Raw genomic sequence first — 57,671 nt, forward strand, 5'->3', positions numbered from 1 at the left:
CACGTCGTAAGCCAACACTTGGCGAGAAGTTAGGTTTGCAGGCTGCACAAATGGCAGATGCCTTAATTCCATCTGTCGTGAATAAATTGATGAGTGAGATCACCAAGCTAAATTCTTCTTTACCGATGTTTAAAGACGATAAATTCTAAGTTTTAATTGTTTATTGACAACCTAAAGAGTAATTGGTGAAAGCTGATTACTCTTTTTTTATAGAAAAGTCTTTTCTTTATTCGCAAAAATGCTCAGAAAAAATGACCTCATGTGGTCATGACAAGTCCGTAAAAAATGATTAGCATGCTAGGGATCATAAAATCAAAAACTCAGATTGAAAGGAATACAAGACATGTTGGCATATGATGCAGATTTAGAACTTTTTCGTGATAACTTTAAACGTTTTATGAGTGAACACGTTGCTCCATTTTATGAGCAATGGGAAAAAGAAGGTTTAATGCCACGTTCAGTATGGTCATTATTGGGTGAAAATGGCTATCTTTGTGTGGATGTGCCTGAAGCGTATGGTGGTTACGGCGTTCCAACTGAATATTCATTGATGTTAGTTGAAGAGTCTGCACGTGCAGGCTATGGTGCCTTGTCTACCGCAATTTCATGTCATTCAGAAATAGCAGCTCCTTATATTTTGCATATTGCCAACGAAGAACAAAAACAATACTGGTTACCGAAAATGGTGTCAGGTGAAGTGGTGGGCGCAATAGGGATGACGGAACCGGGCGCGGGTTCAGACTTACAAGGGATGCGTAGTAGTGCAATTTTAAATGGTGACCATTATATTTTGAATGGTTCTAAAACGTTTATTTCAAATGGTCAGCATGCAGATTTAGTGGTATTGGCAGCAAAAACTGATCCACAAGCGCGTGCAAAAGGTGTGTCACTTTTATTGGTTGATACACATCTAGATGGATTTAAAAAGGGCACCAACCTCGATAAAATTGGTTTGCATTCGCAAGATACCTCAGAACTGTTCTTTGATAATGTTAAAGTTCCAGCAAATCAATTGTTAGGTACCGCAGGTCAAGGTTTTGCCTATTTGATGCAAGAGTTACCTCGTGAACGTACTGCAATTGCAGCAACGGCACTTGGTGCAATTCGTGGTGCAATCGATATTACCACTCAGTATGTACAGGAACGTCAAGCATTTGGTCAGAAAATTGGCAGCTTCCAAAATACGCGTTTTGTTTTGGCTCAAGCAAAAATTGATGAGTTGGCAACAGCAGCATTCTATAACCAAAATTTAGCTTTATATAAACAAAGTAAATTGGATGTTGAAACAGCAGCGGCTTTAAAAAGTTTTAGTACTGATATGCAGATGAAAATCATCGATAGCTTGTTACAACTGTTTGGTGGTTATGGCTATATGACGGAATATCCAATTTCTCGTTTCTTTGTAGATGCACGTATTCAGCGTATTTATGGTGGAACAAATGAAATCATGAAAGAAATCGTGGCGCGTGGCATCATTGGTCGATAATGCATAAATAAATAGCAACGATAAAGTATTCAAATAAAAAACCTTCTTTATTTAAAGAAGGTTTTTTATTATCAAGGTTTAAGGATTAAGCACTTAATACATTTAAACATTCATTGATAAAGATAGGTAACTCAAAAGTTGAACGTGAAGAAATATATAAATTGTTGTCGTTTACCACTTCGCGATCAAAAACCACAGCGCCAGCTTCTTTAAGTTCTTTGAGGATATCTTCAATTGAGGTTAAGCGCCGTCCAATGGCAATTTGTGCATCGATAAGCAAATGGCTACTGTAACAACATAAAAAAATAGGTTTTTGCGCATTGGCAAAATTACGTAAAAAATCAATAAAGCGTTCATCTTCTTTAAGATGATAAGGGGAATAGCCACCCGGAATCATCAGCGCATCAAAATCCCGAACAGAGATTTCATCAATGCCTAAATCTATACTGACCGAAGATTTTCTTTGTTTGCTATACACAATATTCCCCGCAGACTTTTCAATATTGCGCACAGAATGGCTTGCAGCTCGAAAAGCTTCAACGGGATGATGATATTCCGCATCTTCGAAATCATGGGTAATGAGAACAGCGATTTTTTTATTCATATTCTATGACTCGAAATGCGCTTATGCTTTTTATCATAGAGCGCAATGTTTAAAATTCTATAGCTGCTTTGTAATTCATTTTGTGGTCAGAAAATTTATAAAGTGATGACATTTTATTCAATATATAAGTTGGAAGTGAAACATTGAAAAATGCACTATTGCCCAACAAATTAAACTGAACTATTGTTATACTGTCAGTGGTCTAAAACATAGACTTCTCGTAATTCTCGACTTTAAAGGGCGACATAACAATGATCAACGATGATCAAAAAACGACTTCTCTAGATCTTGCTCAAATCCGTGAAGATATTGACTCTGTAGATCAGCAAATCCAACAACTTATCAATCGCCGTGCAAAACTGGCCGAATCAGTTGCTAAAGCAAAATTTGCAGCAGAAGAGAATCCGTTATTTTATCGTCCTGAACGTGAAGCACAGGTTTTACGTCAAGTTATGGAGCGCAATGAAGGGCCATTGTCAGATCAAACCATGGCACGTTTATTCCGTGAAATTATGTCTGCATGTTTGGCACTTGAAGCACCACAAAGTATTGCATTTTTAGGTCCAGTCGGCACTTATACACATTCTGCTGTATTAAAACATTTTGGTCAGGATGCTGTGGTTCGTCCACTACCAACGATCGATGAAGTGTTCCGTGAAGTTGAAGCGAGCAGTGCACATTATGGTTTAGTTCCAGTTGAAAACTCATCTGAAGGTGTAGTCAACCATACTTTAGACTGTTTTAAAGCATCACATTTAAATGTGATTGGTGAAGTTGAATTGCGTATTCATCACCAATTCCTGATTTCTTCAAATACCCGTAAAGACAGTATTAAACAAATTTATGCACATCAACAAACCCTTGCGCAATGTCGTAAGTGGTTGGATGCACATTATCCGGGTGTAGAACGTGTAGCTTTAAGCTCAAATGCAGAGGCTGCTCGCCGTATACGCAATGAATGGCATTCAGCAGCAATTGCATCTGATGTGGCTGCAAGTATTTACGACTTAGAGGTTCTCCACGGCAATATTGAAGATAATCCTGAAAATACCACACGATTCTTGGTCATTGGTCGTGAAAAAGTACCACAAAGTGGCAATGATAAAACCTCATTACTGATTTCAGCACATGACCGTGCAGGGGCTTTATTGGAAATTCTTGCACCATTTGCAAAACACAACATTAGTTTGACCAGTATTGAAACCCGTCCAGCATTACCTGAAAAATGGGCTTATGTATTCTTCATTGATCTTGAAGGTCATGTGGAACAGGACAATGTTAAAGCGGCGATTGAAGATATTCGCCCACTGGTTAAAGAAGTACGTGTACTGGGTTCATATCCGATTGCTGTGCTTTGATGTCGTTGTGAAATAGGTAGTTCAAAATCGTTATGTCACAACCTTTATTTAAAAAAGTTGCTTTTATTGGACTTGGATTGATTGGTTCAAGTCTAGCCCGTGTGATTGCAGCGGAACATCTTGCTGAAAATGTTGTTGCATCAACACGCTCAAAAAAAACATTGGAAGATGCAAAAGCTTTAGGAATTATTTCTGCGGGTTTTAGTGATCCTGTAGACGCTGTAAAAGATGCAGATTTAATCGTTCTGGCTTTACCCGTTCGCGCGACACAGAAAGTACTTGAAACGATTCAAGCTTATGTTTCTGAAAATGCCATCATTACCGATGTCGGAAGTACCAAAGGGAATGTGGTGGCTGCGGCACATGCTGTTTATGGTGAAAATCTTCCTGTAGGTTTTGTACCTGGTCATCCAATTGCTGGCGCAGAACATACAGGTGTCCATGCCGGTAAAGTTGACTTGTTTGTAAATCATAAAGTGATCCTAACGCCGTTGCCGACTAGTGCTGATTGGGCAGTTGAAAAACTGATTCAGCTTTGGCAGGCTGCAAAAGCTGAAGTCATTTGTATGGATGTGGACAAACATGATGAAGTGTTGGCACATACCAGTCATTTACCGCATCTGATGGCATTTAATCTGGTCGAACAGCTTGCAAATCGTGAAGATAACCTAGATATTTTCCGTTATGCCGCTGGAGGTTTTCGTGACTTCTCACGTATTGCTGCCAGTGATCCGCAGATGTGGCATGATATATTTTTTGCCAATAAAACAGCCATATTGAAAGCAGTTGATGGTTTTGAAACGCAACTTGCGACATTACGTCAACTGATTGAAGATGAGAATTCACAAGCCCTGATGGGATTGCTAGGACATGCACAAGCGGCACGACAGCATTTCAATCATATGCTCGCCAATAAACCTTTGATGGAGAAAAATAAGGTGACACAACAATTTACCATTTTGCCGGGTGAGAAGACATTTAAAGGTAAATTTACCGTGCCGGGTGACAAGTCAGTGTCACATCGTTCCATCATGTTTGGTGCAATCGCTGAAGGTACAACCCATGTTACAGGTTTCCTAGAAGGTGAAGATGCTTTAGCAACACTTCAAGCATTTCGTGATATGGGTGTCAGTATTGAAGGCCCTAAAAATGGTGAAGTGATCATACATGGTGTGGGTATTCATGGTTTAAAAGCACCCAAAACGGCACTGTACATGGGTAATTCTGGTACATCGATGCGTTTGCTTTCAGGCATGCTTTCAGCACAACAGTTTGACTCTGTGATGACGGGTGATGCGTCTTTGTCTAAGCGTCCAATGGAGCGTATTGCAAAACCTTTACGTGAAATGGGTGCGCAAATTCAAACCACGGGTGAACGTGGTACTCCGCCTGTTTCTATCACTGGCGCTCAAGCACTGAAAGGGATTCATTACGATTTGCCAATGGCATCTGCGCAAGTCAAATCTGGAATTTTATTGGCAGGTCTATGGGCAGAGGGAGAAACCTCTGTGACTGAACCTGAACCAACCCGTGACCATACTGAGCGTATGTTACGTGCTTTTGGTTATGCTGTGAAAACGGAAGGTAACCATATTTCACTACAAGGTGGTGGCAAGTTGGTTGGGACAGAGATTCAAGTGCCTTCTGATATTTCTTCTGCTGCATTTTTTATGGTGGGTGCTGCCATTACTGAAGGTTCAGATATTACCCTTGAAGCTGTTGGGATTAATCCAACTCGTACAGGTGTAATCGAAATCCTTAAGCAAATGGGTGCAGACTTAACTGTTGAAAATGAACGAATTGCAGGCGGTGAGCCGATTGCTGATATACGTATCCGTGGTACCCGTACACTGAAAGGCATTCATATGCCTGAAGATCAAGTACCGTTGGCAATTGATGAGTTTCCATCTTTGTTTATTGCTGCTGCATGTGCTGAAGGGAAAACGGTGTTAACAGGTGCTGCCGAATTACGGGTTAAAGAGTCTGATCGTATCCAAGTGATGGCAGATGGTTTAAAAACCATGGGGATTGATTGTACGCCAACTGATGATGGCATCATCATTGAAGGAAAAGGTAAATCGGGCGACTGGTCTGCTATTTTCTCTGGCGGTGAAATTGAATCGCACCATGACCATCGTATTGCAATGAGTTTTTCGATGGCGGGTTTACGTAACTCTGGCGAGATTAAGATTATTGGCACTGAAACAGTAGCAACAAGTTTCCCCACATTTACTGAACTCACCAATCAGGCGGGGCTTCAGATTGAAGTCACGGAATAAATCAGTCCTTGTCTAATATTTGTATAATTAATTAAAAACAGCCAAGCAAATGCTTGGCTGTTTTGTTTATATTGCTTATTCTAAAACCATACAACTATAAAGCCTTTTGGATGAAGCAATGAGAACATTACAATTTACAGCAAACTGTGAGAATCATATTAACAGTCACAACCATGGTGAAAATGTATGTTATGTCACTCAGGAATATGTGACGACTTTGTTGTTAAAACAACTGTCTCAATATGGCTTTAAAGCGGAAACAACATACTCCGATGAAGACCTTGCTGTCAGCGTAGAAAATCATCCAATTGGTTTGGGGGTTAATTGTCATTTAAATGATCAAGGATTATTAACTTGTGAAATTTCAGCCCATGCTGATGAAGAACAAGCATGGTTTAAGAAGATTGCAACCCAGAGCATGATTAAGCAATTGGCAAATGCTGTAGAAAATACATTAAAAGAAGATGATGCGTTTAGTGGATTTGAATGGAAAGTATAAGCAGGGCTAAAGAAGATACTTATGCAATTACAAACATTTATCAATAAATTTTCAGTAGATCAGGCGGGAAACACAGTAAGCCCTGAAACTGTAAAAAAATATCAAGCATATTTACCTGAAGCGCTCTTAGAGCTTTGGCAAAATCATGGTTTTGGCTTCTATGGTAATGGTTTGCTACAGATCATTAACCCTGAGCTTTATCAAGATGTACTTTGGTCATGGTTAATGAAAGATCAACCTGATATGACCCGATTACCCATTGCTATTTCGGCATTTGGTTTGGTGTTTTATTATCGTTTATTAAGCGAAGATGGCGATGAGGATGTATCCTTTATCGACCCGCACAACTCGGATATTGGGGTAACAGCTTGGTCATTAACAGATTTTTTTAATGACTGGATTTGTGATGATGAGATCATTGAGCAATTTTTAGAAAAATCAGCCTTAGTAAAGGCGCAAACTCAATATGGTAAATTAACTGATAATCAAATGTATTGTTATCTTCCTGCACTGAGATTGGGTGGGCGTGCCAGTGATCTCAATTTAGATAAGGGTGATGCTGCCACACATTTAGATTTTTTATATCAACTTGCTGTGAATAACTGATTTAAAAATCATTCAAAATAGATGCTTAGAAATGACAGTTTGATTGAGATAAAACTGTCATTTCTATTATGAATTAAATTATGCTATTACTCGACACGTAACCATGTTTGGCTACGACCTACTGCTGAAATACCTAAATATCCACGAAGAAATAGTTTCTTGCCATTTGGGCTGACTTTACCTTTTAAGCGATAGATTTTACCTGAAACTGGGTCAATAATTTTCCCATCAGTATAACTCACATGATCATCTGTCTTTAGCCCAGAGATTACCTGTAAGCCAATAATTGGCTTGTTGGTATAAGGTGCAGGGCAATTGGTGCAAAATTCTTTTGGAGTGTAGCCTGGGCGTGGTGTTGCTTTTAATGCTGTACCCGCATAAGTACCGTTACTTTGTTTTTCAATTTTAACCAGTCCCTTTGCTTCACCAGTTTTGTCATCGATATAACGCCAAGTTCCCACGATATCTTCTGCAAAAGTTGTCGATGTTAAAAATGCGATACATGCTGTCCCCAATAAAACTCTCATCATTTCCCTTATTCCTTAAGTGGGTATTTTTTACTTTAAAATCATACTTATTTAAGGCGTTGATTATATAATGAATAGTTGGGTCATTTATTTACATAATGTGCCAATAAGTATGAAATTTAAAATGAATTGGCACATAAAGATAAGCAATTGATGAGCTTGTAAACTGGATTTAGCATAGCTGAAGCTTATGTGCTGACACTCACCTTAAAAATATCATTGATTGCTTCAAAGTGAATTTCACAATCTAAGAATTTTTGAATCATTTCAGCTTGTGTCGAGGTGTGTTCACTGACAACTTGAGCAGTAAACTCACCACCTTTACCTAAAGCTAAAGGTAATAAAAGTTGGTCTGCTAGATATTCGTCAGCCACAGCATCGCAAGCTAAAAAGGATTTAACTTCTTTGGCTAAATCATGCGCTACTTTTTCTGCACTTTTCTTCATTTCACCTAACGCAGAAAATACTTGTTGATGGTGTTGGTAATCTAACACCACAAAAGCTGTATTCCCTTGACTAATCCCTTGAAAATTTAGTCTATTACGTTGGCTTAAGCTCAATTTGTTATGTAAGACTTCCAGTTCACGATCCGCAATATTCTGTTGAATATTTAAGGCAGCGGCATAGCCACGTATTTCCAGTAATTTGCCTTTATCTAATACTGAATATTCAAGCTTATCTATCCAAGGATAAGTAGTAATATTGATTTGACCCGCACCAATTGGAAAGAAACCAGCACGTTCACATTCAAAATCAACCTTTATTCCAAGTTTATGAAGAGCAGGTAGAAAACAAGACTCTATGAAATCTGCAGTCGGTGCCATTGGATTATGTGTTCCGCCGTGGATACTGATGTGACTGATTTCATTTTGCATCATCAGTGCAGGCAGTAGTGTTTGTAAAACCAATACTGTGCTACCGGCTGAACCAATATGAAAATCATATTTACCCGCCTGAACTTGTTGGGGCTGAAAATATAATTTTTGTGAATGTAGTTCAGCACCTTCCACAATGGCATTACTGATGCGTTGTGATGCTTGTATACAGACTAAATGCTGTCGCATTAAGCCCGGCTTTTTGCGCCCTGCACGAATATTCACAAGCTCAAATGGAATACCCGTTAACATAGACAATGAAAGGGCAGTTCTTAAAATTTGCCCTCCACCTTCGCCTTGTGAGCCATCAATTTGGATGGTTTTATTTTTTACTAATGTGTTCATTTTGTTCTTCATCATTTCTTTCTAAATCATTCGGTTTTCGAACATGTTTTAAAAACCGTAATTCACTTACACCATATTGTTGATAATTATCTTGTGCTTCTGCTAATGAGATTGCATTTGCACCACTTTTTGAATTTGGATGAATATTTTGTACAGGATCATCTTCCCAAAAACAAACTGGACAAATCTCAAAGTCAAAATTACCCGAAGGTTGATCTCTCGTGTAATGATGACAACAAGAACAAGGGTAATTCATTAAAAATTCCAAAAAGGGGTGAACATACTGTCAGTGCATGGTGATGCTCAGTGCATTGTAACTTTGCTTTCACAAAGGTTGGCCTTGTACGTAGTGATGGGTTGATTTGTGCTTAAAGTTTTAAGCTAACCCGCTCGCTCATCAAGCCACTACACCTTATTTTCAATCCTGTGTTGTGGAGGTAGGGGATCTTGCACTCGCCCAGTATGTTCGGGTTTTCTCAAATGACGAATCACTTGAGAAAAGGTGAAATATATTGTCAGTACGTGGTAATGCTGTGTGAATAGTCACTCTGATTCACAAAGGTTTAAGTGATGATAGGTGATGGATTTGATTGGTGTGTTTCCGCTCTAAATCCGCTTCGCTGTCATTACCCAAAAATGATGCTGACTTTTATTTCAATCTATACAGCCTTAGATCTTGTACTCGCCCAATATATTTCGAGATCTGATAGGGTAAAGCCCTATCAAAGCTTTTAAATGATGGCTTTAAACGTCAAGTAAATCAACTTGCCAATTGGTGGCTTGTATCAATACATTCAAGTCGCGTAATTTGGCACTGATATCATCGGATTGTTTTTGCAAGGATGATACTGGAATGACCTTATGCCATTTGATTTCACGTGTGCTATAGCGGTCAGGCTCACGTTGTGTGTTGCTGATGGCAGACGTTAAAATTTTATGGCGCTCCACAAGCTCATCACGTTGAGTAAGTAAAGCCAATAATGAACGACCATCTGTTAATTTTGCCAAAGCATTGGTTTGATGAATGGCATAAACAAGTTTTTGGGATTCTTGAGTTAATGCAAATACTTGCTTTAATAACTCATTTGGATCCTCGGATGGCTCATCACCGTCTTGTACCAATACGTTCGCATTGATACGTTGTTTCAATGAAGCGAGTTTCTTTTGTTGATCGCTTCGTAATAAGAGTGCTTCTGCAAGTTTCATTTTATTTTCCTTATCGCTTTTAATAGTCAATAAATATTTAACACAACGATTTCATATAAAGTTTGCTGGGGTAGTGTATCAACTGGGATTGATCCGGCAAATTCGATAACATCTTCTAAAGTTTGATTTTCATGCCAAGTGGTCATGAAATTATAATCATCGTCTTTAGGTAGATCATAATTACAAAATTCTAAATAAGAATAATCCAATGCATCATCCCAAATTGAACATTCATGGCTCCAAGCTAAAGCCCAATAGCATTGTTTAGATTTTACAATCCAATCACTGCATTGATTGCGCCAATCATTAGTTACATTGTTGTTATGTATTGCTAGCACAACAATGTATGGCTCTTGTGGTAATTCAAGATGGATTGCTTGATTAGCCAAAAGATCGTAATGACTGATCTTGATTTGTTTAGAGCGATCCATTGGCATTACTCACATTCAATTAGGAGGAATTTGTGAAAGACAAAAGCTTTATGATATATAAGTCCTTTTTCAATCCATACATCATATGAAAAAGAGTGAATATTTCGTTGTAAGGCTATAATCTCATTTCTCCAGATACAAATATCTCCATGCTTTATCTGTTTGGACTCACTCAAATACCGTTGTAAAACCAAAGTTTTTTTAAAGGGATCACTTAATCTTTTAAATTGATAAGCAACCATATAGTAAAGCAGATACTTAAAATAATTCTGCTTATTGCATTTGTGGTCTACTGCTAGTTCCAGAAAAAGTAATAATTCATCTTTCCAGACCAAGTATAAATCCCATTCAGTCGTAGGCAGATATGTATCCGAAAATGCCCATGCTCGAATTTCAGTTATGCTCGGATTGGAGATGTTGGTTATCACTATATTATCCCTTTACACAAACAACCTGACTTAAGGTATAAACCACTTCCACCAAATCACTTTGTGCTTTCATCACATCTTCAATTGGCTTATACGCAGATGGAATCTCATCAATCACGGCTGCATCTTTACGGCATTCCACACCTTTGGTTTGTTCAATCTGATCTTCCACAGTAAACAACTTTTTTGCCGCAGTACGGCTATGTACACGACCAGCCCCATGCGAACATGAACAGAAAGACTCCTGATTTCCCTTACCTTTGACAATAAAAGACTTGGCACCCATTGAACCCGGAATAATTCCATACTCACCCAAACGGGCACGTACAGCACCTTTACGTGTTACCAGTACTTCCTGACCAAAGTGTTCTTCTTTATCCACATAATTATGGTGGCAATTAACGGCTTCAACTTTGGCATTAAATGGTTTGTTGATGATGATTCGTAAAGCTTGAACCGCTGCTTCCATCATTAACTCACGGTTTTTCATGGCAAATCGTTGTGCCCAACCCACTGCAAACCAATAATCATCAAAGTGTTCAGTCCCTTCCACTAAATAAGCTAAATCTTTATCAGGCAGATTAATAAAGTGCTTTTGCATATCTTTACGTGCAAGCTCAATAAAGTGGTTACCAATCGCATTTCCAACACCACGAGAACCTGAGTGCAACATAATCCATACTTGTTGATGCTCATCTAAACAGACTTCAACAAAATGGTTTCCTGTTCCCAAAGTACCCAACTGTTTATGGTTGTTGGTATTTTTCAAACGGGGATGCTTGGCACAGATATATTCAAAATCAGTCACCAACTCAGCCCAAGCCTGATCAACACGTGCAGTAGGTGTATCCCATGAACCTTGGTCACGACGACCACGACCTTTGGTCATACCATGCGGAATTAAACGTTCAAGTTCGGTACGCAGTGCGTATAAGTTATCTGGTAAATCTGATGCGCTTAGCGAAGTACGTGCAGCCATCATTCCACAGCCAATATCTACACCGACCGCAGCAGGGATGATTGCGCCTTTGGTTGGAATTACACTTCCAATCGTTGCTCCGATTCCTACATGTACATCTGGCATTACTGCCATCCATTTATAAATAAAAGGCATTTGTGCTGTTTTTAATAATTGGTCTTTCGATTTCTCATCGACAGGGACACCTTTGGTCCACATTTTTATAGGAACACCTTTAGCATCCTGAATTACGTTATAAGTACGTTCCTGCGCTAAGGAAGTTTGTTTTTCGATTTGTTCTGTGACTAACATCGTCATTGCTTTGATCCTTTTCAAAACCTGCCTGCCAAGCGGTTGCAGGCAGGTGATATTTATATACATCTCATGATGTATGCTCTATATATTGCAGAGAGTGTGCCAACTTTGTTTTTTAATTGATTTTGGTTTATAAGATATTGATTTTTAATAAATAGATAAATTTAAATTTTATTTAAAATGTATATTTTAAAAAAACTATGCTAATTTAAATATTATTTTAGATAGTAATTTATCTATTTTTATATTTTAAATGAAATATAAAACAACCAATTCCTAGACATAATAAGAAAAGTAGGCTAAAACCAATTGAAAAGATGAGGCTTATTTTAGAGCCTTGTAAATAGGCAAATAAAGTGATTGAAAATATTAGGCTATAAATACTACTAAGGAAATATCTTCCGCAATGTGGTGCAAATTTAGTTGTAAAATAGCCGAGCCAAATAGCTATTGGGAATGTTGATATAATTGAAAAATAATAAATTTTTGAGCAGGTTGGGATATCTTCTTGCTGGAAACCGCAACCCAAAGTGAGTGAAAGCAAAAAAATGACGTAGAAGAAAAATAAGAATATAAAAATTACTAAAGGAAATAAGAGGAAAGCAAACCAAGTACGCATTGTTATTATTCAGGATATTTATCATGTTACAGATTATAGTATGAAATCTAGTTTGGGAGAATTTCTTCTCCCAAACTAGATTTGATGAAATTTGTGAATCTTAATTTTTGTTCATATCCCATATTGTATTATCATCAGTTGGTTGATAATGTTCTTCGATATGGATTTTTAACCTCAGTGCGAGAGGATCATCTTCTAGGATTTGACTATGCCCATGTAAAAGTTTCAGTTCGCTTTTTTTACGACTTTTACTTGGCGGTTTTTCATGATAGTTCTGGCATTTCTTATACCAGTGGTTAGTTTCTAAATAGTACTTTTTGACTCTTAGTTTCTCTAAAGCAAGATCAAGATTGTTATCGTCAACAATAACTTGTATAGACATGATTTGCGTTTTACAGACTGACACCTGTCTTTGGTTTTAAGTTGAGACTCCAAGCTAGCAAATTTTTTGTTGATTCACAAGCATCGCTTTTAAACATGATAAGTTTAAAAAGAAAAGCAGCCACAAACGTTAAGATTGGATATTGTGAGTGAACACGATAGGAGGGTTTAAACCCTGCACTAAGGCGTTACCATGTAATCCAATTTATATTCGTGACTGCTTATCGTGTAAATCTATTTATTATAATGAGAGTACATCAACAAAAGGCTGAAGACAGTCGTGGCTCTACCAACTGAGCTACTGTATCTTGTTATACAGGGTGGTATCGAAGCACCGACAAACGCGTAATGTAGTCCTCAAAGCATTTGATCTACTTTCATTATTGCTTATACAAGATCAAAAAAGTTGGTGTTGGATATGTGCAGTACCCGAAATACTGTGCGTGAGATCGTGATGTAATCCAACAGGCATTTGATCGTTTAAACATAGGTCAAAGCCCATCAACAAATTTGATTATAAGACAAACAATTCACCGCTTTTGCTTTAAGCGACTGTATGTATATACAGCAGAGGAATCTAACCTCTGATCTGTGAATTCTAATGTAGTCCTATGCGTATTTGATGGACTGATGACCCCAGTATATTTTCATATACTGCCCTACAAGTGAATCAACAAGTTTTTCAAAGACGTTCGTGCCTTACCGCTTGGCGACCATCATCGAAATGATGGGGTGGATTCGAACCACCGATGACGTCAATTTTAAGATGTAGTCCTTGAAGCATTTGATTCTTTTACTGCTTTGCATAAACAAAATGTTAAAGACGTTTCGTTGCTCTATCCAACTGAGCTACTTTTCAAACTTGCAAAAGCGTGAAAAGGGTGGATTTGAACCACCGACCTACGCATTAAAGATGTAGTCCTTAACGCATTTTATGCGATGTATTTTGCCAACAAAGGTGTCGATAAAACATCAATTATTCAAAGTAATGTAGTTCTATCTGCATTTGGCAATTTCTTACTTAGCACAACAATTAAATATAGAAACAGCATAATCTTGAAATGTAGTTCCTATGGCATTTGTGCTTTTTATCTAACCCAGTCTTATCAAGTGTGGACATTGTTAAATGTAAACACTTGAAGAGACTCGATCAAATTTGTTTATACATTCAACTTGCATAAAGCTGAGTTTGTGTAATATCTATTTTTTCAATTTCGTTTACCCAATGATCTGCATGCATTTCATTTTTGGCAAAACTTTCAATCAGTTGAAATACCGTATCGGAAAACCCACCGACATTCATCACATCGCTATGTTCAGGCATTTGCGTAGTGGTATAGGGTTGCAGATCAACACACACCAGTTTTGCATCTGGGTTATGCTGTTTTAGCTGTTTCCAATAATGCATCATCCCAGTTTTTCGGTGTGATCTTGGAACTTGATCTGCCCATGATTCATTATCAGAGAAGAAAATTACCATATCAACTTTGGCATTTTCTTTCACTAACAGTTCCAAAGGCTTAGAGCAATCAGTTCCTCCACCACACATGCTGGCAAACTTTTTAGCCAAAGCAAAAATATCAATTTCTGAATTTTGCTGTTTTCCAAAATGTTTTCGTTTTAAATATTCCTGTACTTTGCTGAAATTGGATAATTGACGAACTTCAGTATCAAACGGCATCAAACGAATATTTGAATTTACATATTTAAATGCACTAGCAAATAATGCAGCAGCATCTACGCAACGTAACTGAGAGGTTGCACCCTGACGATAACCTGTCACAGAACTTGACATCGAACCGGAAACATCAATCGCAATCACCACATTTCCTTCAAGTTTCGGTACATTGGCGATGGCACGCTGCATAGCAAACTTTAGCGCATTGGCAATTTCATGTGGCATATCCTCTGCAAGTGCTGACCAAGCCATCATCAATTGATATGGAAATACTCGACTTTTGGCTATGGCTTGCTCATCCATCAATTTATCGGCAATGATTTTTGTCATTCCTTTGATTTTAAAAACATCATGGCGTAAGAAGGTATTTAAGTTCATACGTAGCATTTGCCAAGAACCATTTTTTGCAATTTCGGCCCATTGTTTCGCATTCAAATTTAAATTGGTTAGAAGCTGCATCGGTACTTTAGGTACTTGTGTTGCTGTTCCCAATCGAAACTCTTCCAATGCCTGCACTTGAGTCGGTAATTGGACAAGTTGGTATTCTTTTCCTAAGACATAGGCAAAAAAAGCATCGTGTTGAACTGTCTTTGGTTTTGGATGAGTCATTTTTAATACATCGGCAAGTGAAGGGCTGTTTCCAATATTGGCCGCAATCAATTGTTGATCCGATGCTGAAAGAATCCATTTATTGACCATACGTTTCGGTAATGAACCTAATGACTTACGACCAATCATTCCAGAGCGCATGATTTGAACAAAATTTCTCAACTGTTTTCCATTATCAATAATCAAAGGAAAAACTTGCTTAAATAATTCTGCATCAAGTTCAGAAAGTAAAGCCAATAACACTACAGGTGTATCTTTCATATGTGCCTTTTGGCGTGCATAAATTGCAGTTTTAGCCACAAATTCAGGCTCTACTTCAAGCGCTAGGTTTAGAATATTATCAAGTTGCACTTGTGCATTTTGATAAAAGGTCTGATTCAGTGTACCTGTTGCAGCAAGCTGCGCTAATGCGGCACGAGATTTTAATTTATATGCGCGACCACCAGCTTCGTTGTATTCAATGGTTTTTGGTTTTGCCTGTTGTTTAGAGGCAAAAATTGTCTTGTTCGCCATGACAGCATCCTCAATTGATTTTTTAATTTCTTGAGATGGATATTGCAGAGAGTGTGCCAATTTTTGTTTTTGGAATGAAATTTTATTCTTAAGTGACTGATTTTATAAGTTTAAAAATTTAAAAGTTCAGTGGTTATTTGTTTTTAAATTTAAAAGGTATAAAATAAAATATCTTTATTTATAGATTTTTATCTTTATTTCTATTTTTAAAATAAAAATCAATGAGCCTAATGTTGTGCAAATAAAAAAGGACACTAACTCCAGCTAAAAGCAAAGTTAGTTGGGATATAGTCAACCTATTAAAAACTCAGGCACAAAAAGATGTTTTTTTTAATTCATATTTTTAATTAAATTAATTGCATGGCGGAATAAACTATTTGAATATAAAAAGCTTACACTGCCACACCTTTTGAAGATGAGGCCAAACCTTGCGCTGCAAACAAAGCTGAGCTTTGTTTTGCTCATGTTGGGCGAGGGATAGATCCTGTACCCAGCGTTCCTACACAATGGGCGATATCCATATCTCCACACGATAGAACGACCATCTATGATTCAATAATATTGCATAGCGTTAAATTGAAGTTGGGAAAATTACTTTTCCCTGGGTTTCCCAGTGCGAAACTGTGTTAATTCGCCATGCATATTTAGTTCATACTGATCAAAATCATCAGCAATGTAAAAATTGCCATGATAGTACTGGGCAATTTCATTACCAATGCTTTGCACACCTTGTGCATCGTGGTAACGGGCACTGAGATGCGTTGCAATTAAATTGGATAGTTGAATCGATTCTGCAAACTCAGCGACCATTTTCGCAGAACTGTGCATTGGGCCTGCGCCTACTTTGTCTAATATCGATTGAGTATAGGTGGTTTCATGAATCAGCAGTGCTGCATCCTGACAAGCGTTCGATAGTAATTCTGGCTGATCGTTATCTCCACCGACAATGGCATAAACACTTTGAGTGTTTTGAATGAGAACATCTTGACTTAAGACGGACTGCCCATTCCACTCAATATTTTGACCTTGTTGTAGATCACCCCATAGTTTACCTTTTGGAATTTTGAGTTGATTTAAAACCTCAACATTGAGTTTGCGCTGAGTTTGTGTCGCTTTAAAGCCATAAGCATAACTTGTCACACGGTGGTGTAAGTGATGAACGTTAATGGAAATATGCTCATCCAATTGAAAGGGATTCGTCAAAGTATTTACATCGATAAAATGTATTGGATAAGGCAGAAAAAGTTCAGTGAATTGACAGGTAACTTCTAACCATTGCTGAATTTCTTTGGGTGCAATCAGCGTGATTGGATCTTTACGTGCATTCATACCAGCACTTGCCAGTAAACCCATCAAGCCATAACAATGATCGCCGTGTACATGCGTAATGCAAATGGCTTTTAAATGTTGTAAAGAGAGTTTTGCTTGTTGAATACGATGCTGTGTACCTTCGCCTGCATCAATCAATATCCAGTCTTTGCTTTTGCAATAATGAATCGCTAAACCTGACACATTGCGTGTTAATGTGGGCGCACCAGAGGATGTCCCTAAGAATGTAAACTGTAACATGAGGAATTAAAACCTATTGAATATTTAAAATGTTTTCTATGATTGTTTTTACAACAAAGCAGGGTGGATTCCATCAAAAAAGTGTCGAATCAGACGGTGATGGGAGAAGTGAGTAAAAGCTTTGTACATCAATAGTATAGTCGCATTATATTCAAAAGAGAAACTGAGATTTTTAAAATATTAAAAAATGACGGTATAAACAGTATTTGATTTTTGACAAAATAAAACTATGCTTTAAGCAAGATATATAAAATTTTATAGATTTATAGAAATATGCAAAAATTTAAAAAAACAGTCGTGATTGGTTTTGTGGGTTCAACTTTAGATCAAGGGAAAAAACTTGATCGCTGGCAACGCTGGCGTCCTACCATGAGTTTGTTGATGCATGAAGATTTAGTGATTGATGAGCTGGTTTTGTTACATGATCGCCGTAATGTCAGCTTAATTGATCATTTGCGGCAAGATGCGTTAGAAATCTCACCGCAAACCCAGATTACTGGCCATAAGGTGAGTATCCGTGATCCTTGGGATTTTTCAGATATGTATGGTGCATTATATGACTTTGTAAAATCATATTCTTTTGATACTGAGAACAATCATTATTTATTACATATCACCACAGGTACTCATGTTGCGCAAATATGTTGGTATTTATTGGTTGATGCGCATTATTTACCAGCCAAACTCATTCAAAGTGCACCTACAGGTAAACAACAACCCGAGGGTGAATATCGGATTATAGATTTAGATTTATCTCGATATGCGGCATTAACCCAGCGGTTTGAACATGAACAATCTGAAAATTGGCAGCAGTTAAAAGCCAATATTGCCACGAAGAACCAAAACTTTAATCAAATGATTCAAGAAGTGGAATTGGTTGCAACACGCTCAAGTGCGCCAATTTTGATTATGGGTGCAACAGGGGTTGGTAAGTCGCATTTAGCCAAGCAAATTTATCAATTGAAAAAGGAAAAATTTCATTTTTCAGGACGCTTTATTGATGTGAACTGCGCAACACTGGTTGGTGATAGTGCGATGTCGACATTATTTGGTCATAGTAAAGGTGCATTTACAGGCGCTATTGCAGCACGTACGGGTTATTTGAAAAGTGCGGATAATGGCATTTTATTCCTCGATGAAATCGGCGAGCTAGGGTTGGATGAGCAAGCCATGTTGCTCAAGGCCTTGGAGGATAAGTCATTCTTTCCTGTAGGAAGTGATAAAGAGGTTCAGGCTGACTTTCAGTTGATTGCAGGAACCAATCGAGATTTACGTGAGGAAGTCCGTGCAGGGCGGTTCCGTGAAGATCTATGGGCTCGCTTAAATACATGGACCTTCTTTTTACCGAGCTTAAAAGATCGCGTAGAAGATATTGAACCGAATATCACCTTTGAATTACAACGTTTTGCTGTTGCGCATCAACGGCAGTTGCGTTTTCATACCGACGCCTTAGAAAAATATTTAAAATTTGCGCAATCTTTAGACGCCAGTTGGCAAGGGAATTTTCGTGATTTAACTGCAAGCGTGACACGTATGGCGACTTTAGCCAATGGTGAGCGTATTGGTTTACATGAAGTAAATGCTGAGATTGGCCGACTACAACAAATTTGGAATATTGCTGAAAATAAAGATACTTTAACGCAATCGTCACTGATGAAAATTTTAAGTGCTGAACAAGTGGCGCAGATTGATGAGTTTGATCGTATTCAATTGCAGGGGGTGATTGAGGTTTGCCAAAAATCGAAATCCATGGCCGATGCTGGACGGCGTTTATTTTCTGTATCTCGCGAGCAAAGACAAACCACCAACGACAGTGATCGCGTGAAAAAGTATTTGGCGAAATTTGGTTTGAGTTGGGATGATGTGAACGGATAAATAAAGTGACTCATTCACCTTATTTATCCTAGAATTCTTTTTAAATTCAGATTTATGGCACAAGAAGAAAACGCGAAATTGCGATTCTTAACTGCTTTAAATAACCTGTAAAGAAATGGTTTGCGCCTGGCAATACTGTAATTAAATGGCGCTGAGGTTTTGCCCATTCAAGCAAATCAGAGAGTTTAGTCGTCGGATCTGCTTCACCATGTACAAACAGGATATCGCCTTTAATGGCTGGGGTAACATAATGACGCAGACCATCTACAGTGGATGTTGGTAAACCACATAAGATCACTTGTTGCGGTTTAATTTCATCAGGTAGCGCATGATAGGCTTTTGCCATTACATGTGCACCAAAACTAAAACCGCCAACGTAGAAAGGTAGACTTTTGTGTAATTGTCTAACGTATCTAATGACCTCTAGAATATCTTCAGTTTCAGCAAAGCCTTCGTCATGGATTCCATCGCTTTGTCCAGAACCACGAAAACTTGGGCGATAGACCACACAACCCTGTTCAGAGAGGATTTGTGCAAGTAAAGCAGGAACTTTATGTTGAGGTGTACCACCTTGCAGTGGGTGAGGATGACAAACGACAGCAAAACCTTTTACTTCGCCCACAGGATAGTCAACAAAAACTTCAATTTTGCCAACCGAACCTTGAATGAACAGTTGTTCGGACATAATTTAAACGATCATAAGCAGGGAAGTGCGATAGTTTACCGATTCTGTTCACAGAAAACATGAATTGGAATTAAAATATCCCGACTGTTATAGTTTGATTAGTTATTTTTTGATCAGGAAGACCATGCTCGCCTTAATTTCCCCTGCTAAGACACTCGATTACCAGTCAGCACTACCGACCGATACGCACACTCTACCAAGACTGCTGGATCAATCTCAACAGCTTATAGACCTAAGTCGTAAACTCTCCGCTTCAGATATTGCCAGTTTGATGAGTGTCAGTGAAAAAATTGCCAATCTCAATGCGGAGCGTTTTCGTGACTGGAATGCTGACTTTAGTTTTGCCAACGCGCGACAAGCAATTTTTGCATTTAAAGGCGATGTTTATACAGGTCTGGATGCATATAGTTTGTCGCAAGACGATCTCAATTTTGCGCAAGATCATTTACGCAGCTTATCTGGCCTATATGGCTTATTACGTCCTCTTGATTTAATGATGCCGTATCGTTTGGAAATGGGAATAAAACTTGCCAATACCCGTGGTCATAATCTTTATGAATTTTGGGGGGATCGAATTACCGATTTGATCAATCAGGATTTGCAACAAAGCGGCTCAACGTTATTGGTCAATATTGCTTCTGATGAATACTATAAATCGGTCAAGGAAGCAAAAATTCAGGCTGATATAATTAAACCAGTATTCTTAGACCAGAAGAATGGTAAATATAAGGTGATCAGCTTCTATGCTAAAAAAGCGCGTGGCTTAATGGCTCGATACATCATTCAAAATCAATTGAAAAAAATGGAAGATCTTAAATCCTTTAATACCGATGGTTATTATTTTGACGCCGAGAGTTCATTGAAAGGTGAACTGGTATTTAAGCGTGATGAGCAAGTTGCTTGAGTTTTTAAAGCGTTTAATGTATTGAAAGAGAGTTGGCTTGCTTTAAGCCAGCTCTTTTTCAAAAATAGTATATTTATGACCAAGCTAATTTACCGCTTTGATTTAAACAAAATTAAACACATCTTTAATTAAATCAATTATTTGATGATAAAAATATAGCACTGCCACACCTTACATTTAATGTTTAAATAGCTTTGCGTAGGCGATGCCTCACTTTTCGCAGGGATTGCCAAACCTTGCGCTGCAAACAAAGCAGTGCTTTGTTTTTGCTCATGTTGTGCGAGGGGTACGTCCTTTTACCCCCGCCCCACGGTAGGATCACCATCTATGCTTCAAAAGCACAAAAAAAGCTTCATTTTTGATCAATGACTTGATAGAAATCACTTATATGAATAATTAGCTGGTTTGACTATGTAATGATCTGCTGGTCTTTCGGTGATTTGTTCATGTGTAAACTCATCACCAAACATGGGATAACAGCCAAAAATGTTGTATTAATATATAAAGTCTTAGATGTTCTATAAATATGATCATAGCTAAAACAGAAATTTACCTCAAACCATTCAATCAGTATTGGGCTGAATTTGCGAATCAGATAGCAATCGAAAAAGAGCAGTGTATTTTTTTACAGCAGTTGCTTGTTGCTGCTTATACTGAGCCACAACGTCATTATCATACGGTTCAACATATTGTTGAATGCCTTGAGTTATTTCATCAAGTAAAAGCGCAATTGAATGATCCTATTGCTGTTGAGCTGGCAATTTGGTTTCATGATGCCGTTTATAATCCACAAGCAAAAGATAATGAACAACAAAGTGCTTACTTAATGCAAAAGCATTGTACGGGTATTTTAACGCAATCGGTCTTAAAAAAAGTTTCTCAATGGATCATTGCAACACAAGAACATCAGCCGTCTAATCAACATGATTTAAATTATTTACTTGATATCGATTTGGCAATTTTGGCTAGCCCCCCTGAACGTTTTGCAGAATATGAACAGCAAATTCAACAAGAATATGCATGGGTTGATACTGAAATCTATAAAGTCAAAAGAGCAGAAGTTTTACAGCATTTTTATCAAATGCAACCTTTATATCAGACTGAATATTTTAGAAATCATTTTGAGCAAAATGCGAAAGTAAATTTGTCAAAATTTTAAAGGTGAATCTAGATCAGCATAGAAATCGTTATTATTCGGTTTTTTATAGATTTGTTGATTTCATTTTTATAGTTAAATCTCATATCATTAAGTACTTACTCCATTATTAAACCTTACATAAAATTTTACATCAAACCCTATTTATATTTAGGAAAATATTTTGAACATCATTAATATTTTGAGTTTATCAGGACTTGTTTTCTTAAGTGCTTGCTCTCAGCAAAATTCTCAGAATGCAGCTCAAGTAGAGTCTACGAAAAAAGTTGCGATTGCAGCAGATAATGACAAAGTTGAGAGTGCAAAAGTTGATACAGGAAAGGCAAGCAGTGAGATTGAAGTCGAAATTCCTACAACTATTACTGAAGCAAAAATAGAGCGAAAATCTAAAACGTTAAGTTATCCTGATGAGCTTATACAGCAGGTAAAAGATGCACAGAAACATTGTAAGCAAGCTGTAGCGGTTGATATGAAAGATGTTGTTACGGTTGTGGATTTAATTGGGGATGATCAGCCAGAATATATTTATGAACCTGACTCAATTCGGTGTGTTGAAGATGGTGTATTTAGAGGGCATGGGGGAGATCAGCTGGTGATCTACCAATCTAAAGATCATAAAACCATACAAGAAATTTTTAACAGTGCGGTATTTTCTTATCAGATTATCAATAATCAAGCCAAAGCTATCGTTCAAGTCGAAGTTGGTGGGGGATACTGTGGGCAAAACATGGCAGAAATTAGCCGTGCAGAAGCAATCAATTGTAAGCGTAATTTGGAATGGGATGAGAGCCTAAAACAGTTGAAGATGGGTAAGATGTATGTTGATGAACCGAAGGCTAATGCTGAATAAGTGCTATTCAATATAAATAGCACTCTAAGCAGTCAATTATGTACGAATAATCATACAGGTCGCTGTTGCATGTGCATATAATTTGCCATCTTCATCGACCAATTTCCCTTCAGAAATGGCAAGACTTTTACTTAAATTAATCAACTGTCCAATAGCAAATAATTGCTTATTTTGAGGTACAGGGCGGCACATTTTTACATTTAAATCGATGGTGCCATAACCTACGCCTGCTTCTAGGGTGGTATGTACTGCACAACCTGTTGCTGAGTCTAAAACTGTTGCTGCAAAACCGCCATGTACGCCGCCTAAAGGATTTAAATGACGTTGGTCCGCTTTGACTTTAAAACTTGCATGACCATGCGAAATTTCATGTAAATCCATCGGGATGGTTTCACTAATCGATGCTCTAGGAATTTGTCCAGCAACCATTGCTTGTAGAAATTCAAGCCCTGTCATTTCTTTTGGGTGTTTCATATATTTATCCTTTATATAGGGTTCTAAAAGAGAACTTAAAGTAAAATATGATGTTGGGGGATTTACTGTCAAACTTTTTATTGAATTTGAACGATTGAGTTGATCTTTTTAATGTTCAAAATCGTAGAATTTTTCAATATGGTTGGATTGATGAATGATTTTTAAATCAATTCTTTCACCCGTTGCCCACGTGGCAATCGATGCTTGTAAGTCGACATCAATAATATCGAGCTCTTTACATAAGGTCTGATCAGTTTCAATCACAATGAATTGAGGTGATTGTGTCTTTAGGCACTTTGCAATATACCGTTGAATATTTTGGAGCTGATAAACATCTATAATTTTATAACGCATACTTTTCCAAATATTATATTTAAATTGTTGTATTGACTAATTTAGAGTGAATCATTTAGGTTTTCAATTAAAAAGCATGAGTATGATAAAAAATATCTGTTTCACTATAATTTCTCTACATCATTGTAGTATCTTTATTGAAAATTTATAAAACATAAGGAAATTATTATGAAAGGGCAATGTGTTTGTGGGGCAACAACTTTTACGGTTGAATTAAAAAATCATGATGTTCATGCGTGTCATTGTTCAATTTGTCGTAGACAAACGAGCGGTGTAATTATGACGATTGATGTAGAACAGGGTAGTTTAAAGTTTACTCAAGATGATCACTTAAGTATTTATAATTCTTCTGAATGGGGCGAACGTGGGTTCTGCAATTGTTGTGGAACGAATTTGTTTTGGCGGACCAAAGACCGAAGCTATTGCAATATCAATGCATTTGCTTTGGATCAACAGCTTCAAGAACTAAAATTTAATATGGAAATTTTTATAGACAATAAGCCCGAATTTTATGCATTTAACAATGAGACAAAAAAATTAACCGAAGCAGATGTGATTGCACTATTTGCCGGAACCACTGATTCATAAGTGCGTTATTCACTGATTCGGATAAATTTTTATAAAACCAATAACTCCATGCCAGCCAATTTAAGATTGACTGGCATTTTTATTGCTTTAGAAGCTGAGTTTATGGTTTATAAAGTCCAAGTTCAGTCAAATGTAATCTTAAAATCCGTCTAAGTTCCAATACCGCTTCAGGTGTCTCTTGGATCGAATGACCACCTTTGATAATTTTCTCAGATACTGCACCGTCTAAATGTGAACTAGTATATGGAACGATTCCATCGGTCATTACGTTAGGATCTGTACTATTGGTGATATTGCCCATAATTGAGTGATAGATCATGTCTTTCTTCGGCATAACGTTTTCAGTCAATTTGGTGAAGTTTGAGCTATGGCTTAAGTCACTTGGACCATTTTGAATCAGTCCATGCCCAACATCTTTTAAAAAGTTTTTTGCATTTAAATCACGATCATCAATAGAGTCAGCTAAAGCCCCCAAGAATGCACCTGGCAACTTAATAATTCGACGAGCAGCTAAAGTGAACCAGCGATCAGCAAATGCAGTGCCACGATGTGGTGCTGAAATAAAAATAGCACGATCAAAATTAGGTATAGATTGAATAGTCAAACGAGATTTGAACATTGGATCATCTTTAAATTTATCAAATTTACGATTGTTCAACATCTTTAAGGCTGGTTGTGTCAGATTGGCATCACTGACGAGTAAGCGCGCAATAATCCCGCCCATACTATGCCCAATCAACACAGCATCTTTAGCAGAAGCAGAATTTTGATTAATTGAAGCAAAACCTTGATTAATGATGGCATTGATCTGAAAACGGCTTTCTAAGATCGGCATATTGGTGGAATAAAAGACCTGCCAAACTTGATAGTGCTCACGTAATACATTGTCGCCCATAATATCATTAGTTAAGCGAATCCAAGCTTCCGGGCTACTGGCGAGACCATGTACCAAAACAATCACTTTCTTATTTGGGTTGTATGGTTCAAGCATATACAAATGAGGCATAGTCAGGCTTTGATCGCGATCAATTAAGCTCAGATAAGCCGCAATACCTAAATTATTTTGAGCCAGCCATAGACCATAGGGCGCTGAAAAGTTTGCCGCAAGCGGGTATTGTTTGCCACCAATTTTTAAATTTTCAATGCTATAAGGATCATAAACATTCAGTTGAAAATTTGGGTTATGTAAGATGTTTTGTAGTGATTCCTTCGAATTTTCAGGTTGTGCTACAATACTGACCGATAAATAACGTGGTTGATGAATGTTGGGATTCATGCCATTTTTGTATTTATAATCAAATGGATTTACAATATATTTGTTTTCTTCAGGTGCTGTGGTGTTGGGTAAAATTGCAACAAATTCTGCACCGAAACCGTCTCTACGGTTGATTGAGCGTAACCCTGAGAAGTTTAAGTTATAGCTCGAAACAAGATCCTCAAGTTCAATCTGAGCCAGTGCAGGATAGCCATTAAAATTAATACGATAAGTGCTTTTGCCAACTTTAATTTGTTTTGCTACTTTTTGGTTTTTATTTCTTAGGGCATATGTCGAAATCAGTTTAGCTAATGCTTGATTATAAAAGTCACGTATCTGAACTTGTCGGTTATTAAAAATACGGTCTTGGGGTTGGCGTTCAGTTTTAAATAAATAGGCATAACTATAGCGGATGCTATTATCTAACATCACCATCTGCTGATCTAAACATTGCTCATAGTTTTTTTGGGAGGATTGTTGCTTGTCAGTGGATTGATGTTTAGAAAAAAGACTGACTTTACAATCTGATGAGTCGCCCAGATTGATTGCTTTGGTTAAGTAAATTTCACTTGCGGTCGAAAGTAGTTGTTCATCTTGAATCTGTGGGATTTCAGCTAAATCTGCCACACATTTTTCGGGTTCATCTGTACATGATTTGGCTTCTCGTCCAGTCATTGACAAAACATTTAAGCTGGCTTCACTCATTTTTGAACGTGTCAAAATGCTGTCACGTTCATTGGCAATAGTTACATTAACCTTTTGATTTTTTACACTGACAACTTGGCATCCGGATAAAATCAATGGACAAATTGCCAGAGCACAAAGCAAAATATTGTTTTTTGAGTATTGCATAATCATTAACTAGATCAATCTTTGTCTGAATCATACGTGAGTTTTATTCAATTGATAAACAAAAAAAATAGACTGAATGTTCAGTCTATTTTTTATATTTTATAAATTTATTTTGCCTGTGCTGGATTTTTTAATACCTGCCAAACGTTGTAACGACCTTGTTTTTCAATTTCTTCAATTAAACGATCTGCAACTTCAGCTTCTTCTGGGTATTTCACTTTATAATTTTTCAAGGTTTGGATTGCATTTTTCTTTTGCTCCATACCAATAAAGTTATTTGCAGAAGATAAATAGGCTTCTTGAACACCTTGTTTGATAGCTTTATCTAAATATGGGATGGCTTCTTTTTGACCGCCACCCTCTGATAAAGAGAAACCAAACCACAAGTTTGCTTCAGCATCATCTTTGTTGATTTTAAGGATACGTTGAGCATATTCTAGTGATTTAGTTGTATAAGATGAACCAAGGTCAAGGTTACGGCCCAAAATACTTGCTTTAAATGCACGAATCAAAATATCAAAAGAAGCATTTGGTGCAGCGGCTAATTGGTCAAGCTGAGTAGAGACTTCTTTTAACTTACCCTCAAAGCCTTTACGCTCTTTACGGTCACTAAATTGTGGTGGGTAATGGCGTGCTTTACCTTCAACCATTTGCAAGAAATCATCAATAGCAGTGATGTCAATTTCATTGTTTTCCGCAAGTACTGCATACTTCATAGCACGTTGTGAGCTATTCACTGTAGGTACAATTAGTTTATTGGTATCTAAAATGATTTTTTGGTTTGGATTTGCTGGATCAGTAACTTCAAGTTTGTTTACAGGTTGAGCCGATGCTTTTTTTAACTCCAACTCAAAAACAGGTGGTTGAGAGTAATCGAAAGGGTTTAGTGCATAGAACGGAGGAGACAATTCAGGCTCAGTGTAAATAAAAGGCTCGTTTACATCTACTTTGTTTTGTTGCTTGATGGGTGTTGTTGAACACGCCGTAAGTACTGAAGCTGCGAGTAATGCATATGCCAAAGGCTTAATCGTCATGTGTTTCTTCCATTAATTTATATTAAAAAACGTGCATGGGCATCAGTCTATGAAAAGACGTCTGAACATGCAACTTGATTTGGTTCGTATTATTAAAAATTATACATTACAGTCTATTGACACTTCATTTTGTAAAGTATTAAGCAGCCTTATGCTTTCGATGAATGGTTTTGCGCCTCACATTCACGTCTAACTTCTTCAATGATTTTGATTTCATCTTCACTCAAAGGCTGCTCAATATTGTGTTGTAAATTGAACGTTGGGTCTAAAATTGATAAACGCTGGCACAAAATATTGAGGCGCTTTTCATTTTGTTCTAAGCGATCTAATAGAACACGCATACCATCAAGCATAGGATCGGATTGTTCTGGTACAGCTGCATAGGCTTGAAATTCTGTATTTTCAATAACACTGCTCATTTCTTCTGGACAACTTGGTTCAGGTGTTGAGATGATTTCTTTATCTTTGCTAATAAAGCGAGCAGGATTACCTACAGCCGTGACGCCATCCGGTACAGCTTTTGTCACCACAGCATTTGAACCTACTTTAGCATTTTTACCCACCACAAAAGGGCCTAGGATTTTTGCACCTGCGCCCACCACAACACCGTCAGCTAAAGTAGGATGACGTTTACCTTTATTCCATGTTGTGCCACCTAAAGTCACTCCATGATACAGGGTGACATCATCACCAATTTCTGCTGTCTCACCAATTACCACACCCATGCCATGATCGATAAAAAAGCGTTTACCTATTTTAGCGCCAGGATGAATCTCAATACCTGTTGCAAAACGACTAAAAGAAGACAAAATACGCGCTGAAGTTTTACAATCTTTTTCCCATAATTCATGGGCAACACGATGCATGATTAATGCATGTATCCCAGGATATGTGGTTAAAACTTCAAATGTATTACGCGCAGCAGGATCTCGCGCAAATACAGCTTGGATATCTTCTTTAAGCTGTTTTAGCATTAGTTTTGATCCTCATCTTTTGACTTTTTCCATGTACCATTATTTAAGGCTTGAACTCGACTAAAAATGCCTCTTAATAAATGATATTCCATCTTATCTAATTGTATACGCCCAAATAATCGACGCAAGCGTAAAGGCAGTAAACGTGGGTTTTTAGGGTCTAAAAACTCGATTTCAGCCAACATTTTTTCAATATGCGGATAAAACTGTTCCATTTGTTCGTGTGTGACCAAAGGTTCATCCCAGTGCATATCTTCTGAATCTGTTACACGCATCATCGCTTCAGTATCCAGTTTCTTATCAGCCAGTTCTAACGTTGCCATACGCATTTCATAGCACAGCACTTGAATTGCTTGAGCGACATTTAACACGCCATAATCACTATTTACTGGGACTGTAACGTGAAAGTTTGCCAGTGCAAGCTCTTCATTGGTTAAACCACGATCTTCACGACCGAAGACAATAGCGATTTCTTGCTGGTGTTGAATAACCGCTTGCATTGATTTTTGAGCCGCAGGGCGTGCATCAAGCAAAGGCCACGGAATGGTGCGACTACGCGCACTGGTTCCAAATACAATATGGCAATCTTTAATGGCATTTTCTAAGCTGTCGACAATTTCTATTTGCTCGATCAGATCTGCTGCACCAGCTGCCAACGCATCTATATCTGGGTGAGGGTAGGTTTTAGGCGCAACAAGCACAAGTTTAGTTAAGCCCATTGTTTTCATCGCACGTAAAGCACTTCCAATATTGGCAGGAAGTGTGGTATTGACCATGACAATACGTACATGACTTAAATGCTGTGAAATCACAGCATTGTCGAAAATATCCATGAATATTCCAAAATATTAAGCTTTAAATTCAAATAGGGAGGTTAAGAGAATTGGCCTGCATCTGCCATATAGTCATCCATTGCATCATCCATACTCATATTTTCTGGTGGCGGTGCAACTTGAGTCGGTTGGGCAAGTCCACGATGATCAACGGCTTTTGCCGCTTTAGATTTGACTTGGTATTCAATATGAATAGATTCTTTACCGAAGTAATCACGTAATTTCGAAAGTAACTCATCCAATGGGGCAACTTTCCATTGTTGACCTAAATGTAACTCAGCTGTGGCATAGTCGTAATCTAACTGGATCTGCATTGGGATATGTTGGCACATATCGACATTACAGAAGGGCAGTAAGATCTTTTGAATATCCGAGGCTAAAGTTTTAGTCATCACTTCAGTATTCAGTGTTATGGCAATGCTATTGGCACGCTTTTGTCGAATTTCATTGAGAGTGAATGCTTTGGTCAAACGTCCCATAGGACGGTCAAAACCTTCACGTTCATAAATTTCACCTTCAATCACAACCACTTTTTCATTTTGAATAATGTCTTTAAAGCGTTGGAAGCGTTCATGATTTGCAGAGACTTCGATACGTGCTGTGCCGTCATCAAGGGTAATCATCATCCGATTTGGGAAATTGGCAATATCGACCACTAAACCTGCGAAAACAGTAGTTACACCACGGCGAGTTGGGGTTAATTCATTAATTTTATTTGGAATAAAGGATTTTAATTCTGCACGATAGACATCAATTGGATGACCTGTCAGATATAAACCTAGTGTATCTTTTTCGCCTTTTAGACGCACTTCATCTGACCAAGGCTTTACAGGTTTAGCAGGCTTACGTTGAACCTCTTCAACTTCACCAAATAAGTCCATGATACCCGTTTCACGATTTGAACGTGCTTGTTCAGCTGCTTGGACAGCTTCAGGAAGTTGAGCCATTAAACTTGAGCGTTCAATTCCCAAACAGTCCAGTGCACCAGCGCGAATCAATGCTTCCAATGTTCTTTTATTGATTTTTTTCAAATCTACACGGTGGCAGAAATCAAATAAATCTTTAAAAGGACCATCTTGCTCACGTGAATCAATCACGGATTGCATGGCCTGTTCGCCGACACCTTTAATTGCACCTAAACCATAAATAATGGTGTTTACATCACTGGCATAGAATTGGTAGAACGACATATTTACCGATGGCGGCAATACCACTAAATTGTTGATTCGGCAGTCATCAATTAAAAATACAATGTTATCTGTATTTTGCATTTCCGAAGACATGACCGCAGCCATAAATTCAGAAGGGTAATGTGCTTTTAACCAAGCCGTTTGATAGGCAACTAAAGCATAAGCGGCGGCATGTGATTTGTTAAAACCATAGCCTGCGAATTTTTCCATATAGTCAAATATATGGTTGGCTGTACCTTCATCAATATCTTTTTTCGCAGCACCTTCAATAAAGGTGGCACGTTGTTTGACCATTTCCTCGACTTTCTTTTTACCCATCGCACGACGAAGTAAATCTGCACCACCCAGTGTATAGCCTGCACAGAACTGTGCGGCTTGCATCACCTGTTCCTGATATACCATGATCCCATAAGTGGGTTCGAGTACACTTTCTAACAGCGGATGTAAGTATTCAAACTCACCACCATGCATACGATGGATAAAGTCGGGGATAAGGTCCATTGGACCCGGTCGATATAAGGATACGAAGGCAATAATTTCTTCAAATTTACTTGGGCGTGCTTCTTTAAGCATTTTTTTCATGCCCACGGATTCAAACTGGAATACCGCGGTGGTATTTGCGTCAGCAAATACTGCATAGGATTTAGGATCGTCTAAGGGAATGTTTGAAATATTTAACGGCTTATCAGATTGAATACGCTTATTGATATTTTGAATCGCATCTTCAATTACAGTAAGGTTACGTAAGCCCAAGAAGTCGAATTTTACTAAGCCCGCAGCTTCTACATCATCTTTATCGAATTGGGCAACCCGTCCTGTGCCATCAGCTTCACACAAAATTGCCGAATAATCGGTGATTTTGGTTGGTGCGATGACCACACCACCTGCGTGTTTACCTGTATTACGGGTAATGCCTTCAAGCTTGAGCGCCATTTCCCAGATTTCAGCAGCATCGTCATAATCTGGGTTGGATGGATTGGTAACGATATCTTTAAGTTGTGGTTCAGCCTCAATAGATTCTTCTAAGGTGAGACCTAAAGGTTTAGTCGGAATCATTTTAGAAATACGATCTGCCAAACCGTAAGATTTACCTAAAACCCTTGCTACATCTCGAATCGCACCTTTAGCAGCCATGGTACCGAAGGTTGCAATCTGAGAAACCGCATCACGACCATAATGGCGTGCCACATAATCGATGACCTTATCACGCCCAGCGATACAGAAATCGATATCAAAGTCGGGCATGGATACACGTTCTGGGTTTAAGAAACGCTCGAAGAGTAGGTCATAACGCAGCGGGTCTAAGTCGGTAATTTTTAAACTATAAGCGACCAGTGAGCCTGCACCTGAACCACGACCAGGGCCTACAGGAACACCATTATTTTTAGACCATTGAATGAAGTCCATAACGATGAGGAAGTAACCGGGGAAATCCATTTTATTGATAATGCCAAGCTCATAGGCCAGACGTTCATCATAAGGCTTACGAATTTCAGCCCAATCTTCATCACGTGTTTCAACAGGATAAAGGAAGTCTAAGCGTTCTTCTAAACCAATTTCAGAAAGATGCTCAAAGTAAGAATGGATGGTATGCCCTTCCGGAATCGGATAGTCTGGTAGATCATGGAATCCTAAACGGAGTGAAACTGTACAACGCTTTGCAATTTGTAAGGTGTTTTCTATCGCACTTGGAATATCTGCGAATAACTTAATCATTTCAGCAGAGGTTTTAAAATATTGCTCAGGGCTGTAGTGCTTAGGGCGTTTATTATCACCTAGAACATATCCATCTGCGATACAAACGCGTGCTTCATGTGCTTCATAATCTTCTGGTCTAACAAAATGCACATCATTATGTGCCACAACACCAATATTGTATTTTGCAGCAAGTTTAACTGCTTCTTCATTGAAGCTTTCTTCTAATGGGCGACCTGTTCGCGTCAATGCTAAATAAACACGATTGCCAAATTTTTCGATCCATTGTTCTAACAGCGGTTCGGCTTTTTCAGGATAAGCTGCACAAAGCATTTCTCCGACATCACTATGTAGACCCAAAAGTACAATGATGTCTTGAGACTGTTCAAGCACCCACTCTTTTTGTACACATGGAATCGACAGTTGTTGTCCTTCAATAAAGCCACGAGAGACAATTTCAGTCAGCCCACGCCATCCCTTATTGGTCATCGCCAGTAAAGTTGCTTTATGGTTGGCATCGTTTAATCGAATTACACTGCCGAAAATAGGTTTAATCCCTTTCCCCAGCGATTTGTTGTAAAACTTAACTGCTGCATGCAGATTGGATAGGTCTGTAATGGCTAAAGCAGGCATTTCATCAGATGCGGCAGCTTTAATCAGATCAGGTATACGTACGATCGATTCTGTAATAGAGAATTCGGTATGAATACCAAGATGAACAAACTGCATAGACCTATCCTATATGAAACTGCCAGCTATTTTATCACGCTTAAACTGTGATGTGCTGAAATAAAATGTTCTGGATGAATTATTGATTTGCATTTAAGTTATTGAAATATATTTAAATATACTGAATTTTTTAATTTTGGCTTTTAGTTGCATGATTAACCAGCAGTCAGTTTGAGTTATATGTTGGCAGGCGGTTTTGCATGGGAATAAAGAAATTAAGCTTTATTTGAATCATATGGGTTAAATAAAGTAGCAGTGTTCGTCCGTGCGATTGTGTTCAGATGAGACCAACACGCAGGGACACTTTAATGTGCGATAAATAAGTTTAGGATGACTACGCCAATAAAAATATGATCTTTTATTGGAGAGTCTGCTATTCGCTTAGCTTGGTCATGTATATTGAACCGATTTATTTGATGAATAATTTAAAGCCCTGACTATTATTCAGTTAGAGCTTTGTATATCTAAAAAAGTTGGGCTTATAATGCCTTTAAACGTTCTGAACCAATCCAATGTTTAGAGAATTGATATGCTGCACGACCTGAACGTTGACCACGTGCCTGACACCATCTTAAAGCCTCCGCACGAACATCCTCAGTAAAGGGCATTGCTGCTTTTGCCAAATAATGTTCCACAATTTCTAAATAAAGATTTTGATCCATTGGATAAAAAGACAACCACATACCGAAACGATCTGATAATGAAATCTTTTCTTCGATGGCTTCTTGCGGATGCAACTCTTTATATTGCGGCACATCGACTTTGGTTACAGGCGTGTTTTCATGCATAAATTCGGGCAATAAATGACGACGGTTACTGGTTGCGTAAATCACAAAATTACTTGAGCCAGATTGTAGCGAGCCATCTAACACGCTTTTTAAACTACGGTAATTTTCATCTTCAGCATTAAATGCCAAGTCATCACAATAAACGATGAACTTTTCTGGCCGATCTTTAATAATTTTTTGAATTTCTGGCAAGTCAGACAAATCATCTCGTTCAATTTCAATTAAACGTAAGCCTTGTTCTGCATACTGAGTAAGTAAAGAGCGAACAATGGATGATTTTCCTGTGCCGCGTGAGCCAGTCAGTAAAATGTCGTTGGCAGGTAAGCCGTGTAGAAATTGTTCAGTATTTTGTAAAATTTTAGCTTTCTGCCGTTCAATCCCTTTAAGATCATCCAAATGCATTGCTTTCGGGTTATAAATCGCTTTGAGTTGTTTATCGTGCCACCTAAAAGCCACTGCTTTAAAGTCAGTATCTTGTTTCTTTTCAGGAAGGACTTGATGTAACTGATCCAGAACAGTGGATAATTTTTGGATGATATTGTCAGGTAAGTCGAAAGTTGCCATATCCGTTCGCTATTTTCAGAAATTACAATGTGTGGTTGATATTAGCACAGTAATTTTATTGAGCTAATCTCAATAGGCGATAATTGGAATCTAAAGCAAGAATTAAATGACTTATGGTAATTGATTATCTGGTTATTTTTCAGCATAGTTTATCGACAGGTATTTAAAAGTGTCGGATTAAAAATCAAAGGAATATTAGAAATGTTATTAGAACTTACTCAAGATTTAAATCCGCATCAGGCTTATTGTATTAAAAAACTAAAAAGAAAACTGAAACATGCAGAAAACTATGAAGAGTGGAAATCTATAGCGTTAAAACTGGATGAAGAAACGGGGGCACAGGAGTGGAAGCTAGATAATACCTCACCATATTTTGATGCTGAAATTATTTCCCATCGATTAAATTTATTACGCCGTTACCGAATGCAAAATCGAACCCAAGACTTGATGTATATCCTTAGAGAGGGATTTAGTCATGATGTTGCCAATATTGGGCACCCGATGTTATTTGCGCATACCTATGTTGGGACAAAAAAAATAATTGAAGATTATATTGAGGAAGTGAGTAATAGTTTGGCATTCATCGCTTCAGATGGTTGCCAAACTTTATGTCATGAAAGTAAAAGGAAGTTTTTTGAAAACTGTGAAAAGGCCTATGGTCAACCTGCATTGATGTTTTCAGGTGGGGCTACATTGGGTTTATTTCATAGTGGCGTTTGTAAAGCATTGATGGAACAAGACTTGATGCCCAAAGTACTTTCAGGTTCGAGTGCTGGCGCAATTATGACTGCGATGTTGGGGGTAAATGAACCAGGTGAAATTCCAAACTTACTCAGTGGTGACCAATTTTATAGCGAAGCTTTTCACTTTCGTAGTGTAAAAGAATTAATCAAAGGCAATGGTGGTTTTGCAGATGTCCGATATCTTAAAAAATTCTTGGTTGAAAATTTAGGCGATGTGACTTTTCATGAGGCTTTTGAAAAATCAGGATTAGATATTAATGTCACCGTTGCACCTTATGATGTTTCTCAAGAAGATGTACGCATCATGAATAAATATACCTCACCAGATTTGTTGGTCTGGAGTGCAGTATTGGCATCCTGTGCTGTACCTGTTTTATTTCCACCTGTGCGTTTAATTAGTAAACGTTACGATGGTGTACATACTCCTTATTTGGCCAATACCCGTTGGGTGGATGGCAGCGTACGAAATGATTTCCCTCAAGAGCGCATGTCACGTCTTTATAATTTGAATTACACCATTGCCAGTCAGGTTAATCCACATATTGTACCGTTTATGCAAAATGATGAAGAACGTTACCGTAGAGATTTACTGAGTTGGCCTGAACGTATCGTACGTAGTCAAGGACGCATGGCTGCAATGGGGATCATGGATTTTGCTCGAGGTCGTATGGGAAGAGTGCCATCTATGCGTCGTTTACTCGATCACGGTTACGGTATTATTGACCAGCGCTACTATGGTGATGTCAATATTATTGGGGAGTATAGTCTACGCCATTATAGCTATATGTTACAGAACCCACGCCCATATCTATTTAAGCTGTTGCAACGAGAAGGTGAGCGTGCAACTTGGCCAAAAATTTCAAGTATAGAAACACATGCACGTATTGGTAAAACAATCCAACATTGTCTAGAAGTTTTGAATCATCCTATGACGAAAGATATACCAGCAGAACAATTGATCGAAGTATGAGCCAAAGCAGAATTCTTCCAGTTGCATATAATTCAATCCAAAGTCAAAAATTTGGTCGCCGTGTTTATCAAATTCAACAGGGACAGCAATGGTTTTGGTTGAAATTGCAGCTCAAAAATTCGAATCGCTGTTATCAACAGCACTTTTTCAATGAGCTAAACTGCTATAGCAAATTGAATGCATTGGAGACAGAATCTCAGCCTGTAATATTAAACTTTTCAATATTTGATCCATTTCAGCAATTTAAAATTGAAGAAGAGGTCATTGATCAAGCTTTATGGGTGGAAGATGTCCCAAAGCTTTTTCAGGATGCACCTGATTTACTTAGCTTGGCTGAAATTGGTATACGATTGATACTCAGCTTAGATGTGCTTGAACATCTGCATGACTATGGTTATCTGCATGGCGATATCAAAGTTGAGCACTTTCGGGTTAAGGGTGGAAAAAGTTATTTGATTGACTTTGAACAGGCTGTAAAAATAGCTCAAGACGCAAATCTAACAAGTATTGAGACACATACAGCAACACCAAGGTATATGGCACCAGAATTGTTTCATGCGCAAGCAAAATCATTTCAATCCGATATTTATGCGTTGGGAATCGTTTGGTTGGAGTGGTTGACACAACAGCGGCTATCTGCAAAAAGCTATCAAGATTGGGCATTTTTGCATTGTCAGGAGTTAAATGTGGTGTTACCAGAGCGATTTAAAATTTTTGAAATGGTTTTAACAGCAATGTTAATGAAAAAAACAGGGCAACGTTGTTCAAATATTTATCAAATAAAACAAGTATTAAGCCAAATTGTTTAAACAAAAAGCAGTATTTGCAACATTTGTTTTTTATTTAAACAAACGAGTGTCTTTTTCGAAAAAAGGGCTTGTCATAATAAAACGATCTCTATAATATACACAGCCATTGGGGACGTGGCGAAATTGGTAGACGCACTGGATTTAGGTTCCAGCGCCGCAAGGTGTGAGAGTTCGAGTCTCTCCGTCCCCACCAAGCAATTCATTTTGCGGTACTGAAGCAAAATGAAGTGTTATAGAGGATTGGTGTAATGGTAGCATGACGGTCTCCAAAACCGTTCGTCAAGGTTCGAGTCCTTGATCCTCTGCCAAGTTATTTAAAAAGACTAAAACGTTAGTTTTTATTCGGGGACGTGGCGAAATTGGTAGACGCACTGGATTTAGGTTCCAGCGCCGCAAGGTGTGAGAGTTCGAGTCTCTCCGTCCCCACCAAATTTAAAAAAGCATGATGAAAATCATGCTTTTTTTATGCCTAAATTTTTATTCTGATGATGCTGTATCTTATCTTAGTCATAGGTTTGGGAATTTAATTTTATCCAGATCAAAAAAAGACCTAAACGAAATCGTTTAGGTCTTTTTAAAGAGAAACTTCATTTACACACTTACTAAGCCTTTAAGTGATCCTCAAACTCTTCACCGAGCTGTATCGCTAAGTTATTACCTGATAAATCACAAGTGACTAAACCATATTCTTTTTTAAAGCTGAAAGTAAATCCTTTTCCATCAGCTAAATTTTTTACTGAATAGCCTAATTTTTCTAACCAAATACGAAAAGCGATTAAATTCTTTGCCTTTACAACCTTTTTCACAGAAGATCTCCTTAATTCCTGCCTATAAATTTAATAGGGGTGATCATTAAATTTTTAAAGGGGAAACTTGATGAAAGTTATTTTTTATATCAATATTTGAGCAATTTGAGAAATGAGGCTTTTGTATCATTGCGTATTTTTTTGCTATAAATATGAATAAAATGTGAATTTATTATAAAATAGTTAAATAAAACAAATTGTTAAAATAGTGTGGAAATTGTCCTTGTAATATTTTGATGCAAAGATATCTATTTTTAAAAGCAGAAATTTTCTCATTTTTAGTTTGAATAAATGTAAGTAAATTTAACAGAAGAATAGATTATTGCAGTCGAACAGGATGATGTTGTTGTAAAAAATCTAAAATATCACTAAATAATTCAGCCTGATCTTTGCCTAAGGTCATGAGGTGTCCTGTCTTGGGATAGCTTTTAATCTGTTTTTCTGTGGAATTGACATGATTATAAATAATTTGTGCACTGGATTGATAATGTACATCATCTAATTCACCATACAATAAAAAAATAGGCGCGCGAATTAAAGAAACATTGCTTATGGTTACGGCAATAAACTGATGCAATTGGTGTAGTTGTATTGTTGCTTTATTTTCTAAGCTTTTTATGTCTAGTTCTAAATCGCTATTCTGAAATTGATGAAGATATTCTGCATAGTGTTTTAATCGCTTAAAGAGATCATTTACATTTCGATCCTGTGGTGCAGACATGCTAATACAAGCATCAATCGGAAAGTACTCAGTGAGTTTTAATGATAAAATTGCGCCCAATGATAGCAATATGCTTATAACCCTGATTTTCTAAGAATTGATAAGCATTATGTGTATCTCGCCACCAATCCTCTGTAGTGTAAGTGAGAAACTCATCAATCGTTAAACCATGTCCAGCGTAGCTAGGTGCATAGCAAGTGTAGCCATTTTGATGCAGAAATTTTGCCAAGGCCCTCATATCTTGAACGGTACTGGTATATGCATGTAATATCAGTACCGCCCGCTGAGAGGCTTTTAAAAACAGAGGCTTAAGTTGGCGCAGTTTTAACATTGTGAGGACAATAATCGTGATTGCTTAAAAATTATCTTTCAATGCGCGAATACGTGCAAATTCTTCAGCACTTTCGACACGTAAAAAAGGATTGGTTTCAAGCTCAAGTTCAATGGTACTGGGCAATGTGATTTGCCCATGTTCACGAAGCAGTTGGATCTCTTCGGCACGTTGTTGTATTGCTCGGTTCTCTGGTTCGATATGCAAAGCAAATTGTGCATTAGAAAGGGTATATTCATGTGTACAGTAAACTTTGGTTCTTGGTGGTAAAGCGGCGAGGCGATTGAGAGAGTGATAAAATTGTTCAGCAGTTCCTTCAAACATACGTCCACAACCCATAGCAAAAAGGGTATCACCACAGAAAACACTGTCTAATTCATCAATAAAATAAACGACATGTCCTAGGGTATGACCTGGTACTGCGATAATGTCGATGTTTAATCCATGAAATTCAAATTGATCATCGTGTTGTAGTGGGTAGGTAATAAAAGGAATGTGACTCAGTTCAGCGCGCGGCCCATAAACAGGAATATTATGGTCTGCGATCAATTCTGGAACACCACCAATATGGTCTTTATGCCAGTGTGTGAGCCAAATTTGTTTTAAATTCAGCTGATGTTCAAGGCAATAATTTTCAACGAGTGATGCTTCAGTGGGATCAATTGCAACGATATCATGGCTTTGACTTTCTTCGATCAGCCAAATATAGTTTTGTAATTGATTTTTTACATCTATGACGTGAATTTTAAATTGCATCGTTTAATTCCATGAATATGCTGACACAAATTTAATAGCAAAATCAGGCTATAGACAAGTTAGAAAGCTGATTACAGTCTTTTTTATGTGAAAACATATGTAATTCGATAGTGCGACATGTTATTTGCTTAAACAAATAAGTCATATGGTAGGTTATTCTTTTAGAGAATAGCATATAGATCAATATGCTATTCTCAATAAAACTTAACAGGCCATCCCTTGGTTGATTTCTAATTTGCTTAGTTTGCCATTTTTAAAATTAAAATTGACGTAGGCGAGATAGCCCGCTTCAAACTCAGCAGGATTTTTTAAAAACTCTTTGGCTTCCGATGCCGTTAAAATTAAAACACTGGTGCCAGTTTTGGCGCTGTTTGGGAAGTCTTTTTTAAATTGATTGATGCTATATAGATTAGTGATGGGTTTATTGTTAATCAGGATTGTATCTGTGATTGCTGGTGCATTTGTCCAAGAAAGCCAAACCCGTCCTTTGGTTGTGCCAAGTTGTTGAAAATTATTTTTGGTTTTATAGAAGGAGTTAGACTTAATCTGTGGATTGTCTTCACTATAAATTTCAAACATCAGTTTTTTCCCTGATGCAGTAGAGCTTGAATATTCATAGTTCCCACTACATTCAGAAAATGCTTTTATAGTTTTTTGAGAGGTGTTTCCGAGCAATTTTTCAATTTGCGTTGCACTTAGCGCTTGGTTGAGCTCTACACCATTGACTTTTACTGTGGTGGTGTAATCGTCTGAAGCTTGTGCAAAACTACAAATAGGTAGCAAAAGGAGTAGTGAGGTGACTGTTTGAGTAAAATTATTCATTTCAAATATTTCTTAAGTTTTCTATAACTTAATCAGTTCTGAAGGATTGATCAAGAGCAGATGATTAAATGAGTAGAATTAAATAGGATCTACAAACTTTTATAAAGATTTATATCTTGTAGCTAACTAAAAAAATACCCTCAACAAGGAGGGTATGATTTTAGAAGTAAGAAGAATTGAAAATGAGATGCAAAGATTATCGAAGCTTAGATAACCAATTTCCAAGACTCTGTACAATTTGTACAAGGATCAATAAGACAATCACAGTGAGATAAACCACACTTTGATCGAAACGTTGATAACCATAAGAAATTGCTAAATCACCAATACCGCCAGCGCCTACAGCACCCGCCATCGCTGTTGCACCAATCAAGCTAATGGTTGCTGTGGTAAGGCTCAGGATGAGTGAGCTACGAGATTCAGGGATAATAAATTTAAAAATAATCTGCCAAGGCGATGCACCCATTGCTTGTGCAGACTCAATAATCCCTTCATTCACTTCAAGCAATGATGTTTCTACAAGACGACCAATATAAGGACCAACATAAATGGTCAACGGTACAATCGCTGCCCAAGTACCAATAGTTGTACCCACGATCGCTTTGGTGAGTGGGAAAACCGCAATCAACAGGATAATGAAGGGTAGGGAACGTAGCGCATTGACGATAGGATTTAAAATCTGATAAACAGCGCGATTGGGTAAAATGCCATTAGGGCGAGTAACCAGCAAGGTAATTGCTTGAACAAAGCCCCAAATGGTACCAAACAGCATTGCAAAAATGACCATTTGGATGGTTTCTTGCATCGCTGTAACAAACTGGTCAATGCTTAAAGAGCTTTTCCAAAATGGTGCTGTGAGCGTAGTGAGCCATTGTACAATGAGTTCTCTCATAGTCTAACTCCTGACTGTTCCACCTTGACCCCATTTTTTTCAAAGAAATTTATGGTTTGGCGAATGCTTTCGGTATCTCCCAAAAGTTGTATAAACATTTGACCGATCACTGAACCATTAATTTCAGTCATATTGGCAAATAAAATATTTAAGCTGACATCAAATTGCTTAATTGCTGCTTGTACCACAGTTTCTTGCGCTGAAGTCCCCAAAAATTGCAGACTATAAATACTTTTATGATTTTGATTTTCGAGATTGTTTAAGATATTAACAGGGAGTTGTTGCTGTAAAACGGTTTGAATAAAGTTTTTAGTCGTGGGGTGTTGCGGTTGACTAAAAATTTCTAAGGTAGAACCTGTTTCAATCACTTTGCCTTGTTCCATGACGGCAACAAAATCACAAACAGATTCGATCACATCCATTTCATGCGTAACCATGACAATGGTAATCCCTTGCTCTTGATTAATCTTTTTAAGCAAAGCGAGAACAGATTTCGTGGTTTGTGGATCAAGTGCAGAGGTTGCTTCATCACAAAGTAAAATTTTGGGGTGGTTGGCCAAGGCGCGTGCGATACCGACACGTTGCTTTTGTCCTCCCGAGAGTTCGTCTGGAAAAGCATCTTTTTTATGCTTTAGATCAATGAACTCAAGTAACTCATTTAAACGTTTTTCACGTTGGTCTTTACTGACACCAAGCAATTTTAACGGCATTTCAATATTGTCAGCTACAGTTTTGGTTTGTAGCAAATTGAAATGCTGAAAAATCATGCCTATATTTGCACGTTCTTGACGTAATGCACGTGCATCAAGTGCCGTAAAGTCTTTTTGATTAATGATGACTTGTCCTTGGTTAGGACGCTCAAGCAAGTTAATCAAACGGATTAAGGTACTTTTACCTGCACCACTATAGCCGATAATGCCAAAAATACTGCCCGCTGGAATCTCAAGATTAATCTGATCCAGTGCACGTATGGTTTGACCTTTCAACTCATAGTGTTTTGAAATGTTTTTAAATTCAATCATATCGTCAAAAACTATAGCAAAAAGAAAAAACAGGCAAATTCACTTTGCCTGTTTTATGAGGGCCTATAGACCTTTCATAAAAGAATGGTCAATTGACCTGATCCATTATAAAACTATTTTGATTCTGTAAGATAGCTTACAGGTTTATTCACATCAACTTTAGTTCCACCGAAGTGTTCTTGAACATATTTACCTACAGCAGGAACATGATATAACTCACCCACTTTTTTCAAGAGGGCATCGTCTTTACGTGCATCTGCAACAGCAAGTACGTTGACATTCATTTTGGTTGTTTGGTCAACTGGCTCATAATAAACTGAATCTTTAAGCACGTTTAAACCACCTTCCATTGCTAAAGTATTGCCTAAAACAATTGCATCAACTTCATCTTTAGCACGTACCGCAGTCGCCATTTGAATTGGTTTGATGACAATTTTCTTTGCATTTTCAGTAATATCAGCAGGTGTACCTTTGACTAAATCAAAACCATCTTTTAATTTGATGAGACCAGCAGATTGTAAAAGTAACAATGCGCGCGATTCATTTGCGCCATCATTTGGAATAGCAATAGTTGCACCATTGGCAAATTCTTCAACTTTTTTAACTTTACTAGAATAAATACCCATTGGCTCTAAATATGTTGTAGAGATTGGTGCAATTTTTTCTTTGTTTGATTGATTGAAAGCAACAAGATATGCATAAGATTGGAATGCATTGATATCGACTTCTTTGTTTGCCACAGCTGTATTCATTGCAACATAGTCAGTGAAGTTTTTAACTTCTAATTTAATTCCAGCTTGTTTTGTTTCTGGTAATGTTGCGATATAGCGCCAAATATCTGCATCTGAACCTGTAGAAGCCATGGTAACGACTTGTTCTTTACCTGCATCTGCTTGGGCAGCATCATTTTTTGGAGCTTCTTGTTTTCCACAAGCAGAAAGAGTGAGCACAGACGCGCTAAGTAAAACGCCAAACAGCTTTTTCATGAATAAGTCCTAAGTAGCAAATGCAGTAGAATTTTGTCCTTTGCATTCTCGATCATTTAAATCGAATTTTTAACATTTTGAAAATAAATAATGCGGTGACGTACTTGTCTGATTGCGCTATCTATATTCTTTACATTTGAGGATTAGCAGCCTGTTTTAAAAGAATTTTAATTGTTTAAAACAAACTCTAAAGATTTGTTTATCATATCAATAAATGAAAATTATACATAGTGGCTGCGTGTTGACATTGGGTGGTGATGTCGTTGCATGAATATCAATGTTTTTATTAATTTAATAAAGAAAACAAATGCTTTTGTTGAATGCTAAACGATAAATGATTAAATTTTATACTTATTCATAATATATAAATTTTTTAGGATTTATTATCTTTTTTTTGAATAAGTAAAATAATCTTAGATCTGCATCTATAGCAGTGCTCTGATAAGCGTTATTTCAAATTGTTAGGCGAAATAGGGGGATTTTATTCAAACAGTTATTGACATTGACACTACTGTCATACTTTAGCATGAAGATCTTATGTACATCAAAGAGATCAATAAATGAAATTAATCATCTTTTTTTTAAGCAGTTTGTTATTTCTAAATGCTGCATATGCTCAAAATAATGTTTATATCATTCATGGCTATGGTGCAAAGGTGGATGATCATTGGTTTGATTATCTTGAGGAAAATTTACAAGATAAAAATACTAAAGTTGTAAAGATCGCATTGCCGAACTCTAACAATCCAAAGCTTTTACAGTGGAAGCAAACCTTAAAAAATAATATTGCTCAAATTGATCAACATACATTTTTTGTTGCGCATAGTTTGGGGTGTATTACGCTGCTTGATTTCCTGTCTGAATTGGATTTTCAACAGATAGGTGGTGTTGTCTGTGTATCGGGATTTTCGAATAAATTGGTAGTACTACCTCAACTAGATTCATATATCACTGAAACGAATAAGGATTTTTCTTTTAAAAATAAAATATTAAATCGAAAAATGTTTATATCGAGTAATGATCAATATGTTCCAACTGATTTAAGTATCTCGTTGGCAGAAAAACTGGAGTTTCCATATGAGATTATTCCCAATGCTGGACATTTTCTAGCCAGTGATGGATATCGGGAATTTCCTCAATTATTAGATTGGCTTCAAATGGTCATTGGTGGTGTTGATGAGGTTGAGAGTTCTTATGATTCAAACTAAATTTTTACAACATCTTTATTATAAATTAAGTTGGATTAAGCTTTTCTATGAATAATCGTAAAGGCGACTGATACTTTACAATTACAAGCGTTTTTTGCTGAACTCATACTGTTTAGTTGTTTTGAGATAGTGGAAAGAAGAATTGACTAAGAGGATTTTTGAATAAAAGGCAAAGTTGATTTATTGGTTGTGGTTGATTTAATTTATTGATTTTTCATTTTATTTATTGTTTTTATTAGATTTTTTGTAATAAAAACTATTCATTTTTTTAAATTGTTATGTTTAAATCGAACATTCTTTAATCAAGATTAAATTAGAAAATAATAATGAAAGCATTAATTACAGTTGGTTGTAAGACTGATCATGGCGGAGTCATAATTTTAGGTGATGTTTCTTTTCTTGTGGAAGGTAAAGCAGTGCATCTAGATGGTATGACACACTTTTGTCCAAAATGTAAAGTTCAATCTAAGGCTATTGCTTCTAATCAAGGTTTTGTGATTGTTAGTGGTAAGAGTGCTGTAGCTGATGGTGATAGTTCAACTTGCGGTTCAAAATATTTAAAAATTTCAGATCTTGCTGTTATGAGTAATGGGGCTAGTGTTGAAATGAGTAATGCAGTGACAGCACCTTTAATGAAAAATAATTTTATTGAATATCAGAAAAATACTTATGATGAACAGTTACAATTGCAAGATATAAATGGTGAGCCTTATGCCAATCTTGAATATTTAGTTACTTTTGATGATGGCTCAACTTGTAAAGGTGTTACTGATGATAAAGGTAATACAAAAAGGTTGAAAACAAATGGTGCTGTAAAAATTATTTCTGTTGATTTAATCGTCAATAGTAGTTGGATTGAATCTTGTTTTTGCGGGGAATAGAGTATGGATTTTAAAATTGTCCCTGATTTACATTTGCCCGAAGTTCCTGGATTTAAATTACCTAATATGCCTGAAATACCTTCAGGTAAGTCAGTAATTAGATTTATCACAGATAATCTTATAACAAATACAATTGCAGACTCTAAAATAATTATTAGAGAAGATAAGTCTAAAAATTATCGGTCTTTAACATCAGGTGAGATAGCAATATGTCAAAAGATCTTTCGTGACTCAATCAACTATAAAAATGTCAAAGTTATTAATAGTGCAATTTTACCCAAACAGGATGTTCCTGTTACACCATATGGAAGTCCTCATTACCCTGATAATTTAACGGGTTCGGATGTATACCAGTCTGATTTTTCTAATCCAAAGTTTAAAGGTAATACAAATGTTGGTAATGGCCGTGATTTAACAATAGTATCAAGAATGACGTTTATTCATGAAATGACACATGTGTGGCAATACCAAAAAGGGCTTAATCTGAGTAAAAGAGGTATCATTTTACAACCTTTAGATAGGCTGATTCCTGATAGTATTTATGATGCATATTCTTATCAATTAAAATATGGCTCAAAATTTAATGATTTTAATTTTGAGCAACAAGCAACTATCGTTTCTGACTATTTTAGAATTCTATCAGGTTTTAATGAGGCTAATTTTAGTTCATATTGGAGAAAATATTCTAATCCATTTTGGAGGCAATATATTCAGGACTTAATGCTACCAATAATGAATAATCCTAAAGACTTTAAGCTCAAGGGGACTCTATTAGATAATCCAATGACTATAGCTTCTAATTTATATTTTATAGTGAGATAAAATGAAAAAAACAGCATTATTTTTATCTATTGTATTACTCTTGCTAAATGGTTGTAAGAAAAAATATGAAGATAACTTTGAATATAAGATAGTGAACAAAAAAATATGTGCTGTAAAGAATAGAGTAGTGGAGAAAGCAAATCATATAAATTGGTTATTTCTGGAGGTTCGGAATTCTTTGGGTGATGTTGTGAGTGGAAATTTGCAGGTTGATAAAAACACTAAAGAGTACCTTTTTTGCTCAGATTTGAATGAATTTAAAAAAGAGGTTGGAGAAGGGTTTATACAGTCAGATATTTCAATTGAATTAGATAATACTTCATCTGTACAAGAATATAATTTCAGGAATTATTCTTGTATTTTTGCAGACTCAGTAAAATTAAACTTATCTCAACGTGATTCATCTAAAAGCTGTACCTGAAAAAACCTAATATGTATGTACAAAGATATGAGTTTTATAATCTTTATTTAAACGTAAATTTTTGATCTGTTTGTCGTTGGAGATTTACCAAATAAAAAACCCGCCTAAGCGGGTTTTACAACTCAATCGAGTTTAAGCATTTTCACGAGCAATCGCACGGTAACCAATATCTTTGCGGTATTGGACACCATCAAAAGTCACTCTTTGGCAAAGTTCCAAGGCTTTTGCTTGCGCTTCACCAATTGTGTTGCCTAACGCTGTAACGCAAAGTACACGACCGCCAGCAGTCACTACATCACCATTGGCATTATTTGCTGTACCTGCATGGAAAACTTTAGCATCTGTCATTTGGGTATCTAAACCCAAAATCACGTCATCTTTGCTCGAAGTTTCAGGATAGCCTTTAGATGCAAGCACAATACCAACAGTTTTACGCTCATCCCATTCAGCTTCAGCGGGTAAGTTACCTGCAATACCAGCTTCTACTAAATCAACCAAAGAAGATTTTAAGCGCATCATGATCGGTTGAGTTTCAGGGTCACCAAAGCGGCAGTTAAACTCAATGACACGAGGTTGCCCTTGCTCATCAATCATCAAGCCAGCATACAAGAAACCAGTGTAAGTATGACCATCAGCTTTCATACCATCTACGGTTGGACGCATAACTTCTTTCATGACTCTGTCAAAAACATCTGCAGTCACTACAGGGGCAGGGGAATATGCACCCATACCACCCGTATTTGGACCTTGGTCAGCTTCAAAAATACGTTTATGGTCTTGTGAAGTTGCCATAGGAAGGATGTTGTCACCATCAATCATACATATGAAAGATGCTTCCTCACCATCAAGGAATTCTTCAATAACAACACGCGAACCTGCATCACCAAATTTATTGCCTGCAAGCATGTCATCAATTGCATCAAACGCTTCTTGATTGGTCATCGCTACAATGACGCCTTTACCCGCAGCAAGGCCGTCTGCCTTAATTACAATTGGTGCGCCATTTTTTTCTACGAATGCTTTGGCTGTTTCCACTTCGGTGAATACATCATAGAATGCTGTAGGAATGTGATGACGTTTTAAAAAGTGTTTGGCGAAAGCTTTAGAGCCTTCAAGTTGTGCTGCAAATTGGGTTGGCCCCCAAATTTTAAGGCCAGCTGCTCGTCCTGCATCAACTACCCCATTTACAAGCGGTGCTTCAGGACCAACAATAATGAGATCAACGGCATTATTTTTTGCAAAGTCGATAATGGCAGGGTTGTTGAGAATATCTAAAGCAACATTTTCACATTTATGTTCAGTTGCTGTACCCGCATTTCCTGGTGCAACAAAAACTTTAGTGACTTGATCGTCTTGCGCAATTTTCCATGCCAATGCATGTTCACGACCACCACTACCCAAAACTAATATGTTCATCTTATGTATCCTTTTTTAATCCCTCCCAACCTCCCTTTATACAGGATGGGGTATCACGAATTTAAAGAGTCCTGTAGTTCGTGACAAGTCCCTCTTATGAAAGAGGGACTTAGGGGGATTTTTAAATAATGATTTATGGTGAATTAGTGACGGAAATGACGCATACCCGTGAAGACCATTGCAATACCAGCTTCATCTGCTGCTGCAATTGTTTCTTCATCACGCATTGAACCACCCGGTTGGATAATACATTTGATACCTGCTTTTGCAGCATTATCAATGCCATCACGGAATGGGAAGAATGCATCAGATGCCATAACAGCACCTTCAACCACTAAACCTGCATGTTCAGCTTTGATCGCTGCGATACGTGCAGAGTTTACACGGCTCATTTGGCCAGCACCGACACCAATGGTTTGACGGCCTTTAGCATAAACAATAGCATTGGATTTAACGTATTTGGCAACTTTCCAAGCAAAGATTAAATCATCAATTTCTGCTTCAGTAGGAGCACGCTTAGTTACTACTTTAAGATCATCTTTGGTGATCATACCGAGGTCTTGGTCTTGAACCAATAAACCGCCATTGACACGTTTATAATCGTATTGTGAAGCACGTTCATCAATTTTAGGAAGTTCGCCACATACCAGTACACGAACGTTTTTCTTTGCGCCAGTCACTTCAAGTACACCATCGGCAATACTTGGTGCAATAATCACTTCAACAAATTGACGGTCAACAATTGCTTGAGCTGTAGCAACATCTAACTCACGGTTAAATGCAATGATGCCACCAAATGCTGATTCTGGATCAGTTGCATAAGCAAGATCGTATGCAGCCTTAAGACCATCTAACGATACTGCAACACCACATGGATTTGCATGTTTAACGATGACACACGCTGGTTTTGCAAATGATTTGACACATTCAAGTGCTGCATCTGTATCCGCGATATTGTTATAAGAAAGTTCTTTACCTTGTAACTGCTTAGCAGTTGAAACCGATGCTTCAGTTGCAGTCGATTCTACATAGAAAGCAGCGGATTGATGTGGATTTTCACCATAACGAAGATCTTGTACTTTATTTAACTGGGTATTGAAAGTACGGGCAAATTTGTCAGCTTGACCTTCTTCTTTACCAACACGTGCACCGAGGTAAGAAGCAATCATGCCGTCATACTGGGCAGTATGTTCAAATGCTTTAACCGCTAAATCGAAACGAGTCGCATAAGATAAAGCACCATCCGCTTTAAGTTCTGCAATTACAGTTTCATAATCAGTCGCATTTACGATGATCCCCACAGAAGCATGGTTCTTCGCAGCTGCACGAACCATTGTTGGGCCACCAATGTCAATATTTTCAATTGCATCTGCAAGCGAGCAGTCTGGTTTAGCAACAGTAGCAGCAAAAGGATAAAGGTTTACGACAACAAGATCGATTGCATCGATGTTGTGTTCAGCCATGACAGCTTCGTCTAGACCACGACGAGCCAAAATGCCTCCATGAATTTTAGGATGCAGTGTTTTTACACGACCATCCATCATTTCTGGGAAGCCTGTGTGCTCTGAAACTTCAACTACAGCCACATTGTTGTCTTTAAGCAACTTATATGTACCGCCAGTAGATAAAATTTCCACCCCAAGAGCAACAAGGTTCTGGGCAAATTCAACGATCCCGGTTTTATCAGAAACAGAGATTAAAGCGCGTTTAATAGTCATGATCTTCGTCAACAGTTTTTAAGTCTAGAGATTGAACAGGTAGGCAAAATATAGGTAAAAAAAATGCCCACGCAAGCCGTGAGCATTTTATCATTTATTCACTCATTAAACCGTGAGCTTTTAACTTTTTGCGTAAAGTGCCACGGTTCAGTCCGAGAATCTCAGCAGCGCGAGTCTGATTCCCGCGTGTGTATTCTAAGACAACAGATAAAAGAGGTTTCTCCATTTCTGCTAGCACCATGTCGTACACTTGTGATGGTTGCTCACCTTGCAATTGTGCAAAATAGTGACGAACTGCGCGATCTACGTGAATACGAAGAGCGACGTCAGATTGTGCAGTAAAAATAGGAGATTTGCTATTCATGCGAGTTAATCCGAAAATCAAAATATTACTTGGGTAAAGTAATATATAAATGTGGTCTAAAAAAATCTGAGCTCCGTTTTAGATCCTAAAACGGTTGGCTCTAAAACAAGAACAATTAGCTTGCCACAAATCGTCGAGTTGAGTGAAAAATAAGCGTAACAATAGATTAATATTTGTTACAACACTCTTTTAAACAAAAAAATGTTCTACTTGCGCGATATTGGATATAAAGCACATAACAAAACAGTATTTTTTTTGAAAAAATGCGAGGAGTTTGCAGGACAAAGCTTTCGTGGCGCGTATGATACCATTGTCTAAGAAAAAATGAGCAAGAAAACTACATTTTTTTTCATTTTTTTATAATTTTTTTTAATTTTAAGGGTGAATAATGTCTAATTGGTACTGATCAAAACTTTTTCTTGGCTCTGTAACAACAAATTTAAAAGGATATGGGCTATTTTGAGGAATACGCTTAATTCCAACTAAACTTTCAATCAGATATTGCTCAGGTGTAATCACATGCGTAGCTATGACCTTATTTTGAGTTTTTAAAGTTACTCTTATTAGGGGTAATTCTAAGCTTTTAGAATATTGGTTATTGAGTTGACCTGAAAATTGAGTCTCCTGTCTATCAAGTGCTTTAACTTTAAGGTGACTAATCACAATTTGTTTATAGCGTTGATCAACAGTATCACACTGTAAGATGGCACAGATTTGAGTAAAGACAGTATTCAAAAACGGATAACGATCAGTTAAGTTTGGATTAAACCAAAGGATTTGAAATAATAAAATGCTGAGTAGGGCAAGATTAATCATGCTCCACGCCAAATAGTAAAACTTACTTTTTGTTTTGATCAAATGTTGCCCGTGGTTATTTAAACCTTGTGATAGATTTAAGCTGGGAATGTTGTTGACTGGTTCATTGTTAAAATAATTCAAATTATTTAAATAAGTTCTTAAATCAATATTGGAGTTTTCAATTTTACGATTAAAAATATCTAAGACATTGGTTTCTATTTGACGTTTCGTCGTCATGAGGTTTTGTACCTCATTCTGCACTGGCGTATCAGGATTGCCCCTTGGTTGAGTAGGCTGGCTGTTTTGTAGATGAATTAATGCATTAAAATTATGTGAACATTTTGGACAACAAACCATACCCTGCGCAACGGTGAGTTGCGTAACTGATACTTTATAAATTGAAGCACAATTTGGGCATCGGGTTTGTTTTTCAGTCATAAATACTTATATTTTCATAGATTAAACAGCCTTACGTGACCCAGAAATTCTGCACCAGGTTTCTTCACGTTTCTCGACTTCTACTATATCAAAAAATTCAGAATAAATACTAGAAACATCAGTAACTTGCTCTTCAATTACGCCGGCAAGTGCGAACTCTCCCTCAGATTTAATCAAAGTTGAGAATTCTTCAGCAAGTGACATAAGAGGGCCTGCAAGAATATTTGCAACTAAAATATCGGCCTGTTGGTTTTTAAATTCTGCATTGAACTCTTCAGGTAATCCAACATAAAGATTTTCAAGAACACCATTCAGCTCAGCATTTTGCTTGGTCGCCAAGACAGCTTGTGGGTCGATATCTGTTGCATAGACTTTCTTTGCACCTAAAAGCAGTGCTGCAACACCTAGGATGCCTGAACCACAACCATAATCAATCACGACTTTATCTTTAACATCGGTTTTGCCTAACCATTGTAGACAAAGGAAAGTAGATGCATGGTTACCTGTACCAAATGCTAAGCCTGGGTCAAGTTTAATATTGACTGCATCCGCTTCTGGTGGTTCTATCCATTCAGGTACGATCCAATACTTTTCACCAATTTGAATTGGTTCATAGTAATCCATCCAAGAACGTTCCCATACTTGGTCTTCAAGAAATTCACTGCGCATCGGTTCAGTTGGGAGTTGGGTGCGAATAAATGTTTCTAGTGCTGTTACATCAATGTCTTCGCCTTCTTCTTGCGCGTAGATTCCAGTAACAATCACTTTATTCCATAGCGGAGTTTCGCCAGGGAGTGGTTCAAGCAAGTCTTGGTTTTCAGCATCATCTAATGTCACGCTGACTGCGCCTAAAGAACTTAACAAGGTTTCAGTAAAATCAACTTGAGCTTGTTCTACAGTAATATGAATTTGTAACCACTTCACGGCAAAGACCTAAATCGTTTTCTTAAAGGCAGTATTGTAGCCCAAACTTAGAAGTTACGCTTACATTCAGTAGCAAAATAAAAAATGGATGCTTAAGCATCCATTTTAGTTGAAGCACATGATGGCTTTATATCGCAGGTTCAGTTTCAGTTGCTGCATGTCTTGAAATTAACGCACCAAAAATAGCAGCGAAAATATACATAAAGATTGAGTAAACCGCGGCAGGCATTGCAACAGTAGAATTTGCGATTACAGTCAAAGCAATAGTCATAGCTAAGGTACTATTATGAATTCCGATCTCAAATGCGCATGCACGTGCTTGGGCGCTATTAATACCCAGTAATCTTGGCACAAAGTAACCAATAACTAGACTACAAATACAGAAAATCACCGTGGCTAGACCAACCTGCGTCAGGTACTCCATGATATGCGTACGTTCTTTGGTGATTGCTCCAATAATAATGAGAATTAAAAAAACCACTGAGAAAATTCGCAAAGGTTTACTTAATTTTTCAGTAAAGTGTGGCGCATAATTTCGAATGAGCATGCCAATACACACAGGAATTAAAATTATTGCAAAAACTTGCAGTATTTTACTGAATTGCATGGTGATTTGTTGACCATCATTCATAAAGTATTGTATAGAAAAGTTTACGATTAAAGGCAAGGTAAAGGCAGCAATGACCGAGTTAATTGCAGTTAAGGTAATATTGAGCGCAATATCACCTTTAAACAAATAACTAAATAGATTGGCAGTACTACCTCCTGGTGAAGCAGCAAGTAACATTAAACCAACGGCAAGCAAAGGTGGGAGTGCAAGTACTTTACAAATAATAAAAGCAATACCGACCAAAAGCACTAGCTGACAGAACAACGCAATCAATACGGCTTTAGGGTGTTTAGAAACTCGCGCAAAATCTTTTGGTGTAAGCTCTAAACCAAGTCCAATCATAATGATGGCGAGGGCGAGGGGAAGCATTATGGTAATAATCCCTGAATCCATAGTGTGATCCTTTTTGTTGTTTTACATTAATTAAATATGTGAATATTCCGTACTCAATTTGAGTGTAATCGAAAGGTGTGAAATTGAAAAATAAATTCTATGACTCGGAAATCTTCTTAGAAAAATAAGTTATGAATATCTGTTCATATACCCAATAACAATTCTTTCGTAGCAGATGTAAAGCATATGGTTGTTATATCAAGAAAGTCTGTGTACTCGAAATAAAAAAAGGTGACCCATTTTTAAATGGATCACCTTTTTTACACATGCTATTTATAAAAACATGTATTTATGCTCAAAAGATATCATTGAGCTTGGATCGGATCTTCGCTCGGAGCAGCTTGACTAGGTTGCTCCATTGCTGGTTGTTCAGCTTGAGATGCCTCATTTGTTGCTGGTACATCTGCACTCGCTGGAGCAGATTGTTCTACAGCTGGGCGGTTTTCAATGGCCGGTTCAGGCGCTGCTGCAGCGGCAGTCGGGTTGCCACCTGCAGGTGCAGGGAAGCTAAATTGTAATTTACCATTTTCATTTGGTTCACAAGTACCATTAAAAGTTACCCCTTTATTGGCATAGGTCACCCAGTCTCCTTGTTTTTTCTTGGCACATACCTGAATTTGCTTTTTCACTTCAGCTTTGCTGGTGTTTTCATCAGCAGCATGGGCAAAACTAAATGCAACACAACTGAGTAAAGATGCTGTAATTACTTTAGACATGGTATTTTTCATCATGATATTCCTTATATATAAAGTCTCGAAAAAAATAATTTGTCCGTGTAATATCTATCGTATCGTGAGTTTTTGATAAGTTAAATTCTATTTGTAGGGCAGTCATGAAACGAAGTGTCAATTTATGTTGCCTATGTATAAGAGATGTTTAATCGTTCATATGCATGATTGAGGGGAATAATATTTGTAAAACTGCCTAAAACTAGAAGTAAAAATTTGCTATAATTTTCTGTCATTCTTTTATCTCTCATTAATCACTATGCATTATCCTAAAGTTTACGATGTCATTGTTATCGGTGGCGGTCACGCAGGTACGGAAGCGGCACTCGCTGCAGCGCGTATGGGTCGACAGACTCTGCTTTTGACTCATAACATTGAGACTTTAGGGCAGATGAGCTGTAACCCAGCCATTGGTGGTATTGGTAAATCTCACCTTGTCCGTGAAATTGATGCTTTAGGCGGTGCAATGGCATTGGCGGCGGATAAGGGCGGTATTCAATTTCGTATTTTGAACTCGCGTAAAGGCGCAGCTGTACGTGCAACCCGTGCACAAGCTGACCGTATCCGCTATAAAGCTGCGATTCGTCATACACTGGAAAATCAAGCGAATTTAGATATTTTTCAACAATCTGCAGATGACTTAATTGTTGAAGGCGATACAGTTAAAGGTGTAGTGACCCAGATGGGTATTCGCTTTGATGCGAAAACTGTGGTGTTAACCACAGGCACATTCTTAGGTGGCGTGATTCATGTTGGTCTAAATAATTCGTCAGGTGGTCGAGCTGGCGATCCGCCATCAATTTCCTTAGCGGCTCGTTTACGTGAATTAAATCTACCAGTAGGTCGTTTAAAAACAGGGACTCCACCACGTATTGATGCGCGTTCTGTCGATTTTTCTGTAATGATTCCGCAACCGGGTGATTTCCCATCACCGACCATGTCATTTATGGGGGATGCTTCGATGCATCCAGAGCAAGTAAATTGCTATATCACACATACCAATGCGCGTACTCATGAGGTTATTCGGGGTGGTTTAGATCGTTCGCCAATGTATACCGGCGTGATTGAAGGTGTAGGTCCACGTTATTGCCCATCGATTGAAGATAAAATTCATAAATTTGCGGATAAAGATTCGCATCAGGTATTCCTTGAGCCAGAAGGGCTGGATACTCACGAGCTTTATCCAAATGGTATTTCAACATCTTTACCATTTGATGTGCAGTTTGAGTTGGTGCGCTCAATCCGGGGTATGGAGAATGCACACATTCTTCGTCCTGGCTATGCGATCGAATATGATTATTTCAATCCACAGTCTTTGAAATTCTCACTTGAAACCAAATCGATTAATAACTTGTATTTTGCAGGTCAAATTAACGGTACAACAGGTTATGAAGAAGCTGGTGCACAAGGTTTATTGGCGGGCTTAAATGCTGCACGTCGTGCATGGGATCAAGAGCAATGGACGCCTAAACGTGATGAAGCGTATATGGGTGTTCTTGTTGATGACTTGATTACCTTAGGGACCAAAGAACCGTATCGTATGTTTACTTCTCGTGCGGAATATCGTTTGATGCTTCGTGAAGATAATGCTGATCAACGTTTAACAGCAATTGGCCGTGAAATGGGCTTGGTTGATGATGAGCGTTGGGCTTCTTATTGTGAAAAAATGGAAGCAGTTGAAAAAGAAACAGGTCGTTTACAACACCTTTGGGCTGCACCAAACAATCCAATGGGGAAAAGATTCGTTGAGTTGACCGGCGCTGATCTTTCTAAAGAATGTTCTGCGATCGATTTACTAAAACGTCCAAACATCAACTTTTCACAAATTGCTGAATTAACTGCTTCTGAAGTATCTGCATTTGTAGGTGAGCAGATTGAAATTGCTGTGAAATACGAAGGTTATATTAACCGTCAGCAAGAAGATGTTGCACAAATGAAGCGTTTGGAAGATACCAAAATTCCTGCTGATTTTGATTATGATATCGTTTCAGGGCTTTCTCGTGAAATCACGATGAAATTGAAAAATGTATTACCTGAAACATTGGCACAAGCCAGCCGTATTCCAGGTGTAACACCTGCTGCTGTTCAATTGGTGATGATTACAATTCGTAAAAATAACCAAGCGAGAAAATCAGCTTAAGGTGGTGAATTGTAAAAAACCCGCTATATGCGGGTTTTTTATTGTCTCGAGCTTATCTTCGTTAGGGCACAATTTGTGATTTATCTTTAAAGGCATATTTTAAATACACAGATCCAATCTAACTTTATAAAAATAAATCCTAAACAGAATTGATGAAAAACAAAGCTGTTTTAATTATTTTTCAGTTTGCAAAATCATCGCTATAGTCAACTTACATTCAAACAAGAGGTGAACGCCATGACAATGAAATCAATCCGCTACAATAGTGCTGAACTTGCGTGCTGTAACATGTGATGTTTAACATACTCCAATAAATCCCATGTCTTGTGGACATGTAAAAATGTGACATGGGTTTAATATCTGCGCAAAAACAATAAAATTTAAAAATAACAATCAAAACAATAAATCAAAGAGCCGAAAGGCTCTTTTTATTTTAATTATATTGGCTTAGGCGAAGTTGTTAGATTATTCAATTTCATGTACAGCATTGAACACTTCAACAGGCTCAATTCGGACTATCTTTTTACCAAAACTTCTTAACCACCATACCAGTTGTGAGGTAAAAGGAACCACAGCACTGACTTGATACAGTTCTTCGTTCAGTTGTTCCACTTTTTGTTCTTTACTGAGTTGGCTTTCCGTGAAGTACTGTGCATCATCTTCGTGCATGACTAATTTTAATTCAACATTTTTAGTTGGCCGAGAAAAGTCGACTCTAAAGCCTAGCGCACCAGAATCGATATATTCATCGATATCGAATTTGACAGGGTGTAAAGCACGTAAATCTAAAACAGTTGCAGATCTAAAGCGATGTAATGCAAAGGTCTGAACTTCTGTCTTGTCATGACGCGTACAAATCAAATAAATAATTGCACCTTTTTGAACCAAACCTAAAGGATTCAGAATATAAGTTTTCTCTTCACCTTGATAACCACGTGCGCGGTAGACACATTCAATTTGTTTATCTTGTAGCAGTCCTTCATAAATGGCTTGCTGTGCATGTCTTTCCACCAAAGGTGGGATCACTGGTTGGCTTGCAGGCACAATTCGAACTCGGTTAATCCATTGTCGAACATTGTTCTGCGTAGAAAGACTACGCCGTGCCAAATCGAACCAAGGGTTCATTTCATCAATTAAACTTGGAGGTAGCAGGTGTTTTAAATGTTCTTCAACCATCATAAACGTGACTGCTTGCGAGCTGGTCATATGCGGCAGACTTTGGATCGGGGCATCTGAACGCCAACGCCAGCCTTGTGGTACTGTTTTGTTACTCTCGATAGGAAAGCGTTGAGCAATCTGATTTAGATCACGCTGAATCGTACGTAAGCTGATTTCGATCCCTTCACGTTCTAAAACTTCTTGTAATTCACGTGTACCCATCCACTTCCCTGTAGAGAGTCGGGACAGGATTTGCCACTGGCGATAGAGGCTATTGGAAGTTTCTTTTTCTTGTGCAGACATGGTTTGGTATCAATGGAATCGTGAATGTTTAAGGGAAATAAATCAGCTACACAATAGAAAATTAAAACTGATTCTGCAAGTTATATCCTGTGAGTAGTTGCTTAGGTGTTGAAAATATTAGCTAAAAAATTTTGAAACAAGTTCGATCAAAACTCACATTGAGTGCTATGGCAAACAATGAATTAATAAAATTGAGCCAAAAAGATTTAATTGTACAGCGAAGAATACTGAATACGGCGATTTAATAATATTTTGGCATCGATATTGCATTATTAAAGAAGCCATTAGATAAGATAAAAAGAGGTTTGTATGCTAAAAGAAAACATGGATACAAATTCAAGCAATGAGAATTATGCAGATCGCTTCGCTTTGCCAGTTGCTGAGGCAGAAGTAAAAACTGAAATG

General features: G+C 37.6%; 54 protein-coding genes and 3 tRNA genes (2 of these 57 running past the window's edge). 22 read left to right on the forward strand and 35 right to left on the reverse strand.

All coding sequences use genetic code 11. From position 1 onward, the window contains the following. Positions 1–149: the end of a protease SohB gene (gene sohB / locus AC4CVF_RS04985; RefSeq protein ID WP_336954479.1), read on the forward strand. The gene continues 823 nt to the left of window position 1, outside the view; the window shows 149 of its 972 coding nt (coding positions 824–972); its start codon lies beyond the left edge, outside the window; it ends in the stop codon at positions 147–149. A 194-nt stretch (positions 150–343) separates the two neighbouring features. Then, positions 344–1,486 (forward strand): acyl-CoA dehydrogenase family protein, encoded by a 1,143-nt coding sequence (locus AC4CVF_RS04990; protein ID WP_490789037.1) that lies wholly within the window; start codon positions 344–346, stop codon positions 1,484–1,486. Between the two features lie 85 nt (positions 1,487–1,571). On the opposite strand, the gene AC4CVF_RS04995 is transcribed toward AC4CVF_RS04990, so the two are convergent. Next, entirely contained in the window at positions 1,572–2,090 is a 519-nt protein-coding gene (locus tag AC4CVF_RS04995) for a DJ-1/PfpI/YhbO family deglycase/protease (RefSeq protein WP_336954410.1), read from the reverse strand. 251 nt (positions 2,091–2,341) lie between these two features. Between AC4CVF_RS04995 and pheA the strand changes: the two genes are divergently transcribed. The 4 genes from pheA (at position 2,342) to AC4CVF_RS05015 (ending at position 6,832) form a co-directional block, all read left to right on the forward strand. Beyond that, positions 2,342–3,448 (forward strand): prephenate dehydratase, encoded by a 1,107-nt coding sequence (gene pheA, locus AC4CVF_RS05000; RefSeq protein ID WP_419327737.1) that lies wholly within the window; start codon positions 2,342–2,344, stop codon positions 3,446–3,448. Positions 3,449–3,480: 32 nt separating this feature from the next. Then, the gene (locus tag AC4CVF_RS05005) at positions 3,481–5,727 is read left to right on the forward strand and encodes a bifunctional prephenate dehydrogenase/3-phosphoshikimate 1-carboxyvinyltransferase (protein ID WP_419820259.1); all 2,247 of its coding nucleotides are present in this window, start codon (positions 3,481–3,483) and stop codon (positions 5,725–5,727) included. A gap of 118 nt (positions 5,728–5,845) precedes the next feature. After that, a complete protein-coding gene (locus tag AC4CVF_RS05010; RefSeq protein WP_490789038.1) occupies positions 5,846–6,226 on the forward strand; it encodes a hypothetical protein in 381 nt (126 codons plus the stop codon). Positions 6,227–6,247: 21 nt separating this feature from the next. Then, on the forward strand, positions 6,248–6,832 hold the full coding sequence (locus AC4CVF_RS05015; RefSeq protein ID WP_490789039.1) for a GAD-like domain-containing protein: 585 nt from the start codon (positions 6,248–6,250) through the stop codon (positions 6,830–6,832). Between the two features lie 86 nt (positions 6,833–6,918). On the opposite strand, the gene AC4CVF_RS05020 is transcribed toward AC4CVF_RS05015, so the two are convergent. From AC4CVF_RS05020 to AC4CVF_RS05060, 9 genes are all read right to left on the reverse strand, one after another. After that, positions 6,919–7,362 (reverse strand): DUF2147 domain-containing protein, encoded by a 444-nt coding sequence (locus AC4CVF_RS05020; RefSeq protein ID WP_336954415.1) that lies wholly within the window; start codon positions 7,360–7,362, stop codon positions 6,919–6,921. A 185-nt stretch (positions 7,363–7,547) separates the two neighbouring features. Beyond that, positions 7,548–8,579, reverse strand: coding sequence for an RNA 3'-terminal phosphate cyclase (gene rtcA / locus AC4CVF_RS05025; protein WP_490789040.1), 1,032 nt, complete (start codon positions 8,577–8,579; stop codon positions 7,548–7,550). Continuing rightward, complete coding sequence (locus tag AC4CVF_RS05030; RefSeq protein WP_051671060.1) at positions 8,557–8,835, reverse strand: CPCC family cysteine-rich protein; 279 nt, start codon at positions 8,833–8,835, stop codon at positions 8,557–8,559. The genes rtcA and AC4CVF_RS05030 overlap by 23 nt, the downstream gene beginning before the upstream one ends. 488 nt (positions 8,836–9,323) lie before the next feature. Beyond that, positions 9,324–9,785: a DIP1984 family protein gene (locus tag AC4CVF_RS05035; RefSeq protein WP_004822548.1), complete on the reverse strand. Its 462-nt coding sequence runs from the start codon at positions 9,783–9,785 to the stop codon at positions 9,324–9,326. A 26-nt stretch (positions 9,786–9,811) separates the two neighbouring features. Continuing rightward, entirely contained in the window at positions 9,812–10,216 is a 405-nt protein-coding gene (locus AC4CVF_RS05040; RefSeq protein ID WP_490789041.1) for a DUF7684 family protein, read from the reverse strand. A gap of 432 nt (positions 10,217–10,648) precedes the next feature. Further along, the gene (locus AC4CVF_RS05045; RefSeq protein ID WP_209828613.1) at positions 10,649–11,914 is read right to left on the reverse strand and encodes an RtcB family protein; all 1,266 of its coding nucleotides are present in this window, start codon (positions 11,912–11,914) and stop codon (positions 10,649–10,651) included. 722 nt (positions 11,915–12,636) lie between these two features. After that, the gene (locus tag AC4CVF_RS05050; RefSeq protein ID WP_224963817.1) at positions 12,637–12,918 is read right to left on the reverse strand and encodes a hypothetical protein; all 282 of its coding nucleotides are present in this window, start codon (positions 12,916–12,918) and stop codon (positions 12,637–12,639) included. Between the two features lie 1,167 nt (positions 12,919–14,085). Further along, a complete protein-coding gene (locus AC4CVF_RS05055) occupies positions 14,086–15,717 on the reverse strand; it encodes a TROVE domain-containing protein (RefSeq protein ID WP_490789042.1) in 1,632 nt (543 codons plus the stop codon). Between the two features lie 591 nt (positions 15,718–16,308). Then, positions 16,309–17,286 (reverse strand): ribonuclease Z, encoded by a 978-nt coding sequence (locus tag AC4CVF_RS05060; protein ID WP_490789043.1) that lies wholly within the window; start codon positions 17,284–17,286, stop codon positions 16,309–16,311. A 273-nt stretch (positions 17,287–17,559) separates the two neighbouring features. Between AC4CVF_RS05060 and rtcR the strand changes: the two genes are divergently transcribed. After that, entirely contained in the window at positions 17,560–19,161 is a 1,602-nt protein-coding gene (rtcR, locus tag AC4CVF_RS05065; protein WP_490789044.1) for an RNA repair transcriptional activator RtcR, read from the forward strand. A 52-nt stretch (positions 19,162–19,213) separates the two neighbouring features. Here rtcR and AC4CVF_RS05070 read toward each other — a convergent pair whose 3' ends face one another. Further along, positions 19,214–19,846 carry an alpha/beta hydrolase gene (locus AC4CVF_RS05070; protein ID WP_336954423.1) on the reverse strand — a complete coding sequence of 211 codons (633 nt, stop codon included), beginning with the start codon at positions 19,844–19,846 and terminating at the stop codon, positions 19,214–19,216. Between the two features lie 124 nt (positions 19,847–19,970). On the opposite strand from AC4CVF_RS05070, the gene yaaA reads away from it, so the two are divergent. The 3 genes from yaaA (at position 19,971) to AC4CVF_RS05085 (ending at position 22,756) form a co-directional block, all read left to right on the forward strand. Continuing rightward, positions 19,971–20,750 (forward strand): peroxide stress protein YaaA, encoded by a 780-nt coding sequence (yaaA, locus tag AC4CVF_RS05075; protein ID WP_336954424.1) that lies wholly within the window; start codon positions 19,971–19,973, stop codon positions 20,748–20,750. Between the two features lie 526 nt (positions 20,751–21,276). Continuing rightward, complete coding sequence (locus AC4CVF_RS05080) at positions 21,277–21,909, forward strand: HD domain-containing protein (RefSeq protein WP_490789045.1); 633 nt, start codon at positions 21,277–21,279, stop codon at positions 21,907–21,909. 160 nt (positions 21,910–22,069) lie between these two features. Continuing rightward, positions 22,070–22,756: a hypothetical protein gene (locus AC4CVF_RS05085; protein ID WP_419359529.1), complete on the forward strand. Its 687-nt coding sequence runs from the start codon at positions 22,070–22,072 to the stop codon at positions 22,754–22,756. Positions 22,757–22,792: 36 nt separating this feature from the next. Here AC4CVF_RS05085 and AC4CVF_RS05090 read toward each other — a convergent pair whose 3' ends face one another. Next, positions 22,793–23,230, reverse strand: a complete 438-nt coding sequence (locus AC4CVF_RS05090) for a PaaI family thioesterase (RefSeq protein WP_004719280.1) — start codon at positions 23,228–23,230, stop codon at positions 22,793–22,795. Positions 23,231–23,338: 108 nt separating this feature from the next. Beyond that, positions 23,339–23,584, reverse strand: coding sequence for a hypothetical protein (locus tag AC4CVF_RS05095; protein WP_336954427.1), 246 nt, complete (start codon positions 23,582–23,584; stop codon positions 23,339–23,341). A gap of 168 nt (positions 23,585–23,752) precedes the next feature. Between AC4CVF_RS05095 and AC4CVF_RS05100 the strand changes: the two genes are divergently transcribed. Beyond that, entirely contained in the window at positions 23,753–24,172 is a 420-nt protein-coding gene (locus AC4CVF_RS05100) for a GFA family protein (protein WP_419820263.1), read from the forward strand. A gap of 100 nt (positions 24,173–24,272) precedes the next feature. Here the strand turns inward: AC4CVF_RS05100 and AC4CVF_RS05105 are convergent, their stop codons facing one another. The 6 genes from AC4CVF_RS05105 to AC4CVF_RS05130 all read right to left on the reverse strand — a co-directional run bounded on the left by AC4CVF_RS05105 (position 24,273) and on the right by AC4CVF_RS05130 (position 34,086). After that, a complete protein-coding gene (locus AC4CVF_RS05105) occupies positions 24,273–26,285 on the reverse strand; it encodes a lipase family alpha/beta hydrolase (protein ID WP_336954429.1) in 2,013 nt (670 codons plus the stop codon). Positions 26,286–26,386: 101 nt separating this feature from the next. Continuing rightward, positions 26,387–27,313: an ABUW_2363 family tetratricopeptide repeat lipoprotein gene (locus tag AC4CVF_RS05110; protein ID WP_336954430.1), complete on the reverse strand. Its 927-nt coding sequence runs from the start codon at positions 27,311–27,313 to the stop codon at positions 26,387–26,389. 149 nt (positions 27,314–27,462) lie between these two features. Further along, positions 27,463–28,287: a serine O-acetyltransferase gene (cysE, locus tag AC4CVF_RS05115; RefSeq protein ID WP_336954431.1), complete on the reverse strand. Its 825-nt coding sequence runs from the start codon at positions 28,285–28,287 to the stop codon at positions 27,463–27,465. Next, a complete protein-coding gene (locus AC4CVF_RS05120) occupies positions 28,287–29,120 on the reverse strand; it encodes an RNA methyltransferase (RefSeq protein ID WP_336954433.1) in 834 nt (277 codons plus the stop codon). The genes cysE and AC4CVF_RS05120 overlap by 1 nt, the downstream gene beginning before the upstream one ends. 41 nt (positions 29,121–29,161) lie before the next feature. Continuing rightward, the gene (dnaE, locus tag AC4CVF_RS05125; RefSeq protein WP_419327750.1) at positions 29,162–32,734 is read right to left on the reverse strand and encodes a DNA polymerase III subunit alpha; all 3,573 of its coding nucleotides are present in this window, start codon (positions 32,732–32,734) and stop codon (positions 29,162–29,164) included. A gap of 479 nt (positions 32,735–33,213) precedes the next feature. Further along, positions 33,214–34,086 (reverse strand): ATP-binding protein, encoded by an 873-nt coding sequence (locus AC4CVF_RS05130; protein ID WP_336954435.1) that lies wholly within the window; start codon positions 34,084–34,086, stop codon positions 33,214–33,216. A 201-nt stretch (positions 34,087–34,287) separates the two neighbouring features. On the opposite strand from AC4CVF_RS05130, the gene AC4CVF_RS05135 reads away from it, so the two are divergent. The 5 genes from AC4CVF_RS05135 to AC4CVF_RS05155 all read left to right on the forward strand — a co-directional run bounded on the left by AC4CVF_RS05135 (position 34,288) and on the right by AC4CVF_RS05155 (position 37,037). Further along, positions 34,288–35,799: a DUF3336 domain-containing protein gene (locus tag AC4CVF_RS05135; RefSeq protein ID WP_490789046.1), complete on the forward strand. Its 1,512-nt coding sequence runs from the start codon at positions 34,288–34,290 to the stop codon at positions 35,797–35,799. Then, positions 35,796–36,608, forward strand: a complete 813-nt coding sequence (locus AC4CVF_RS05140) for a protein kinase domain-containing protein (RefSeq protein ID WP_336954437.1) — start codon at positions 35,796–35,798, stop codon at positions 36,606–36,608. Before AC4CVF_RS05135 ends, AC4CVF_RS05140 begins: the two co-directional genes overlap by 4 nt. 108 nt (positions 36,609–36,716) lie before the next feature. Then, a tRNA-Leu gene (locus AC4CVF_RS05145) sits at positions 36,717–36,801 on the forward strand. Between the two features lie 41 nt (positions 36,802–36,842). Beyond that, a tRNA-Trp gene (locus AC4CVF_RS05150) sits at positions 36,843–36,916 on the forward strand. A 36-nt stretch (positions 36,917–36,952) separates the two neighbouring features. Further along, positions 36,953–37,037 (forward strand) — tRNA-Leu (locus AC4CVF_RS05155). Positions 37,038–37,210: 173 nt separating this feature from the next. Here the strand turns inward: AC4CVF_RS05155 and AC4CVF_RS05160 are convergent. The 8 genes from AC4CVF_RS05160 to AC4CVF_RS05195 all read right to left on the reverse strand — a co-directional run bounded on the left by AC4CVF_RS05160 (position 37,211) and on the right by AC4CVF_RS05195 (position 42,944). After that, positions 37,211–37,414: a hypothetical protein gene (locus AC4CVF_RS05160; protein ID WP_336954439.1), complete on the reverse strand. Its 204-nt coding sequence runs from the start codon at positions 37,412–37,414 to the stop codon at positions 37,211–37,213. A 319-nt stretch (positions 37,415–37,733) separates the two neighbouring features. Then, entirely contained in the window at positions 37,734–38,135 is a 402-nt protein-coding gene (locus AC4CVF_RS05165; protein WP_490789047.1) for an alpha/beta hydrolase, read from the reverse strand. A 28-nt stretch (positions 38,136–38,163) separates the two neighbouring features. After that, complete coding sequence (locus AC4CVF_RS05170) at positions 38,164–38,466, reverse strand: alpha/beta hydrolase (RefSeq protein ID WP_490789048.1); 303 nt, start codon at positions 38,464–38,466, stop codon at positions 38,164–38,166. A gap of 24 nt (positions 38,467–38,490) precedes the next feature. Then, positions 38,491–39,222 (reverse strand): hydroxyacylglutathione hydrolase, encoded by a 732-nt coding sequence (gloB, locus tag AC4CVF_RS05175; protein WP_336954441.1) that lies wholly within the window; start codon positions 39,220–39,222, stop codon positions 38,491–38,493. A 204-nt stretch (positions 39,223–39,426) separates the two neighbouring features. Continuing rightward, on the reverse strand, positions 39,427–40,044 hold the full coding sequence (locus AC4CVF_RS05180; RefSeq protein ID WP_490789049.1) for a hypothetical protein: 618 nt from the start codon (positions 40,042–40,044) through the stop codon (positions 39,427–39,429). Between the two features lie 196 nt (positions 40,045–40,240). After that, complete coding sequence (locus tag AC4CVF_RS05185) at positions 40,241–40,936, reverse strand: methionine ABC transporter permease (protein WP_004719300.1); 696 nt, start codon at positions 40,934–40,936, stop codon at positions 40,241–40,243. Further along, entirely contained in the window at positions 40,933–41,958 is a 1,026-nt protein-coding gene (locus AC4CVF_RS05190; RefSeq protein WP_336954443.1) for a methionine ABC transporter ATP-binding protein, read from the reverse strand. The genes AC4CVF_RS05185 and AC4CVF_RS05190 overlap by 4 nt, the downstream gene beginning before the upstream one ends. 113 nt (positions 41,959–42,071) lie before the next feature. Then, the gene (locus tag AC4CVF_RS05195) at positions 42,072–42,944 is read right to left on the reverse strand and encodes a MetQ/NlpA family ABC transporter substrate-binding protein (protein ID WP_056511959.1); all 873 of its coding nucleotides are present in this window, start codon (positions 42,942–42,944) and stop codon (positions 42,072–42,074) included. Between the two features lie 560 nt (positions 42,945–43,504). Between AC4CVF_RS05195 and AC4CVF_RS05200 the strand changes: the two genes are divergently transcribed. From AC4CVF_RS05200 to AC4CVF_RS05215, 4 genes are all read left to right on the forward strand, one after another. Further along, positions 43,505–44,152, forward strand: a complete 648-nt coding sequence (locus AC4CVF_RS05200; RefSeq protein WP_419359537.1) for an RBBP9/YdeN family alpha/beta hydrolase — start codon at positions 43,505–43,507, stop codon at positions 44,150–44,152. Positions 44,153–44,478: 326 nt separating this feature from the next. Next, positions 44,479–45,033 (forward strand): PAAR domain-containing protein, encoded by a 555-nt coding sequence (locus AC4CVF_RS05205; protein ID WP_490789050.1) that lies wholly within the window; start codon positions 44,479–44,481, stop codon positions 45,031–45,033. Positions 45,034–45,036: 3 nt separating this feature from the next. Then, entirely contained in the window at positions 45,037–45,855 is an 819-nt protein-coding gene (locus AC4CVF_RS05210; protein ID WP_483770884.1) for a hypothetical protein, read from the forward strand. 1 nt (position 45,856) lies between these two features. After that, positions 45,857–46,276, forward strand: coding sequence for a hypothetical protein (locus AC4CVF_RS05215; RefSeq protein WP_419327759.1), 420 nt, complete (start codon positions 45,857–45,859; stop codon positions 46,274–46,276). A gap of 132 nt (positions 46,277–46,408) precedes the next feature. Here the strand turns inward: AC4CVF_RS05215 and purD are convergent, their stop codons facing one another. From purD to AC4CVF_RS05250, 7 genes are all read right to left on the reverse strand, one after another. Further along, positions 46,409–47,692 (reverse strand): phosphoribosylamine--glycine ligase, encoded by a 1,284-nt coding sequence (gene purD, locus AC4CVF_RS05220; protein ID WP_336954445.1) that lies wholly within the window; start codon positions 47,690–47,692, stop codon positions 46,409–46,411. Positions 47,693–47,835: 143 nt separating this feature from the next. Continuing rightward, a complete protein-coding gene (purH, locus tag AC4CVF_RS05225) occupies positions 47,836–49,410 on the reverse strand; it encodes a bifunctional phosphoribosylaminoimidazolecarboxamide formyltransferase/IMP cyclohydrolase (protein ID WP_004719305.1) in 1,575 nt (524 codons plus the stop codon). A gap of 94 nt (positions 49,411–49,504) precedes the next feature. Next, the gene (gene fis / locus AC4CVF_RS05230) at positions 49,505–49,774 is read right to left on the reverse strand and encodes a DNA-binding transcriptional regulator Fis (protein ID WP_001086304.1); all 270 of its coding nucleotides are present in this window, start codon (positions 49,772–49,774) and stop codon (positions 49,505–49,507) included. Between the two features lie 375 nt (positions 49,775–50,149). Then, positions 50,150–51,010: a zinc-ribbon and DUF3426 domain-containing protein gene (locus AC4CVF_RS05235; RefSeq protein WP_490789051.1), complete on the reverse strand. Its 861-nt coding sequence runs from the start codon at positions 51,008–51,010 to the stop codon at positions 50,150–50,152. A 21-nt stretch (positions 51,011–51,031) separates the two neighbouring features. Then, entirely contained in the window at positions 51,032–51,934 is a 903-nt protein-coding gene (prmA, locus tag AC4CVF_RS05240) for a 50S ribosomal protein L11 methyltransferase (RefSeq protein WP_336954450.1), read from the reverse strand. Between the two features lie 127 nt (positions 51,935–52,061). After that, positions 52,062–52,937, reverse strand: a complete 876-nt coding sequence (locus AC4CVF_RS05245) for a bile acid:sodium symporter family protein (RefSeq protein ID WP_336954451.1) — start codon at positions 52,935–52,937, stop codon at positions 52,062–52,064. A gap of 305 nt (positions 52,938–53,242) precedes the next feature. Then, a complete protein-coding gene (locus AC4CVF_RS05250) occupies positions 53,243–53,665 on the reverse strand; it encodes a hypothetical protein (RefSeq protein WP_336954482.1) in 423 nt (140 codons plus the stop codon). A gap of 259 nt (positions 53,666–53,924) precedes the next feature. On the opposite strand from AC4CVF_RS05250, the gene mnmG reads away from it, so the two are divergent. Beyond that, positions 53,925–55,805, forward strand: coding sequence for a tRNA uridine-5-carboxymethylaminomethyl(34) synthesis enzyme MnmG (gene mnmG, locus AC4CVF_RS05255; protein WP_490789052.1), 1,881 nt, complete (start codon positions 53,925–53,927; stop codon positions 55,803–55,805). Positions 55,806–56,270: 465 nt separating this feature from the next. Here the strand turns inward: mnmG and AC4CVF_RS05260 are convergent, their stop codons facing one another. Continuing rightward, positions 56,271–57,266, reverse strand: a complete 996-nt coding sequence (locus AC4CVF_RS05260) for a helix-turn-helix transcriptional regulator (protein ID WP_336954453.1) — start codon at positions 57,264–57,266, stop codon at positions 56,271–56,273. Positions 57,267–57,575: 309 nt separating this feature from the next. Between AC4CVF_RS05260 and AC4CVF_RS05265 the strand changes: the two genes are divergently transcribed. Beyond that, positions 57,576–57,671, forward strand: the start of a protein-coding gene (locus tag AC4CVF_RS05265; protein ID WP_419327763.1) for a circularly permuted type 2 ATP-grasp protein. 1,506 nt of this gene lie beyond the right edge of the window; 96 of the gene's 1,602 nt are visible here — the first part of the coding sequence; it begins with the start codon at positions 57,576–57,578; the stop codon falls past the right edge of the window.

Source organism: Acinetobacter sp. LipI_19 (assembly GCF_058242925.1).

Coding starts and splice junctions, on each gene's coding strand:
- AC4CVF_RS05005 (WP_419820259.1), top strand. CDS start 3,481: ATGTCACAACCTTTATTTAAAAAAGTTGCTTTTATTGGACTTGGATTG.
- AC4CVF_RS05030 (WP_051671060.1), bottom strand. CDS start 8,835: ATGAATTACCCTTGTTCTTGTTGTCATCATTACACGAGAGATCAACCT.
- gloB (WP_336954441.1), bottom strand. CDS start 39,222: ATGCAATTTAAAATTCACGTCATAGATGTAAAAAATCAATTACAAAAC.
- AC4CVF_RS05235 (WP_490789051.1), bottom strand. CDS start 51,010: ATGACTGAAAAACAAACCCGATGCCCAAATTGTGCTTCAATTTATAAA.
- AC4CVF_RS05105 (WP_336954429.1), bottom strand. CDS start 26,285: ATGATTATGCAATACTCAAAAAACAATATTTTGCTTTGTGCTCTGGCA.
- pheA (WP_419327737.1), top strand. CDS start 2,342: ATGATCAACGATGATCAAAAAACGACTTCTCTAGATCTTGCTCAAATC.
- AC4CVF_RS05215 (WP_419327759.1), top strand. CDS start 45,857: ATGAAAAAAACAGCATTATTTTTATCTATTGTATTACTCTTGCTAAAT.
- AC4CVF_RS05165 (WP_490789047.1), bottom strand. CDS start 38,135: ATGTCTGCACCACAGGATCGAAATGTAAATGATCTCTTTAAGCGATTA.
- fis (WP_001086304.1), bottom strand. CDS start 49,774: ATGAATAGCAAATCTCCTATTTTTACTGCACAATCTGACGTCGCTCTT.
- AC4CVF_RS04990 (WP_490789037.1), top strand. CDS start 344: ATGTTGGCATATGATGCAGATTTAGAACTTTTTCGTGATAACTTTAAA.
- AC4CVF_RS05245 (WP_336954451.1), bottom strand. CDS start 52,937: ATGGATTCAGGGATTATTACCATAATGCTTCCCCTCGCCCTCGCCATC.
- cysE (WP_336954431.1), bottom strand. CDS start 28,287: ATGCTAAAACAGCTTAAAGAAGATATCCAAGCTGTATTTGCGCGAGAT.
- AC4CVF_RS05045 (WP_209828613.1), bottom strand. CDS start 11,914: ATGTTAGTCACAGAACAAATCGAAAAACAAACTTCCTTAGCGCAGGAA.
- dnaE (WP_419327750.1), bottom strand. CDS start 32,734: ATGCAGTTTGTTCATCTTGGTATTCATACCGAATTCTCTATTACAGAA.
- AC4CVF_RS05100 (WP_419820263.1), top strand. CDS start 23,753: ATGAAAGGGCAATGTGTTTGTGGGGCAACAACTTTTACGGTTGAATTA.
- purH (WP_004719305.1), bottom strand. CDS start 49,410: ATGACTATTAAACGCGCTTTAATCTCTGTTTCTGATAAAACCGGGATC.
- mnmG (WP_490789052.1), top strand. CDS start 53,925: ATGCATTATCCTAAAGTTTACGATGTCATTGTTATCGGTGGCGGTCAC.
- AC4CVF_RS05140 (WP_336954437.1), top strand. CDS start 35,796: ATGAGCCAAAGCAGAATTCTTCCAGTTGCATATAATTCAATCCAAAGT.
- purD (WP_336954445.1), bottom strand. CDS start 47,692: ATGAACATATTAGTTTTGGGTAGTGGTGGTCGTGAACATGCATTGGCA.
- AC4CVF_RS04995 (WP_336954410.1), bottom strand. CDS start 2,090: ATGAATAAAAAAATCGCTGTTCTCATTACCCATGATTTCGAAGATGCG.
- AC4CVF_RS05010 (WP_490789038.1), top strand. CDS start 5,846: ATGAGAACATTACAATTTACAGCAAACTGTGAGAATCATATTAACAGT.
- AC4CVF_RS05090 (WP_004719280.1), bottom strand. CDS start 23,230: ATGAAACACCCAAAAGAAATGACAGGGCTTGAATTTCTACAAGCAATG.
- AC4CVF_RS05190 (WP_336954443.1), bottom strand. CDS start 41,958: ATGATTGAATTTAAAAACATTTCAAAACACTATGAGTTGAAAGGTCAA.
- AC4CVF_RS05050 (WP_224963817.1), bottom strand. CDS start 12,918: ATGTCTATACAAGTTATTGTTGACGATAACAATCTTGATCTTGCTTTA.
- AC4CVF_RS05180 (WP_490789049.1), bottom strand. CDS start 40,044: ATGAATAATTTTACTCAAACAGTCACCTCACTACTCCTTTTGCTACCT.
- AC4CVF_RS05110 (WP_336954430.1), bottom strand. CDS start 27,313: ATGACGATTAAGCCTTTGGCATATGCATTACTCGCAGCTTCAGTACTT.
- AC4CVF_RS05015 (WP_490789039.1), top strand. CDS start 6,248: ATGCAATTACAAACATTTATCAATAAATTTTCAGTAGATCAGGCGGGA.
- AC4CVF_RS05070 (WP_336954423.1), bottom strand. CDS start 19,846: ATGTCCGAACAACTGTTCATTCAAGGTTCGGTTGGCAAAATTGAAGTT.
- AC4CVF_RS05210 (WP_483770884.1), top strand. CDS start 45,037: ATGGATTTTAAAATTGTCCCTGATTTACATTTGCCCGAAGTTCCTGGA.
- AC4CVF_RS05035 (WP_004822548.1), bottom strand. CDS start 9,785: ATGAAACTTGCAGAAGCACTCTTATTACGAAGCGATCAACAAAAGAAA.
- AC4CVF_RS05020 (WP_336954415.1), bottom strand. CDS start 7,362: ATGATGAGAGTTTTATTGGGGACAGCATGTATCGCATTTTTAACATCG.
- AC4CVF_RS05055 (WP_490789042.1), bottom strand. CDS start 15,717: ATGGCGAACAAGACAATTTTTGCCTCTAAACAACAGGCAAAACCAAAA.
- rtcR (WP_490789044.1), top strand. CDS start 17,560: ATGCAAAAATTTAAAAAAACAGTCGTGATTGGTTTTGTGGGTTCAACT.
- rtcA (WP_490789040.1), bottom strand. CDS start 8,579: ATGAACACATTAGTAAAAAATAAAACCATCCAAATTGATGGCTCACAA.
- AC4CVF_RS05250 (WP_336954482.1), bottom strand. CDS start 53,665: ATGAAAAATACCATGTCTAAAGTAATTACAGCATCTTTACTCAGTTGT.
- AC4CVF_RS05185 (WP_004719300.1), bottom strand. CDS start 40,936: ATGAGAGAACTCATTGTACAATGGCTCACTACGCTCACAGCACCATTT.
- AC4CVF_RS05080 (WP_490789045.1), top strand. CDS start 21,277: ATGATCATAGCTAAAACAGAAATTTACCTCAAACCATTCAATCAGTAT.
- AC4CVF_RS05130 (WP_336954435.1), bottom strand. CDS start 34,086: ATGGCAACTTTCGACTTACCTGACAATATCATCCAAAAATTATCCACT.
- AC4CVF_RS05260 (WP_336954453.1), bottom strand. CDS start 57,266: ATGTCTGCACAAGAAAAAGAAACTTCCAATAGCCTCTATCGCCAGTGG.
- AC4CVF_RS05170 (WP_490789048.1), bottom strand. CDS start 38,466: ATGTTAAAACTGCGCCAACTTAAGCCTCTGTTTTTAAAAGCCTCTCAG.
- AC4CVF_RS05135 (WP_490789046.1), top strand. CDS start 34,288: ATGTTATTAGAACTTACTCAAGATTTAAATCCGCATCAGGCTTATTGT.
- yaaA (WP_336954424.1), top strand. CDS start 19,971: ATGCTCGCCTTAATTTCCCCTGCTAAGACACTCGATTACCAGTCAGCA.
- AC4CVF_RS05205 (WP_490789050.1), top strand. CDS start 44,479: ATGAAAGCATTAATTACAGTTGGTTGTAAGACTGATCATGGCGGAGTC.
- AC4CVF_RS05195 (WP_056511959.1), bottom strand. CDS start 42,944: ATGAAAAAGCTGTTTGGCGTTTTACTTAGCGCGTCTGTGCTCACTCTT.
- AC4CVF_RS05040 (WP_490789041.1), bottom strand. CDS start 10,216: ATGGATCGCTCTAAACAAATCAAGATCAGTCATTACGATCTTTTGGCT.
- AC4CVF_RS05095 (WP_336954427.1), bottom strand. CDS start 23,584: ATGCGTTATAAAATTATAGATGTTTATCAGCTCCAAAATATTCAACGG.
- AC4CVF_RS05060 (WP_490789043.1), bottom strand. CDS start 17,286: ATGTTACAGTTTACATTCTTAGGGACATCCTCTGGTGCGCCCACATTA.
- AC4CVF_RS05120 (WP_336954433.1), bottom strand. CDS start 29,120: ATGGATATTTTCGACAATGCTGTGATTTCACAGCATTTAAGTCATGTA.
- AC4CVF_RS05200 (WP_419359537.1), top strand. CDS start 43,505: ATGAAATTAATCATCTTTTTTTTAAGCAGTTTGTTATTTCTAAATGCT.